This window comes from Comamonas sp. B-9 (genome assembly GCF_000410635.1).
Taxonomy (GTDB): Bacteria; Pseudomonadota; Gammaproteobacteria; order Burkholderiales; family Burkholderiaceae_C; genus Comamonas.
Window position 1 is genome coordinate 7,049 of record NZ_KE148562.1, and the last position, 53,399, is coordinate 60,447.

The following is a 53,399-nucleotide window of genomic DNA, read 5'->3' on the forward strand; positions in this document are numbered from 1 at the left end:
ACCACTCGAGCAGCACGCTGATAAGTGCGTGGCGGGCGTCATTGCTGCGCTCGGGGCTGTCGGGGTAGCCCAGCTCGGCGCCGCCGCTGATGCGCAGGCGCGAGCCCTGGCGCGTCAGAATCATGTTATTTTCCAGATCGATGACTGCGCGGCGTGGCGCCAGCGACTCTTCGCTGATCTGGATGCTGGCGCTATAGCTATAGATAGGGGCGCTGGGCAGCTGCACATGGTGCGGGCGCAGCAGCTGGTTGGTGTGGGCACCGGCGCAGAGCACCACCGCATCAAAATCCTGCGTGCCACTGGCCAGTTGCAGGCGCAGGCCCTGGCCTGCGCTCTGGATGCCGCTGACGGCCTGCTGGGTGTGCAGCTGCAGCCCATGCGTTTGCAGCGCCTGCAGCAGCCCTTGCGAGAACAGCCGCCCATTGCCGGACCAGGCCTCGGGCAGGTGCAGGGCGCCGGCAATCTGGATCTCGGTGGCCAGGCCGGGCTCGATGGCGCGGGTCTGGGCTTCGTCGCAGCGCTGGTAATCAATATGCGCGGCCGACAGGCGCCGGGTGAGTTCATACAGTGCAGCGGCGCTGGGCTCCTTGCGCAGCGGCAGCAGCAGGCCCTGGCTGAACTGGCCGTTGATCTCGAGCATTTCCTGCACATGCTGCATGCGCTGCATCGCCAGCAGCTCGAGCGACTGCAGCGCAGGCAGGATTTCGCTGTCGCGCAGCTTCTTGGCGACGCCTTGCTGGCGGCGCGCCCAGCGGCGGGCAGAGGAGAGCACGCTGCCCTGGACCTGCAGTTCGGCAAAGGCCGGGCGCGACATGCCCAGCTGCAAGGCCTGCTGGAAGGCGGTGGCGCCCCAGGGATTGATCGCGCAGGGCCACATCAGGCCTGAGGGGGCAAAGCTGGCTTCTTCGCCAGCAGCGCGGTGCTGCTCGAAAACACTGACCTCGTTGCCGGCCTCCATCAGCTCGAAGGCCGTTGCAATGCCTGCAATGCCTGCTCCAACGATCGCAATCTTCATAACAACAAAAACAGGGGGCCGTTCATAGAGTGGGGCACGGCCGGTGCAAGCATTTGCAAAAGCCGTGCGTTCGAGTGCCAGATTGTGCCTAGTTTTTTGCGCTCGCCGTGGTAAGGCGCGCCACTGTGGTTCAAAAAACGCAAGCAATCGTCAAGGTGGGGTTGGCGCGACTTCTTCGCGACCCATGCCGGACTATGTTAGAATCCTAGGGTTTTGCCGAGTGTGGCTTGCCACATCGGTTCAAAACGAAATCGCAAACCTGCCTACCTAAGGTGTTGCGGCATGCGGTGCACAAGCACGGCTGCCGTGATAGTTGGGCAGAATTTTAGACCTAACCTTCGGAGAAGATATATGTCCGTTACGATGCGCGAGATGCTGGAAGCCGGCGTCCACTTTGGCCACCAAACCCGTTTCTGGAACCCCAAGATGGGCCAGTACATTTTCGGTAGCCGCAACAAGATTCACATCATCAACCTGGAAAAGACCCTGCCTCTGTTCCAGGACGCACAAAAGTTCATCAAGCAGCTGTCGGCCAACCGTGGCACCATCTTGATGGTGGGCACCAAGCGCCAAGCGCGCGAAATCCTGGCCACCGAAGCACAACGTGCTGGCGTGCCTTACGTCGACCAACGCTGGTTGGGCGGCATGCTGACCAACTTCAAGACCGTCAAGACCTCGATCAAGCGTCTGAAGGACATGAAGGCTCAGCAAGAAGCCGGCCTGGAAGCTATGAGCAAGAAAGAGCAACTGATGTTTGCTCGTGAGCTGGAAAAGCTGGAAAAGGACATCGGCGGCATTCAAGACATGAACGCACTGCCCGACGCCATTTTCGTGATCGACGTGGGCTACCACAAGATTGCCATCGCTGAAGCCAAGAAGCTGGGCATTCCTCTGATCGGCGTGGTTGACACCAACCACAACCCAGAAGGTATCGACTACGTGATCCCTGGTAACGATGACTCGGCCAAGGCTGTGGAGCTGTATGCTCGCGGTATCGCCGACGCGATCCTGGAAGGCCGTGCCAACGCCGTGAACGATGTGGTCAAGGCTGCTTCCGGCGAAGAAGGCGACGAGTTTGTGGAAGTGGAAAACACCGCTGCTTAATCCACAGGGCTGCCCATTGGGCCGCGAATGAAAAGCGGGGCTCCAGATTAGCCCCGTTTTTTTTACCTACGTTTCCACAATCACCCCAACTGAACTGAATACGGAGAGAGAAAAATGGCAATTACCGCAAGCATGGTGGCAGAACTGCGCGCTAAGACCGACGCGCCCATGATGGAATGCAAGAAGGCTCTGACCGAGGCTGATGGCGACATGGCCAAGGCTGAAGAGCTGCTGCGCGTCAAGCTGGGCACCAAGGCCGGCAAGGCAGCATCGCGTATTGCCGCTGAAGGCGTGATCGCCGCTGTGGTTGAAGGCAACAATGGCGCGATCATCGAAGTCAACAGCGAAACCGACTTCGTCTCCAAGAACGACAGCTTCATCGCTCTGGCCAATGCAGCGGCCAAGCTGGTGTCCGAAAAGAACCCTGCCGACGTGGCAGCCTTGAGCGCACTGGCTTACGAGCAAGACGGCTTTGGCCCCACCCTGGAAGACGTGCGCAAGGGCCTGGTCGGCAAGATCGGTGAGAACATGTCGTTCCGCCGCTTCAAGCGCTTCGAAGGCAGCAACCTGGCGCTGTACCTGCACGGCACCCGCATCGGTGTGGTGGTCGAGTTCGAAGGCGACGCGCAAGCTGCCAAGGACGTGGCCATGCACGTGGCTGCGATGAAGCCCGTGGCGCTGACCAGCGCTGACGTGCCTGCCGAGCTGATCGAGAAGGAACGCACCGTCGCTGCAGCCAAGGCTGAAGAGTCGGGCAAGCCCGCTGACATCGCTGCCAAGATGGTGGACGGCGCTGTGCAGAAGTACCTCAAGGAAGTCTCGCTGTTCAACCAGGTCTTCGTGAAGGCCGCTGACGGCAAGCAAACCGTTGAGCAAATGCTCAAGGCCGCCAACACCTCGATCAAGAGCTTCACGCTCTACGTGGTGGGTGAGGGCATTGAGAAGAAGGTGGATGACTTCGCTGCCGAGGTCGCCGCGCAGGTTGCGGCCGCCAAGGGCCAGTAATCATCCTGACAAAGGGGCTACGGCCCCTTTGTTTCACCTATCGTTTTTTCACCCATCCCCCACACCTGGAGCTCTCCACCATGTCCCAACGCCCTGCCCACAAGCGCATTCTTCTCAAACTCTCCGGTGAAGCTCTGATGGGGGATGATGCTTTTGGCATCAACCGCGCAACCATTGTGCGGATGGTCGAGGAGATTGCCGAGGTGACTCGGCTGGGCGTGCAGGTCGCTGTCGTGATCGGTGGCGGCAATATTTTCCGCGGCGTGGCCGGCGGCTCGGTCGGTATGGACCGTGCCACTGCCGATTACATGGGCATGTTGGCCACGGTGATGAATGCGCTGGCGCTGGCCGATGCGATGGACAAGCAAGGCCTGACCGCGCGCGTGATGTCGGCGATTGCGATTGAGCAGGTGGTCGAGCCCTATGTGCGTCCCAAGGCGCTGCAGTACCTCGAAGAGGGCAAGGTCGTGGTGTTTGCTGCAGGTACGGGCAACCCCTTCTTCACCACCGATACCGCAGCGGCGCTGCGCGGTGCTGAAATTGGCGCAGAATTGGTGCTCAAGGCCACCAAGGTCGACGGTGTCTACACGGCCGATCCAATGAAGGATCCCAATGCCACGCTCTACACCAAGCTGAGTTTTGATGAGGCGATGAGCCGCAACCTGGGCATCATGGATGCGACGGCCTTCGCCCTGTGCCGTGATCAGAAGCTGCCCATCCGTGTATTCTCCATCGTCAAGAGTGGCGCGCTCAAGCGCGTGGTGATGGGCGAAGAAGAGGGCACGCTGGTCTACGCCTGATGGGCGGCTGGCGTGTGCAAGAGCAGAATGTGGTAGTTAGGAGTTGACAATGACAGTCGCAGAAATCAAGAAGAATCTCGAAGGCAAGATGGACCAATCGATTGCCGCGTTCAAAAACAACCTGACCAAGATCCGCACCGGCCGCGCCAATCCCGCGCTGCTGGACACCATCCAGGTTGATTACTACGGCTCGATGATGCCGCTGTCGCAAGTGGCCAATGTCGCCTTGATCGACAGCCGCACCATCAGCGTGACGCCTTGGGAAAAGGCCATGGCGGCCAAGGTCGAAAAGGCCATCCGCGAAAGCGACCTGGGCCTGAACCCGGCCTCGATGGGCGACCTGATCCGCGTGCCGATGCCGCCCATGAGCGAAGAGCGCCGCAAGGAAATGACCAAGCTGGTCAAGGCCGAAGGCGAGAACGCCAAGATCGCCATCCGCAACCTGCGCCGCGATGCCAATGAAGGCGTCAAGAAGCTGGTCAAGGACAAGGAAGCATCGGAAGACGACCAAAAGCGCTCGGAAGCCGAGGTGCAGAAGATCACCGACAAGCACATCCAGCTGATCGACCAGCTGGTGGTCGAGAAAGAAAAAGACATCATGGCGGTCTGATCCAGGTCTGGATCTGTTTTTCCGCGCATGACTGCTGCTGCAATACCGCACCACATTGCCATCGTGATGGATGGCAATGGCCGGTGGGCCAAACGCCGTTTTCTGCCACGCCTGGCAGGCCACAAGCAAGGGGTGGACTCGCTGCGCCGCTGCGCCAAGGCCTGTGCCGAGCGCGGCGTCAAGGTGCTCACCGTGTTTGCCTTTTCTTCCGAGAACTGGAACCGGCCGACCGACGAGGTCGATGGCCTGATGAACCTGCTGGCCGGCGCACTGGCCAAGGAAGTGCCATCGCTGGCCCGTGACGGCATCCGTTTGTTCTTTGTCGGTGACCGCGCCTCCCTGTCTGCCAAGGTGCAGGCGGGTCTGGCGCAAGCCGAACAGGTCACGGCCCACAACGACCGCATGGTGCTCAACGTCTGCTTCAACTACGGCGGCCGCTGGGATATTGCCCAGGCGGCAGCCAAGCTGGCCGCTGCGGGCCAGGCCATTACCGAAGTGGCCCTCAACGATGCCATGGCCCTGGCCCATGTGCCCGACCCCGATCTGCTGATCCGAACCGGTGGCGAGATGCGCATCAGCAATTTTCTGCTGTGGCAATCGGCCTATTCGGAGCTGTATTTCAGTGACAAGTGGTGGCCTGATTTTGACGAACAGGCCCTGGACGAGGCGGTGGCCGAATTCCAGCGGCGCGAACGCCGCTTTGGCAAGACGTCCGAGCAACTGGTCCAGTCCCCCTCGTAGTGCCCCTGCCCGCTGATGCCTGCCGCTGTAGGCATCAGTTTTCTTTTTTCAGGAGATCCATTTGCTCAAACAACGCATCATCACGGCCATTGTTCTCCTGCTGATTCTGGTGCCCGCCATCGTCGCGGGCAATCCGGTTCCCTTTGCTGCGTTGATGCTGTTGGCCGTGGTCGCCGCGGCCTGGGAGTGGGGGCGCCTCAATGGCCTGCAAGGCATGGCCGCGTACGGCCTGGGGGCTGTCGCGTTGCTGCTGTGCGGCGCTGCCTGGGCCATGGGCTGGACGCAGGCGGCGCTTCCCGCTGTGTGGCTGGTGGCTGGTGCCGCCTGGGTGCTGCTGGCCGCCTTCTTGCTCAAGGGTGGCGTGCCTGGCTGGGCGCCCATTCCGCGTGCGCTGCGCCTGGTCGTGGGTGTGCTGGCGCTGTGGGTGGCCTGGCTGGCGATTGCACAGGCCAAGTGGATGGGTGTGAATTTTCTGCTGTCGGTCTTTGCCCTGGTGTGGATGGGCGACATTGGCGCTTATTTTGCAGGCCGCCAGTTCGGTCTGCGTTTTACCAAGAACAAGCTCGCGCCGGCCATCAGCCCAGGCAAAAGCTGGGAAGGCGTATGGGGCGGCGCGCTGGGCGTGCTGCTGATGGCCTTGGTGTGGAGCTGGGCGGACCGCCATTTTGGCGCGCAGGTGCCCAGCTTCTACAGCCGGCTCTGGGATTTTTCGCCCTGGCTGATGGTGCTGTCCTGCGTGTTTCTGGCCGGCATGAGCGTGGCCGGCGACCTGGTGGAGTCCCTCGTCAAGCGCAGCGCCGGCATGAAGGACAGCAGCCATCTGCTGCCCGGCCATGGTGGTGTGCTCGACCGTATCGATGCCATCTTGCCGACGGTGCCGCTGGCGCTGATGCTGCTGCAATTTTTGGATAAGTGAACCTCGCGATGACCATGCAAGTTACCGTGCTCGGATCGACGGGCTCGATCGGAACCAATACGCTCGATGTGGTGGCGCGCCACCCTGACCTCTACCGCGTTTTTGCGCTGAGCGCGCATTCGCGCGTGGACCTGATGCTCGCGCAGTGCCTGCAGTTCCAGCCGCGCTATGCGGTGATGACCGGCGCTGCGGCTGCCGCCCAATTGCGCGCAGGCCTGCAAGCGGCAGGCAGCCGGGTCGAAGTGCTCGAAGGCGAGGCGGCGCTGGAGATGGTGGCCTCCCACAGCGATGTGCATGCGGTGATGGCGGCCATTGTGGGCGCCGCCGGCCTGCGCCCTGCGATGGCAGCGGCCAAGGCCGGCAAGCGCTTGATGCTGGCCAACAAGGAAGCCCTGGTCGTCGGTGGCCAGCTCTTCATGGATGCGGTGGCCGACGGCGGCGCGACCTTGCTGCCCATCGACAGCGAGCATTCGGCCATCTTCCAGTGCCTGCCCGAAGACCCTGCGGTCTGGCCCCAGCGCGTGGACCACATCATCCTGACGGCCTCGGGCGGTCCGTTCCGCACCCGTGAGCCATCGAGCCTGCGCGATGTGACGCCGCAGCAGGCGGGCAACCACCCCAACTTTGCGATGGGCCGCAAGATCTCGATCGACTCGGCGACGATGATGAACAAGGCGCTGGAGGTGATCGAGGCGCGCTGGCTGTTCAACCTGCAGCCCGAGCAGATCAAGGTGGTGATCCATCCGCAGCAGATCGTGCATTCGATGGTGCAGTTCTGCGATGCCTCGGTGCTGGCCCAGCTGGGGACGCCCGATATGCGCGTGCCGATCGCCTGTGGCCTGGCCTGGCCCGAGCGCGTGGCCAGTGGCGCGGCGCCACTGGATTTCGTCAAGCTATCGGCGCTGACCTTTGAAGAGGCCGATGCAACCCGCTTTCCTGGCCTGCACCTGTCCTGGCAGGCGCTGCGTGCGCCCCATGGCACGACCACGGTGCTCAATGCTGCCAACGAAGTGGCGGTCGCCGCTTTTCTGGACGGTCGTATGCGCTTTGACCAGATCTACCAGGTCAATGCGCAGGCACTCGAAGGCGTGCAGCCGCAGGCGCCGGACAGCATCGATGCGCTGCTGGCGCTCGATGCCGAGGTGCGTGCCTATGCCGAAGGCCTTATTTCGGAGCTGGCCGTTTGACAGGGCTATTGTCCGGCTCAGTAGAATCGCGTTTTTCATAGCAAGGGCTTGAGCAATGTTGACCGTTGTTGCATTTGTCGTTGCGCTGGCCGTTTTGATCGCCGTGCACGAATATGGCCACTACCGCGTGGCCGTGGCTTGCGGCGTGAAAGTGCTGCGTTTCTCGCTGGGGTTCGGCCGCCCCCTGCTGCGCTGGAAGAAAAAAGGCGCAGACACCGAATTCGTCATCAGCGCCATTCCGCTGGGCGGCTATGTGCGCATGCTCGATGAGCGTGAGGCGCCGGTTGCCGCGCATGAGCGCCATCTGGCCTTCAATGTGCAGCCGCTGCGCTCGCGCGCGGCCATCGTGGCCGCAGGCCCGCTGGCAAATCTGCTGCTGGCCGTGCTGCTCTACGCCTGTGTGAACTGGGTGGGTGTGCGCGAGCCCGCGGCCATTGTCGGCACGCCACCGGCTGCCAGCATGCTGGCCCAGGCGGGCATGCAAGGCGGTGAAGAAATTGTGTCCATGGGTTTCCCCGATGCGGAGCCAGAAGCGGTGCGTTCGCTTGACGACCTGCGCTGGTTTGTGGCGCAGGCTGCACTGGGTGGCAAGGATGTGGTGCTGAGCGCCCGCCCGGGTGCTGGCGCAGCTGAGCGCAGCTACCGCTTGCCGCTGTCAAGCATCGATGCCCGCGAGGCCGATGCCAAGCTGGTCGAAAAAATTGGGTTGACCCATCCCTGGACTGATGCCGTGCTGGGCGACTTTGAGGCGGGCAGTGCAGCGGCCCAGTCGGCGCTGCGCAAGGGCGACAAGGTGCTGTCCATCGATGGCCAGCGCGTGGGCGATGGCGGCGAGCTGCGCCGCATGATTCGCGCATCGGGCGAGCAGGGCGTGCCTGCCTTGCAGGACTGGCTGGGGTCGCGCAACGGCGCGCAGCTGCATGTGCCGGTGCAGCTCGCGCAGAGCGAGGACAAGGGCAGCAAGATCGGCCGCCTGGGCGCCTTCATCGGCGCGCCGCCTGCGATGGTGGATGTGCGCTATGGCCCCTGGGAAGGCCTTGCCCGGGGTGCGCAAAAGACCTGGGAAGTCTCGGCGCTGACGGTCAAGATGATGGCCAAGATGGTCATCGGCCAGGCCTCGCTGCAGAACATCAGCGGGCCGCTGACGATTGCCGAATACGCGGGTAAATCTGCCGAGGTCGGCCTCACCCAATACCTGGCCTTTTTGGCCCTGATCAGCGTCAGTCTGGGCGTGCTCAATCTGCTGCCGCTGCCGGTGCTCGATGGCGGTCACCTGATGTATTATCTTTGGGAGGCTGTCACTGGCAAGCCACCCACCCTGCAATGGATGGAGCGCTTGCAAAAAGGCGGTATAGCCGTTTTGCTGCTCATGATGTGCATTGCGTTCTTTAACGATTTGTCTCGGCTCTTGGGCTGACTTTCTTGCCCCTGCTGCATAATGAGCGGCTCTGGTTGCTATCACAAATGACATATTCCATCCCTTCTTCGCTTCTTCGCAAGACCACGGCTGCAGCTGCGTTGATGCTGCTTGCCAAGCTGTCGTGGGCTTTGGACCCATTCACTATCCAGGACATCCGTGTAGAAGGCCTGCAGCGCGTAGAGCCGGGCACCATCTTCGCGTCCATGCCTTTGCATGTGGGCGATGACTACAACGACGAAAAGGGATCGGCAGCCATTCGCTCCTTGTTCGCGCTGGGCCTGTTCAAGGACGTGCGCCTGGAAGCCAATGGCAATGTGCTGGTCGTGGTGGTGGAAGAGCGCCCCACCATTGCCAACGTCGACTTCCTGGGCACCAAGGAGTTCGACAAGGACGCGATGAAAAAGGCCATGCGGGATGTGGGCCTGACCGAAGGCCGTCCTTACGACAAGGCCCTGACCGACCGCGCCGAGCAAGAGCTCAAGCGCCAGTACATCAACAAGAGCCTGTATGCGGCAGAGGTGGTGACCACGGTCACGCCTATCGAGCGCAACCGCGTGAACCTGACCTTCACCGTCACCGAAGGCGATGCGGCCAAGATCAAGGAAATCCACATCAGCGGGAACAAGGACTTCAAGGAATCGACCTTGACCGACCTGTTCGACCAGGACACCGGCGGCTGGCTCAGCTGGTACACCAAGAGCGACCGCTACTCCAGCTCCAAGTTCAATGCCGACCTGGAGACGCTCAAGTCCTACTACCTCTCGCGTGGCTACCTGGAGTTCCGCATCGAGTCGACCGAAGTGTCGATCTCGCCGGACAAGGAGCGCATCTCGATCAACCTGCAGATCCATGAAGGCCCCAAGTACGTGGTCTCGGGCGTCAAGCTCGAGGGCAACTACCTGGAGCGCGAGGACGAGTTCAAGTCGCTGATCTCGATCAAGCCCGGTGAGCCCTACAACGCCGACCGCGTGACCGAGACCACCAAGCGCTTTACCGACCACTTCGGCAGCTTTGGCTATGCGTTCTCGCGCGTGGAAGCGGTGCCCGAGATCGACCGCGAGAACAACCGCGTTGAGCTGGTGCTCAAGGCCGAGCCATCGCGCCGCGCCTATGTGCGCCGCGTGAACGTCGCTGGCAACAACCGCACGCGTGATGAAGTGGTGCGCCGCGAAGTGCGTCAGTACGAGGCGTCCTGGTACGACTCGGACAAGATCAAGCTCTCGCGCGATCGCGTCGACCGCCTGGGCTTCTTCAACGATGTCGCGATCGACACGCAAGAGGTACCCGGCGCGCCCGACCAGGTTGACGTCAATGTCACTGTGCAGGAAAAGCCCACCGGCTCGCTGCAGCTGGGTGCCGGTTACTCCAGCGCTGAAAAGGTCTCGCTGACCTTTGGTATCAAGCAGGAAAACGTCTTTGGCTCGGGCAACTACCTGGGTATCGACGTCAACACCAGCAAGTACCACCGCACCCTGGTGGTGAGCACGACCGACCCGTACTTCACGCCGGACGGTATCTCGCGTACCTACGACATGTACTACCGTACCGACCGTCCTTATGACGAGCAGGGCGGCAACTACCAGATCGTGACCACCGGTGCCAGCGTGCGCTTTGGTATTCCGTTCAGCGAGCTCGACACCATCTATGTCGGCGGCGGCTTGGAAAACACCCGCATCAAGCTGGGCACCAACATGCCGGCGGCCTACCTGGATTACGCCACCCGCTACGGCGACACCAGCCTGAACTTCCCGCTGACCCTGGGTTGGTCGCGTGACAGCCGTGACAGCGCATTGGCGCCCAATTCGGGCCGCTTCCAGAAGCTGAACTCCGAATGGTCGCTGTTTGGTGATGCCCGCTATCTGAAGGGCAACTACCAGATCCAGCAGTACCTGCCACTGAACAAGCGCTACACCATTGCGCTGAACGGCGAGGCCGGCTGGGGCAAGGGCATGGGCGGCAAGGTCTTCCCCGTGTTCAAGAACTACTTCTCCGGTGGTCTGGGCTCGGTGCGCGGCTTTGAGCAAAACACCCTCGGTCCCCGTGACGTGACCGGCGCGACGCTGGGCGGCTCCAAGAAGGTCACCTTGAACGCCGAGTTCATTGGCCCGATGCCCGGCACCGGCAACGATCGTACCTTCCGCTGGTTTGCCTTTGTGGACGCGGGCAATGTCTGGGGTGACGAGCAGGATTTGAAACTGAATGAAATGCGTGCGTCTGCAGGTATCGGGTTGAGCTGGATTTCCCCACTGGGACCGCTGCGTTTGGCGTATGCTCAGCCATTTCGCAAATTCACAGGCGATAAAATCCAGAAATTGCAATTCCAAATCGGAACATCTTTCTAATGAAAACCGTATCTCGTTCTTTCCCATTGCTGGTATTGGCAGCAGCGCTGTCCTTTGGCGCTGCAGCGCAGGCCCAAGAGTTCAAGGCAGGTTTTGTCAATACAGATCGCATCTTCCGCGAAGCCAACGCCGCCAAGGCTGCGCAAACCAAGCTGGAGGCCGAGTTCTCCAAGCGTGAAAAAGACCTGCTGGACCAGGGTAATGCCCTGAAGACCGCTGGCGAAAAGTTTGAGCGTGACGCGCCAACGCTGTCCGAGAGCCAGCGCGTGACGCGCCAGCGCCAGCTGGTGGACCAGGACCGTGAATTCCAGCGCAAGCGCCGCGAATTCCAGGAAGACCTCAGCGCCCGCAAGAGCGAAGAGCTGTCCCAGGTGCTCGAGCGTGCCAACAAGGTCGTCAAGCAAGTGGCCGAGCAGGAAAAGTACGATGTGGTGCTGCAAGAAGCGGTCTACATCAACCCCAAGTTCGACATCACCGAAAAGGTTCTGAAGGCCCTGAACGCTTCTGCCCCTGCCAAGTAAGACAGAGGTACGCGTGAGCCTGCAGCTAGTTCAGATCATTGAGGTCCTGGGAGGGGCGCTTCGGCAAGGAGATCCAGCGATGGAGATCCAGGCGATTGCCTCGCTCGAAGATGCCGGTCCGCAGGACTTCAGTTTTCTCAGCAACCCCAAGCTGCAGGCCCAGATGCTGGCCTCTAAGGCCGGCTGCATCGCCGTCAGTGCGCAGATGCAGGAGCAGGCGCGCCAGCGTGGCGGCGCCTTCCTGGTGGTGGACAACCCCTACCTCTACTTTGCGCGGCTGACGCAGCTGTGGCGCAAGCACCATGCGATACGCCCGGTGCCCGCCGGTATCCACCCCTCTGCGGTGGTGGAAGAGGGTGCCATCGTGCACCCTTCTGCGTCCATTGGGCCGCTGTGCCATGTCGCCAGCGGTGCCGTCATCGGTGCCGATTCGGTGCTGACCTCGCGCGTGACCGTCGGGGCCGACTGCGTGCTGGGCGAGCGTGTGCTGGTGCAGCCCGGTGCGGTCATCGGCGGCGACGGCTTTGGCTTTGCCAATGAGGGCGGGCGCTGGATCAAGATTGAGCAACTGGGTGGTGTGCAGATCGGCGATGATGTCGAGATCGGCTCGAACACCTGCATTGATCGCGGAGCGCTGCGCGACACGATCATTGCCAATGGCGTGAAGATCGACAACCAGGTGCAGATCGGCCATAACGTCGAGATTGGTGAGCATTCGGCCATGGCCGGCTGCGTCGGCATCGCCGGAAGCGCCAAAATCGGACGCCATTGCACGATTGGAGGGGCTGGAATGATTCTTGGCCACCTGGAAATCGCCGACAATGTACATATTTCGGCGGCCACCGTGGTCAGTCGCTCGATCAGGCAGCCCGGTCAGTACACCGGCTTCTTTCCTATCGACGACAATGGCAGCTGGGAAAAGAACGCCGCTACCCTAAAACATCTCCATGCGTTGAGGGACCGAATCAAGGCCTTGGAGCAAACTCAGAAAAACGGCTAAGCCGAGTTCACAATGATGGATATTCAAGCAATTCTCAAGCAGCTGCCTCACCGCTACCCCTTCTTGCTGGTGGATCGCGTGCAAGAGCTTGAGCGCAACACCCGCATCAAGGCGATCAAGAACGTCACCTTCAATGAGCCGTTCTTTACCGGTCACTTCCCGGGCCGCCCTGTGATGCCTGGTGTGCTGATCCTGGAAGCCTTGGCGCAGGCCGCTGGCCTGCTGGCCTTTGATGCCATGGGCCAGGTGCCCGATGAAAACAATATCTACTACTTTGTCGGTATCGACTCGGCGCGCTTCAAGCGCCCGGTGGTGCCGGGAGACCAGCTGGTGCTGGAGATCACCATTGACCGCGTGCGCGGCGGTATCTGGAAGTTCAATGCCGTGGCCAGCGTGGAAGGCGAAGTCGCCGCAGAAGCACAGCTGATGTGCACCATGCGCCACGTGGAATAACGGTAGATGACGGCGGTCAGTCCCATCCACCCCACGGCGATCGTTGACCCTGCGGCCCAGTTGCACCCCACGGTGTCAGTTGGGCCGTACGCAGTTATTGGCCCCCAGGTTTGCATTGGCGCCCACACCAAGGTGGGGACGCACTGCGTGATCGAGGGTATCACCACGATCGGTGAATCCAATGTGATCCATTCGCATGCTGCTCTGGGCGGCGTGCCGCAGGACAAGAAATACGCAGGCGAGCCGACTCGGCTGGAGATTGGTGACCGCAACACCATTCGCGAGTTCTGCACCTTCAACACCGGCACCGCCCAGGATGGCGGCGTAACCCGTGTCGGCGACGACAACTGGATCATGGCCTATGTGCATATTGCCCATGACTGCCAGGTCGGCAACCAGACCATCCTGGCCAACAATGCCACCTTGGCCGGTCATGTACATGTGGCCGACTGGGCCATCATTGGTGGTCTGTCGGGCGTGCACCAGTTCACCAAGGTGGGTGCCCATGTGATGGCCGGTTTTGCCAGCCATATCAGCCAGGATGTACCACCGTTCTGCATGGTCGACGGCCACCCACTGGCGGTGCGTGGTCTCAACCTGGAAGGCCTGCGCCGGCGCGGTTTCAGTGCCGAGCGCCTGGCGGTCATCAAGCAGGCCTACCGGCTGCTGTACCGCAGCGGCTTGACCTTGCAGGCGGCTGTTGAAGCGCTGGACAACCTGCAGGGCAGCTGCGAGGCCGAAGCCCAGGCCGATGTGCAGCTGATGCTCGACTTTCTGCAGCAATCCAAGCGCGGCATCGTGCGCTGATGGCTGTGCCTGCCGTCATGGACCCGCAGCAAGAGATGTTTTTGGCCATGGTGGCCGGCGAGACCTCGGGCGACCTGCTCGCTGGCCTGGTGCTGCAGGGCCTGGCTGCGGATTTCCCCGGCCTGCGCTCGGCTGGCATTGGCGGGCCGCGCATGGCCCAGGCCGGCTTTGAGGCCTGGTGGCCCAGCGAGCGCCTGGCCGTGCATGGCTACAGCGCCGAGCTGGTCCGGCGCATCTGGGGTATTTTGCGCATCCGCAAGCAACTGGTGAAGCGTTTGACGGCGCAGCCGCCCCGGCTGTTTGTCGGCGTCGATGCGCCCGATTTCAACTTGGGTGTCGAAGAGCGCCTGCGTGCCCAGGGCATCAAGACGGTGCATTTTGTCTGCCCTTCGATCTGGGCCTGGCGCCCAGAGCGGGTGGAGAAGATCCGCCGCTCGGCCGACCATGTGCTGTGCATTTTCCCGTTTGAGCCCGCGTTGCTGGCCCAGCACGGCATTGCCGGCACCTATGTGGGCCATCCGCTGGCCAATGTGATCCCGCTGCAGCCCAACCGTGCAGCGGCACGCCAGCAGCTGGGCTTGCCGCTGGAGGGCGAAGTGCTGGCCGTGCTGCCGGGTAGCCGCGCCTCGGAAGTCAGCTACATCGCCAAGCCATTCTTTCTGGCCGCCGCGCGCCTTTTGCAGGCGCGACCTTCGCTTACAATCGTCGTCCCTGCCGTTCCGGCTTTGCGCGCACGCATTGATGCGCTGGCTGCTGAATGCGGGATATTGGAGCGCATCCGGGTACTGGATGGCCAGTCGCATCTGGCGCTGGAGGCCTGTGACTGCACCTTGATCGCCAGCGGTACCGCCACCTTGGAGGCGGCGCTGTTCAAGCGGCCCATGGTCATCAGCTACCACATGCATGCCATCAGCTGGCGCTTGATGCGCCGCAAGCAGCTGCAGCCCTGGGTGGGCCTGCCCAATATCCTGTGCCAAGACTTTGTCGTGCCCGAGCTCCTGCAAGAGGCGGCGACGCCCGAGGCCTTGGCCGAGGCAGTGGCGCAATGGTTGGACGCGCCACGCCTTGATCCAGCACGCCTGGCCCAGTTGGAGCAGCGTTTTCATGACCTGCACCTGGAACTGCGCAGGGATACCCCAAAGCTTGCTGCCGATGCCATCCAAAAAATTCTCTCTGCCTGACCAGGCCTCCTTGCCTTGGCATCCGCCGGGCTTGGTTGCGGGTGTGGATGAGGCAGGGCGGGGCCCCTTGGCGGGCCCGGTGGTGGCGGCAGCGGTCATTCTGGATGAGCGCTCGCCCATTGCCGGGCTGGCCGATTCGAAGAAGCTCACGGCGCGCGCCCGCGAGCGCCTCTATGACGAGATCTGCGGCAAGGCACTGTGCTGCTCGATTGCACAGGCCTCCGTCGAAGAGGTCGATGGCCTCAATATCCTGCAAGCCACGATGCTGGCCATGCAGCGTGCGGTCAATGGCCTGCGCCTCAAGCCCGTGCGCGTGCTGGTCGATGGCAACCGCATTCCGCGCCTGGAGATGCCGGCCGAGGCCATCGTCAAAGGCGATGCGCTGGTGCAGGCCATCTCGGCGGCATCGATCCTGGCCAAGGTGCACCGGGACCGCTGGTGCCAGGACATCGACCGGCTCTACCCGCAGTACGGTTTTGCCGCGCACAAGGGCTATGGCACCGCCGTTCACCTGGCGGCGCTGCAGAGCTTTGGTGCCTGCCCTGAGCACCGGCGCTCGTTCTCTCCGGTGGCCCAGGCGATGGCCTTGGTCAAGACGGGCGCCTAAACCTCCGCCCTCGCTGTTTGCAGGCGCCAAGCCTGCGCAAAGGAATCATCTGTGTCCCCTGCTGCGCATCCTCCCGTTTTTATCCAGTCGCGTGACAATGCCTTGGTCAAGGATTTGCGCCGTTTGATGGAAGAGGGTGCGGCCTACCGCAAGCAGGGGCGCTACTGGATCGAGGGCGACCACCTCTGCCGCGCAGCGCTGACGCGTGGCGTCAAGCCGGCAGTGGCCGTGTTCTCCGAGAAATTCTGGCAGTCGCCCGAGAACGTCTATGCCCGTGCAGCCGCCCGCAACATCGTCATCGACACGGCCTTGTTCGCCAGCCTCAGCCCGCTGCCGTCACCGGCGCCCTTCGGCTTTTTGATGGACCTGCCCACGCAGCAGGCGGGTATCCAGCCCGGCGTGCCGGCGGTGGTGCTTGACCGTGTGCAGGATGCCGGCAATGTGGGCTCCATCTTGCGCAGTGCCTCGGCTTTTGGTTTTGGCCAGGTGATTGCGCTCAAGGGATCGGCTGCGCTGTGGAGCGGCAAGGTGCTGCGCGCCGGCATGGGTGCGCATTTTGCGCTGCACCTGGTCGAGAATGCCTCGCAGGACGATGTGCTGGCCTTGCAGCAGCCGCTGCTGGTCACCAGCTCGCACCAGGGTGACTGGCTGCACCGCGCCGCCTTGCCCTGGCCTTGCACCTGGGTCATGGGCCATGAGGGGCAGGGTGTGTCCGAGCCCTTGCAGGCTGCGGCCCAGCAGCACATCCGCATCACCCAGCCTGGCGGTGAGGAGTCGCTCAATGTGGGCGCGGCAGCGGCCATTTGCCTGCATGCCAGTGCGGCAGCGCGCGCCGATTGATGCGGCTGCAGCGGGCACTGGGGTAGGCTCCGCCAGTAATAACGAGTATGCGCATTGCGTAATTTTGCTGTTGTAACTACGCTCTGCGTTGGTGCGCTTCTGCGCAGAGTGTGTAATTTTTAGCGATTTGACCCTCAAATCATCCCCTGCCTCCACTCAGATTGCAGCTTGCACGCTACAATGGGTGGCTTTCAAGTAATCACGTCGCCCGGCTGCACTCAAAGCAATCTCTCATAAGCACAGTCTTCGCGGTGATCCTCAGGGACACCACAGACTCCGGGCGACCCGTAACCATCCGGAGAACCCAGTGTTTTTGTCTCAACAGAGCGCGTTTCCTCCCGCCATCCTGGCGCTCGCAGACGGCACGGTCTTTATTGGCAACTCAATCGGTGCGCAAGGCACCACGACCGGCGAAGTGGTGTTCAACACCGCGATGACCGGTTACCAGGAAATCCTCACCGACCCCAGCTACTGCCAGCAGATCGTGACACTCACGTATCCGCACATCGGCAACTACGGGATCAATGCGGAAGATATTGAGTCCGACAAAGTCTTTGCTGCTGGCCTGATCATCAAGAATCTGCCCCTGCTGGCCAGCAATTTCCGAAGCACGGAAACCTTGTCGGAATACCTGGTCCGCAGCAAGACGGTCTCCATCGCCAACATCGATACCCGCAAGCTCACCCGCCTGCTGCGCGACAAGGGTGCGCAAAACGGCGCCATCGTCGGTCTGGCTGCTGGCGAGCAGGTCTCGCAGGCGCGCATCGACGAAGCCATCGCCGCCGCCCAGGCCGCGCCCAGCATGAAGGGTCTGGACCTGGCCAAGGTGGTCAGCGTCTCGCAGTCCTACGAATGGGTGCAGACCGAGTGGCAACTGGCGCGCGCCGATGGCACGCCCGGCTACGGCAAGCTGCAGGACCATGCCTTCCACGTGGTCGCCTATGACTACGGCGTCAAGAAGAACATCCTGCGCATGCTGGCCGAGCGCGGCTGCCGCGTGACGGTGGTGCCCGCCCAGACGCCTGCGGCCGAAGTGCTCAAGTACCAGCCCGATGGCGTCTTCCTGTCCAACGGCCCTGGCGACCCGGAGCCCTGCGACTACGCGATCGACGCTGCGCGCACCATCATGGACAGTGGCGTGCCGACCTTTGGTATCTGCCTGGGCCACCAGATCATGGCGCTGGCCTGCGGTGCCAAGACCTTCAAGATGCAAAACAGCCACCACGGTGCCAACCATCCGGTCAAGGATCTGGACTCGGGCCGCGTCTGCATCACCAGCCAGAACCATGGCTTTGCCGTGGACCTGGACACCCTGCCGGCCAACACCCGTGCCACGCATGTGAGCCTGTTCGATGGCACCTTGCAGGGCATGGAACGCACCGACCGCCCGGCCTTCTGCTTCCAGGGCCACCCCGAAGCCTCGCCAGGCCCGCATGACGTGTCGTACCTGTTCGACCGTTTTGTGAACCTGATGCGCGAGCACAAGAAGGCCTGATGCCAGGCGCCTGTTGCCCGCGCCCGAACCTGCACACGATGAACCCAAGGAATCTGCTGCCGTGAAACTGTTTTCTTTTCCTGTCGCCACCTTAGAGAAAGCGATCAGCAAACGCATCATGACCTTGCCTGCCGAGCACAAGGAATGGTTCATGGCGCGCTGGCAGCAAAAGCCCTACAAGAAATCGTTCCTCGACAACAAGGCCTTGCCGCTGGTGACCATCGTGTCCAAGTGCAAGACCATGACGGACGAGGAATTCGACCAGGTGATGGCCGAGTGGGACGCCAAGTTCTACGAAGCCGAGGCGCAGGTTCTGCGCCCCATGGTGCAAGGGGATGGCCTGCTGCAGCTGATGCAAAAGAGCCTGCCCGAGGCCCGTGTCCTGGCCATTTTGAACAAATTAGATACCGACCGCGTATAAACCCAGCGCTGGGCGGCTGCCTACCAGGACAGCCATCCAGCGCGCGCGACTGCAAGGCGAGCCTCATGTCTAAACGCACCGATCTCAAAAGCATTCTCATCATTGGCGCTGGCCCGATCATCATCGGCCAGGCCTGCGAATTCGACTACTCCGGCGTGCAAGCCTGCAAGGCGCTGCGCGAGGAGGGCTACAAGGTCATCCTGATCAACAGCAACCCTGCGACGATCATGACCGACCCGGCCACAGCCGATGTCACCTATATCGAGCCCATCACCTGGCAGACGGTCGAGAAGATCATCGCCAAGGAGCGTCCCGATGCCATCCTGCCGACCATGGGTGGCCAGACCGCGCTGAACTGCGCGCTGGACCTGTGGAAGAACGGCGTGCTCGACAAGTACAAGGTCGAGCTGATCGGCGCCAAGCCCGAAGCCATCGACAAGGCCGAAGACCGTCTCAAGTTCAAGGACGCGATGACCAAGATCGGGCTGGGTTCGGCCCGCTCGGGCATTGCGCACAGCATGGAAGAGGCCTGGGATGTGCAGCGCCAGGTGGGCTTCCCCACCGTGATCCGCCCCAGCTTCACCCTGGGCGGCACCGGCGGCGGCATTGCCTACAACCCCGAAGAGTTCGAAGTCATCTGCAAGCGCGGTCTGGAGGCATCGCCCACCAACGAGCTGCTGATCGAAGAGTCTCTGCTGGGCTGGAAAGAGTACGAGATGGAAGTGGTGCGCGACACCGCCGACAACTGCATCATCGTCTGCTCGATCGAGAACCTGGACCCGATGGGCGTGCACACCGGTGACTCGATCACCGTGGCCCCTGCCCAGACCCTGACCGACAAGGAATACCAGATCCTGCGCAATGCCTCGCTGGCCGTGCTGCGCGAGATCGGTGTGGACACCGGTGGCTCCAATGTGCAGTTCTCGATCAACCCCAAGGACGGCCGCATGGTCGTCATCGAGATGAACCCGCGCGTCTCGCGTTCGTCGGCACTGGCCTCCAAGGCCACGGGTTTCCCGATTGCCAAGATCGCCGCCAAGCTGGCCGTGGGCTTCACCTTGGACGAGTTGAAGAACGACATCACCGGTGGCAAGACCCCCGCGTCGTTCGAGCCGACCATCGACTACGTGGTCACCAAGATCCCGCGTTTCGCCTTCGAGAAGTTCCCGACGGCCGACAACCGCCTGACCACGCAGATGAAGTCCGTGGGTGAAGTGATGGCCATGGGTCGTACCTTCCAGGAGTCGTTCCAGAAAGCGCTGCGCGGCCTGGAAGTGGGCGTGGACGGCATGAACGAAAAGACCCAGGACCGCGAGATTCTGGAAAAGGAACTGGGCGAGCCCGGTCCCGACCGCATCTGGTATGTGGGCGATGCCTTCGCCGCCGGCTGGTCGCTCGATGAAGTGCACAACATCACCAAGATCGACAAGTGGTTCCTGGTGCAGATCGAAGAGATCGTCAAGCTGGAACTGGCACTGGACAAGCACACCGAAGCCCAGGGCGATGACAAGGCGCTGGCCGCACTGTCGGCCGATGATCTGCGCAGCCTCAAGCAAAAGGGCTTTTCGGACCGCCGCCTGGCCAAGCTGCTGCACACGAGCGACAAGGCCGTGCGCGAAGCGCGCCATGCGCTGAATGTGCGCCCCGTGTTCAAGCGCGTCGATACCTGCGCGGCCGAGTTCTCGACCAACACGGCCTATATGTACTCGACCTACGACGAAGAGTGCGAAGCCCAGCCCAGCGACAAGAAAAAAATCATGGTGCTCGGCGGCGGCCCCAACCGCATTGGCCAGGGTATCGAGTTCGACTACTGCTGCGTGCACGCGGCGCTGGCGATGCGCGAAGATGGTTATGAAACCATCATGGTCAACTGCAACCCCGAAACCGTCTCGACCGACTACGACACCTCGGACCGCCTGTACTTCGAGCCGGTGACTCTGGAAGACGTGCTGGAAATCGTGGCCGTTGAAAAGCCGGTGGGCGTGATCGTGCAGTACGGTGGCCAGACCCCGTTGAAGCTGGCGCTGGCGCTGGAAGAGGCCGGTGTGCCGATCGTCGGCACCACGCCGGACATGATCGACGCGGCCGAAGACCGTGAGCGTTTCCAGCAGATGCTGCAGACGCTGAACCTGCGCCAACCGCCCAACGCCACCGCGCGTACCGAGGCGCAGGCGATGGAGCACGCCCGCGAGCTGGGCTACCCGCTGGTGGTGCGTCCCAGCTACGTGCTGGGCGGCCGCGCGATGGAGATCGTGCACGAAGAGCGTGATCTGGAGCGCTACATGCGTGAAGCGGTCAAGGTCTCCAACGACTCGCCCGTGCTGCTGGACCACTTCCTGTCCAACGCCATCGAGTGCGATGTGGACTGCGTGCGTGACCGCACCGGCAAGGTGTTCATCGGCGGCGTGATGGAGCACATCGAGCAAGCGGGCGTGCACTCCGGTGACTCGGCCTGCTCGCTGCCCCCTTACTACCTGAGCAAGGCGACGGTCGACGAGATCAAGCGCCAGACCGCAGCCATGGCCGAAGGCCTGAACGTGGTGGGCCTGATGAATGTGCAGTTCGCGATCCAGGAGCGCGACGGCAAGGACATCATCTATGTGCTGGAAGTGAATCCTCGTGCATCGCGTACCGTGCCTTTTGTCTCCAAGGCCACCGGCATCCAGCTGGCCAAGGTGGCCGCGCGCTGCATGGTGGGCGACACGCTCGAAGAGCAGGGCATCACCCAGGAAGTGACGCCACCGTACTTCAGCGTCAAGGAAGCCGTGTTCCCCTTCGTCAAGTTCCCCGGTGTGGACACCATCCTCGGCCCCGAGATGAAGTCCACCGGTGAGGTGATGGGTGTGGGCAAGACCTTTGGCGAAGCCTATGTCAAGAGCCAGCTGGGTGCAGGCACCAAGCTGCCCCGCTCGGGCAAGGTGTTCCTGACCGTGAAGAACGCCGACAAGCCACGCGCCGTGCAGATTGCCAAGGAGCTGGCGAGCATGGGCTTCCAGCTCTGTGCCACCCGTGGCACTGCGGCTGCGATTGCCGATGCCGGTATCGAGGTGCAAACGGTCAACAAGGTGACCGAGGGCCGCCCCCACATCGTGGACATGATCAAGAACAATGAAATTGCGATGGTCATCAACACCGTGGAAGAGCGCCGCAACGCCATTGCTGACTCGCGTGCGATCCGCACCAGCGCTTTGCTGGCCCGCGTGACCACCTTCACGACCATCTTTGGTGCCGAGGCCGCTGTCGAAGGCCTGCGCAACATGGATGACCTGGAGGTGTACTCGGTGCAGGAGCTGCACGCCAGCTTGCAGCACTGATCGCATCGCCGTTGGCCGATTTTTGTTGCAAGGCTCAAAAATCGGCATAATAGAGACTGCCTCGCAACCGCCGCGCTCCCCAGCGCGGCGGTTTGCTTTTGAACCCCCGCCGCATAGCAGGCGGATGATGTCTATCAGATGCCAGCCACAGCGCTGGCATCGCGACTGTTTGTGGAGACCGAGATGGCCACTATCCCCATTACCAAGCGCGGTGCAGAAAAGCTCAAAGAAGAGCTGCAACGCCTCAAGACCGTGGATCGTCCCGGCGTCATCGCGGCCATTGCGGAAGCTCGCTCGCATGGCGATCTGAGCGAAAATGCCGAATACGATGCGGCCAAAGACCGCCAAGGCTTTATCGAAGGCCGTATCCAGGAAGTGGAGGCCAAGCTGTCGGCCGCCCAGATCATCGACCCCTCGCAGCTCGACGCGGGCGGCAAGGTGGTGTTTGGCGCGACCGTGGACCTGGCCGATGAGGACAGCGGCGATCCGGTGACCTACCAGATCGTCGGCGAGGACGAGGCCGACCTCAAGCAGGGCCTGATCAATGTCTCCAGCCCGATTGCCCGCGCGCTGATCGGCAAGGAAGAGGGCGACACCGCCGTTGTGCAGGCCCCCGGTGGCGAGCGCCGCTACGAAGTCGTGGCCGTGCGCTACCTCTAAAGCGATCGGCCACTGCGCACCGAGCCCGCGATGAAAAACCGTCTGCCCGTTTTCGCAGCCGCCCTGTGGTGGGGCAGCCTGTCGGCCATCGGCTTCATGGCCGTGCCGATGCTGTTTGCCAACCTGCCGCAGGCATCGATGGCGGGCTTCATGGCCGCCAAGCTGTTTGCAGCGCAGACCTGGGTGTCGCTGGCCTGCGGCCTGGTGCTGCTGGTGCTGGCCAAGGACAAGGCCAGCAACACCATTGAGCCCTGGGCGCGCGCGGCACTGGGCTTTGTGCTGGCCGGCATGCTGATGGCGCTGGTCGTGCAGTACGGCATCTCGCCCAAGATCGTGCAGCGCGAGAACCTCAAGCTCTGGCACGGCCTGGGCACCTTGCTGTATGCGCTGCAGTGGCTGTGCGCGGCCCTTGTGCTGTGGCGGACATCCGCACCCGCACCACGGGCTTGATCTGGCCCAAGGCAATCGCCCGCCGCCGCGCTACACTGGGCGGGCCATGCAATCTCCCATCGTTTCCATCGACGCCAATGACTGGCGCAACACACCGGGCCGTCCGGAATGGACGGCCGCCGTTGAATCGGGCAAGGTGCTGTATTTCCCCCAACTCGCGTTTGCGCTCTCCGAGCAGGAAAAGACGCTGCTGCGCCCCGATGTGCGCGACCCCAAGTCGCGCAACATCAGCCTGAATGTGGATGGCAGCATCAAGGGCGTGGCCGGTGATGCCGCCACGCAGGCTGCCGTGGCGGCCATGGTCACGCGTTTTCGCGCGCAGGCCACCGCGCTGATTGCCGGTCTGTTCCCCGACTACATGCCGCTGGTGCGCATGGCGCCCACGAGCTACCGGCCCTCACAGGTCGAGACCCGTGCCCAGTCCTGGCGTGCCGACGACAAGCGCATGCATGTCGACGCCTTTCCCTCGCGGCCCAACTACGGCGAGCGCATCCTGCGCGTGTTCAGCAATGTCAATCCCGATGGCCAGCCCCGGGTCTGGCGTGTGGGTGAGCCTTTCGAGGATGTGGCGCGCAAGTTCTTGCCACGCGCCAAGCCCTATGTGGCCTGGCAGGCCAAGGCCTTGGCGATGCTGCATGTGACCAAGTCGCTTCGCAGCGAATACGACCACCTGATGCTGCAGCTGCACGATGGCATGAAGGGCGACATGGATTACCAGCGCAATGCGCCGCAGGAGACCGTGCCCTTTGCTGCCGGCTCCAGCTGGGTCTGCTTTTCGGACCAGGCGGTGCATGCGGTGATGTCGGGCCAGTACATGCTGGAGCAGACCTTCTTCCTGCCCCCTGGCAAAGAGTACAACCCCGATGCAAGCCCGCTGGCGATCTTGACGCGCATGCAGGGCCATGCGCTGGTGGCAACTGACCAGCGCTAAATCTGCTGCCCCAAAGCCCGCTGCGGGCCACAAAAAAGGCGTTGATCGCAGGGATCAACGCCTTTGGTTTTTTATGCGCAGGGCGGCTCAGCCCCAGGCCTTTTCAATCCAGCGGGCTGGCTGGATATGGTGGAAGCGCTTGTTGCGCAGGCCTTGCAGCGCGTCGGGCGGGTTGACCTCGCCGTGGAAGATGACGATGCGCGCATCGGCGGGCGGCACCGGCTCCTTCCAGTAGTTGCTCGGCCAGGTGGGGATGCAGTAGTACTTGAAGCTCGGGCACCAGGCAGCCGGCCAGTAATCGAGCTTGCCCTGCTGGTGCAGGAAATGCGACAGGTACTCCTGCTCATTGCGGTACTGGGCGCGCAGCTGCTCGGTGTTGGCACGGAAGTTGGCCAGCACATCGGCATGGGCGCCCAAGGTGAAGCGGTAGACCGAGGAGTTGCCGACAATGCGCTCGCCAAAGCGCCAAAAACGCGGGTAGTCATGGATGATGCGAAATTCACCCGGCAGGGTGAAGAACTCATCGATGCTGCCGACGATCACCACATCCAGGTCCAGGAACAGCGCCTGGCCTTGCAGACCATACAGGTCCTGCTCGAAGGTGGTGAGCTTTTTCCAGGCGCCATCCCGCTGGCCGGGGGCCAGATGGATGTTCAGGTCCGGAATCGGGTGGCATTCCACTTCGCTGCGAATCCCTTGCGTGTCGTCGGTCAGGCAGACAAAGCGAAAATCGCCACTCAGATGGCGGCGAACCATGGCGTACAGCCGATTGACATAGTCGGGGCCATATTTGGTACCCCATTTCATGCAAAGGATGTGGCGATCGGTCACACTAGCTGCCCTGCTGCTTTTTGATCGACTTTTGCTTGGGCTTGGCGCGCTTGACCTGGCCGCCGGCCGTCAGGCGCTGGTTACCCAGGATGCGGATCTGCTTGACTTCGGGCTTTTGCCAGACGTTCTTGCTGAACTTGAGCACCTTGACTTCGCGCGGACCGGCCTTGCGGTCTTCGTCGAGTTGCTTTTCCTTCTCGGGCATCGGGCGCCACAGGACCAGCAGCTTGCCGATGTGCTGGATAGGCGCTGCATTGAGCGAGTCGGTCAGCTTCAGGAAGATGGCCTCGCGGTTGGCGCGGTCATCGGAGAAAACACGGATTTTGATCAGGCCATGGGCATTCAGGGCCAGGTCGACCTCTTTTTCGACGGCTTCGGTCAAGCCGTCACCGCCAATCAGAACCACGGGGTCGAGGTGGTGGGCTTCGGCGCGGTGCTCGCGACGTTGGGCGGGAGTGAGTTGTATTTGGGGCATAGCCCGTATTATCGGGGCTCCGGGGAGAAAACATGAAAGTAAGTACTAAAACCAAGAAGGTCAACAAGACTTGGCTCAATCAGCACATCAATGACCCCTATGTGCGGGCCGCGCAAAAAGACGGCTACCGCGCCCGTGCGGTCTACAAGCTCAAGGAAATCGATGAGCATTTCAAGCTGATCCGGCCGGGCGATGTGGTGGTCGATCTGGGCTCCACGCCTGGCGCCTGGAGCCAGTACGTGCGCCGCCGCCTCTCGCCCGAGGGTGCTGCGGTGGGGGAGCTCAATGGTGCCATCATCGGGCTGGACATGCTGCCGATGGAGCCCATCGAGGGTGTGGACTTCATCCTGGGCGATTTCCGCGAGCAGGAAGTGCTGGACCAGCTGGAGAAAACCTTGGCCAAGCGCCGCGTCGATGTGGTGATCTCGGACATGGCGCCCAACCTGTCAGGGGTGGAGAACGTGGATGCCGCCCGTATTTCGCATCTGATCGAGCTGGCCGTGGACTTTACCTGCCAGCACATGAAGCCCGAGGGCACCTTGGTGGTCAAGCTGTTCCACGGCAGTGGTTACTCGCAACTGGTGGATTTGTTCAGGCAGACCTTCCAGGTGGTCAAGCCTTACAAACCCAAGGCCTCGCGCGATAAATCCTCGGAAACCTATTTGATCGGCATGCGCCTCAAGCCCGAGGCGCAGCGCTGAGCACCCTTGGCAAACTGCCTGCTTTAGTGCGGCATGCACAGAGGGCGCTGAAACACTGAGACAATAGGCTTTACTGAGCAATCCTGCGTGCCACCAAGGGGAAAGCGCAAGCATTGACCCTTGAAAGTCCTAAAATAGTGCATATCTGACATAACAGATTCTGTGTCTTTCCCGATTTCCTACTACTGGAGCCCCCTTGAACAATCAGTGGTTTTCTAAGATCGCCGTATGGCTTGTCATTGCCATGGTGCTGTTCACCGTGTTCAAGCAATTGGACAACCGTGCAGGCGCCAGCGCGAACAAGATCCCGTATTCCGAGTTTTTGCAAGATGTCCGCAATGGCCGCATCAAGACTGCGACCCTGCAGGAAAGCCCTGCCGGCACGGTGATCACGGCGACCACGGGCGACGATCGCAAGCTCCAGACCACGGCGACCTATATGGACCGTGGCCTGATTGGCGACCTGATCAACAACAACGTCAAGTTTGACGTGAAGGAGCGCGAAGAAGGCTCGCTGCTGATGAGCCTGCTGATCAGCTGGGGCCCGATGCTGCTGCTGATCGGCGTCTGGGTCTACTTCATGCGCCAGATGCAAGGCGGCGGCAAGGGCGGTGCGTTCAGCTTTGGCAAGTCCAAGGCGCGCATGCTCGACGAAAACAACAACAGCGTCACCTTTGCCGATGTGGCCGGTTGTGACGAGGCCAAGGAAGAAGTCAAGGAAGTCGTCGACTTCCTCAAAGACCCCAACAAGTTCCAAAAGCTCGGCGGCCGCATTCCCCGTGGTCTGCTGCTGGTCGGCCCTCCCGGTACCGGTAAGACCTTGCTGGCCAAGTCCATTGCCGGCGAAGCCAAGGTGCCGTTCTTCTCGATCTCGGGTTCGGACTTCGTCGAAATGTTTGTCGGCGTGGGCGCGGCCCGCGTGCGCGACATGTTCGAGAACGCCAAGAAGAATGCGCCTTGCATTATCTTCATCGACGAAATCGACGCCGTCGGCCGCCAGCGTGGCGCCGGCATGGGCGGTGGCAACGACGAGCGCGAGCAGACCCTGAACCAGATGCTGGTCGAGATGGACGGTTTCGAGACCAATATGGGCGTGATCGTGGTGGCTGCCACCAACCGCCCCGACATTCTCGATGCCGCCTTGCTGCGCCCAGGCCGCTTTGACCGCCAGGTCTACGTGACCCTGCCCGATGTGCGTGGCCGCGAACAGATCCTGAACGTGCATATGCGCAAGATCCCGGTGGGCCAGGATGTGAACCCCAACATCATCGCCCGTGGCACGCCCGGCATGTCCGGTGCCGATCTGGCCAACCTCTGCAACGAAGCTGCGCTGATGGCTGCCCGCCGTAACGCACGCACCGTGGAGATGCAGGACTTCGAAAAGGCCAAGGATAAGATCTTTATGGGCCCAGAGCGCAAGTCTGCGGTGATGGACCCCGAAGAGCTGAAGAACACCGCCTACCACGAAGCCGGCCATGCGCTGATCGGCAAGCTGCTGCCCAAGTGCGATCCGGTGCACAAGGTCACCATCGTGCCGCGCGGCCGTGCGCTGGGCGTGACCTTCACGCTGCCCGAGAAGGACCGCTACGGTTACGACAAGGAATGGGCATTGAGCCGTATCGCGATGCTGTTTGGCGGCCGGATTGCCGAAGAAGTCTTCATGAACCAGATGACCACCGGTGCATCGGACGACTTCAACAAGGCGACCCAGCTGGCGCGCGACATGGTGACCCGCTACGGCATGACCGATGCGCTGGGCCCAATGGTCTACGCCGAGCAGGAAGGCGAGCCCTTCCTGGGCCGCTCGATGAGCAAGCCCAGCAACATCAGCGAAGAGACCATGCAGAAGGTGGACGCCGAAGTGCGCCGCATCATCGATGAGCAATATGGTCTGGCACGCCGCCTGATCGAAGAGCACAGCGACAAGATGCATGCGATGGCCAAGGCCATGCTGGAGTGGGAAACCATCGATGCCGAGCAGCTGGACGACATCATGGCGGGCAAGGCACCGCGCCCGCCCAAGGACTGGACGCCACGCAACCCACCGTCGAGCAGCAATGACGGCGGCGCAGGCGGCAGCCCCACCGTGGTGACGGAGCCGGCACACACCCCGGTCTGATCACGACAGACCCTGGCGAAAAGCGCTCTGCCCGAGCGCTTTTCTTATTTTTAAAGGACAGCTCTGATGCGCCACTGGCAAACCACCCGCTTTCGTATTGACCTGACTGCGCCGCAAGTGATGGGCATCGTCAATGTCACGCCGGACTCGTTCTCGGACGGCGGCAGCCACGAGGGCGTCTCGGCCGCGATGATCCATGCGGAAAAGCTGCTGGCCGATGGCGCGCATATCCTGGACATTGGCGGTGAGTCCACCCGCCCGGGCAGCCCTGCGGTGCCGCTGGACGAAGAGCTGCGCCGGGTGCTGCCGGTGGTCAAGGCTGCGGTGGCCTTGCAGGTGCCGATCTCGGTCGATACCTACAAGCCCGAGGTGATGCAGGCGGTGCTGGATCTGGGCGCGGACATCATCAACGACATCTGGGCGTTGCGCCAGCCAGGCGCGCAGGCGGTGGTGGCGGCCCACCCGCAATGCGGCGTCTGCCTGATGCACATGCATGCCGATCCGCAGACCATGCACCAGGAGCACATGGCCGCTCGGGGCGACGTGGCGGCCGAGGTGCTGGACTTTTTGCAGACCCATTCCCGCAGCCTGGAGGCGCTGGGTGTGCAGACCGAACGCATCGTCTGGGATGCCGGCACTGGCTTTGGCAAAAGCCCGGGCCAGAACTTTGCGCTGCTGCAGCAGCAGCCCCGGCTGGCTGCGGCCGGCTACCCGCTGCTGGCGGGCTGGTCGCGCAAGGGCTCGCTGGGCAAGGTGACAGGGCGGGTGGTGGCCGAGCGCATGCCCGCCAGCATTGCGGCGGCCCTGCTGTCGGTAGCGCATGGCGCGGCCATTGTGCGCGTGCACGATGTGCGCGAGACCTGCGATGCGCTGGCCGTGCTGCAGGCGATGCGCGCCCCGCAATCTTTGGATACCCAAGGCTGACGCGGTTTGCGCCTGGCATCGTTGGTCAGGCGCTACACTGCTACTGCGCCATACACCACCGATGGCGCGTTTTCACTTTCTCTCAGGCCCCCAACAAGCAAGAACACTATGGCACGACAGTATTTTGGAACCGATGGCATCCGTGGCACGGTAGGCAAGCCACCGATCACCCCTGACTTTGTGCTGCGCCTGGGCCATGCCGTGGGCCGGGTGCTGCGCCGCGAGCAGGAGCGCCCGGCGGTGCTGATCGGCAAGGACACGCGCATCTCGGGCTATATGCTTGAGAGCGCGCTGGAGTCGGGACTCAATTCGGCCGGTGTCGATGTGGTTCTGCTGGGCCCGTTGCCGACCCCGGGCGTGGCCTACCTCACGCGCGCCCAGCGCGCCAGCCTGGGTGTGGTCATCAGCGCCAGCCACAACCCCTTTGACGACAACGGCATCAAGTTCTTCAGCGCCGAGGGCGCCAAGCTGCCCGACAGCTGGGAAGAGTCGGTGGAAGCGGCGCTGATGGAGGGCTTTGACTGGGTGCCCTCCGCAGCGCTGGGCAAGGCCCGCCGCCTCGATGATGCTGCAGGCCGCTATATCGAATTCTGCAAGAGCACCTTTGACCACCGGCTGACCTTGCGCGGCCTCAAGATCGTGGTCGATGCAGCCCACGGCGCGGCCTACCATATTGCGCCCAAGGTCTTCCATGAGCTGGGCGCCGAGGTCATCACCATTGGCTGCAATCCGGACGGCCTCAACATCAACCAGGATGTGGGGGCCACCCATCCCGATGCGCTGGTGCGCTCGGTGCGCTCCAACGGCGCCGATCTGGGCGTGGCGCTCGATGGCGATGCCGATCGGCTGCAACTGGTCGATGCCAAGGGCCGGCTCTACAACGGCGATGAGTTGCTCTACCTGATGGCCATGGACCGCCTGCGCCGGGGCAAGAAGCTGCCAGGTGTCGTGGGCACCTTGATGACCAACCTGGCGGTGGAAACCGCCTTGCAAAAGCAGGGCGTGGAGCTGGTGCGTGCCAAGGTCGGTGACCGTTATGTGCTCGAAGAGCTGCAGCGCCGCAACTGGGTGCTGGGGGGAGAAAGCTCGGGCCACCTGCTGGCGCTGGACAAGCACACCACCGGCGATGGCCTGGTGAGCGCCCTGCAGGTGCTGCAAGCCTGCGTGAGCCGCAACCAGAGCGTGGCCGAGCAGCTCGATGGCGTGGATCTGTGCCCCCAGGTGCTGCTCAATGTGCGGCTGCAGCCGGGCCAGGACTGGCGCAACAACAACAGGCTGTTTGAACTCGAGCGCAGCATCACTGAGGACTTTGCCGGCCAGGGCCGGGTGCTGATCCGGCCCAGCGGCACCGAGCCGCTGCTGCGCGTGATGGTCGAGGCCTTTGATGCGGCCCAGGCCAGCCGCTGTGCCGAGCAATTGGCCGAGGTAGCCCGCCAGTCCTGATGTGTAGCTGCGTGTAAGCAGTGTTTTGAAGGCAGTTGTTGTAGGAGTGCACCTTCATGCAACTGTCATGTTTTGCACATGGCGCTGTCATCTGCGGGCAGGACACTGAAAGCGCTCTGTACCAGCCCGTCGAGCAGCCGGGGCCGCACGGCGGTCTGGCACCATGCAAGGGCGGCAGGGCGCTACAGGAGCTCTGCCATGCACAACAAACACAGCTTTTTCAGCGCATCCGAGACCGCCATTGTCACGCCCTCGGCGCCGAAACCGCAGGCGACCCTGCCTGCAACCGCCGCGGCGGCCAACCCGCTGGACATCGAGGTCTCCTGGGCCTGCCACCTCGACGAGGTGCGCGAAGCCCAGCGCCTGCGCCACCAGATTTTTGCCGGCGAGATGGGCGCGCAGCTGCAAACCAGCCTGGAAGGCCATGATGTCGACGGCTTTGATGACTACTGCGAGCACCTGCTGGTGCGCCAGGGCCAGAGCAAGCAGGTGATCGGCACCTACCGCCTGCTGACCCCCGCCCAGGCATTGCGCGCCGGCCGCACCTATTCTGACGGAGAGTTTGACCTGAGCGCCATTGATGCATTGCGCCCGCGCATGGTGGAACTCGGCCGCAGCTGCGTGCATCCGGACTACCGCCAGGGCGGGGTGATCATGGCGCTGTGGGGCGCGCTGGCCAGCTTCATGCTGCGCAACAAGCTCGATGTGATGATGGGCTGCGCGAGCATCCCCATGTGGCACAACGGGATTGTCAGTGGTGATGCCGCTGCCAGCATCTGGCGCCAACTGCTGGCTAAGGGCCAGATCTCCCAGGAATACAGCGTCGTGCCCCACCTGCCGCTGCCGCTGGAGCAGCTGAACGACCAGGTCGATGTGGAGCCGCCTGCGCTGATCAAGGGCTATCTGCGGGTGGGCACCGAGGTGATCGGTGCGCCAGCCTGGGATCCGGACTTCAATACCGCCGATTTGCCGATGCTGATGCAGCTCGACCGCCTGCCTGCGCGCTACCGCAAGCACTTTCTGGGTTGATGGCGCAAGCCGCTTGCAAGCGCTGTGCATCCGCTTCCGAAGGACGCCGGGCGCAAGTGACGGTTCACCTCTCGGGTCCATTCCAAGGCGGCAACGTAGGCATACAGATGGGATGCATATAGGCCTAGTGGAAAGTCCTCATAATCAAAACACTGCTTGTGCTGCAAGCGGTGTTTTTTGCTATCCAAAGGACCTATGGTGAGCTCTCTCTCGCAATCCCCACAACCGCCGATTACCTTGCTGGTGTTCAACCCCATGGCCGAGCCACTGCTCGACCAGATCCGCGCGCATGCTGAGGTGGTGTATGCACCCACCCCCGAGCTGCGCGCCAGCGCGGTGGCCTCGCACGGCGCCCAGGCGCAGGCCGTGTTGACCATTGGCTCGATTGGCCTGACGGCCGAAGAAATCGACCAGATGCCGCAGCTGCGCCTGGCCTGCACCTTGGGCGCGGGCTATGAAGGCTTGGCGCTGGATGCGCTGCGCGCGCGCGGCATTGTGCTGGCGACCGGGGCGGGCACCAATGACACCAGCGTGGCCGACCACAGCTTTGGCCTGATTCTGGCGTCCATGCGCAATTTCCGCACCCTGGACCAGCAGGCCCGCGCCGGTGTCGACCGCTACAGCCTGGCCCATCCGCCCAGCGTGTCGGGCAAGAAGCTGGGCATTCTGGGCCTGGGTCATATCGGCCTGAAGATCGCCAGGCGTGCCGAGGGCTTTGACATGCCGGTGGGCTACCACAACCGCCAGCCCAAGGCAGGGGTGGGCCACCGCTATTTCGATTCGCTGCATGCGCTGGCCAGCTGGGCCGACATCCTGGTCTGCGCCACGCCGGGCGGCCCGGGCACCAAGCACCTGGTCAATGCCGAGGTTCTGCAGGCGCTGGGCCCGAGCGGCTACCTGATCAATATTGCGCGGGGCTCGGTGGTGGACACACTGGCGCTGGCTGCGGCCTTGAAGGACGGCACCATTGCTGGCGCCGGCATCGATGTCTATGAGAGCGAGCCGCATCGCCCCGAGCCGCTGATCGACCTGCCCAACATCCTCATCACGCCCCATGTGGCGGGCTGGTCGCCAGAGGCCACCCAGGCGAGCCTGACGCAGTTCATCGGCAACCTGACGGGCGTGTTCTCGGGCAAGGGCGCTGTGGCGCCCGTGAATCTGGGCGCTTAAGGCTCGGCAGAAAAAACACCCAGGCCGTCACCGGCCTGGGTGTGTAGCGCCTTATTTGGCGGTGATGCCCAGCGCCTGCTTGAACTGGAAGGGGTAGGGCGTCTTCTGCCAGGCCAGCACTTCTTCGCCCAGCAGGTAGGCCGATTGCGGAAACTGCTCGGCCCAGCCGGGGGCCACCTTGAGCGACCATTTTTCGGTCTTGTCGCGCAGGCAGATCTGGTCGAGCGCCGGGTCGCGGCGCGCATGGCACAGCAGGGTCGCGAGGCGCAGGCACAGCAGCTCCAGCGCGAAATCGCGGTCCTGCAAGAAGGCATCGACCTTGCGCAGCTTGCCCCTCTGCGCCAGCACCAGGGCTGCCAGGTGGGACAGCTCGGTTTGGGTAAAGCCGGGCACATCGCTGTGGCCCAGCACATAGGCGCCGTGGTGGTGGTGGTCGGTGTGCGAGATAAGGCAGCCGATCTCATGGAGCTGGCTGGCCCAGTCGAGCATGGGCGACTGCAGCTCGGCCGGCGCGGTTGCTCCCGCATAGCGGCGTGCCTGCTCGTACAAGGTGGCGGCAGTGCGCTGCACGCGGCCCGCTTGCGTGCGATCGACCTGGTAGCGCTCCTTGAGCGCGGCGATCGTGCGGTGGCGGATATCGCTGAATTCCTCGTGCTGCACCATGTCGCGCAGCAGGCCTTGGCGCAGCGCGCCGCTGGCAATGCGCAGCTCCTGGATCTGCAGCAGATCAAACACTGCGCACAGCACGGTCACGCCGCCGCCAATCACTGCGCGGCGCTCTTCCTTGAGGCCTTCAAGCCGCAGCTCGCTGGCATTGCCGGCAGCCAGCAATTGGTCGCAGAGCCAGTGCAGCTGCTCGCGCGTCACCACGTCGGGCTGGCCGCCGTGCAGCGCCAGCACATCGGCAATCGCGTTGGCCGTGCCCGAGGTGCCATAGGCGCAGTCCCAGCTGCCGGGCACAAAATGGTGGGCTGCTTCTTCCATCACCGCCTGCGCGGCGATCTGGGCGGTTTTCAGCGCCGATTTGCTGAATTCACCCTGGGGGAAATAACGCAGCGACCAGGCCACGCTGCCCACGGGGAAGGAGGCCACGCGCTGCGAGCTGTAGCGCTGGCCCAGGATCAGCTCGGTGGAGCGGCCGCCGATATCGACCACCAGGCGGCGCTCGTCCGACGGGGGCAGCGAGTGGGCCGCGCCCTGGTAGATCAGGCGCGCTTCTTCGGGCCCGGAGATGATGCTGATCGGGTAGCCCAGAATCTGGTTGGCGCGCTGGATGAAGACATCGCTGTTGCGCGCCTCGCGCAAGGTCTGGGTGGCTACGGCGCGCACATGGGCGGCAGGAAAGCCCTCCAGGCGCTCGGCAAAGCGGGCCAGGCAGTCCCAGCCGCGCTGCATGGCCTCGGCCGTCAGCAGGCCTTGCTCATCGAGGCCGGCGCCCTGGCGCACCATCTCCTTGAAATATTGCACGCGTTCAATATGGCCAGCGGCATAGCGGCCAACTTCCAGGCGGAAACTATTGGATCCCAGATCCACCGCGGCAAGCAAGGTGCCATCAAGCATAAGTGTCGTCATCTATCGGTTCTGCAGTCGAGGCAGGCAGCATAGCACCTGACTCTCTAGGTGACTCCGCTATACAGCGGCATGCTGACAAAACTTTAAAAGTAAGTCTTTCGCGTGAATCTAATATGACAATCCTGTGCGCTGTTGTTGTGTGACATCGACCCCCGTACGAGGCAAATTGGGTGAAAAATGTCATGCCAGTGTCATATACATTTTTTACAGTTCACTCCATTGCGTTTCATCACCAACAGGAGTTTTCATGAAAGTGTCCGCGATTCGAGTGCTGGTAGCTGGTCTGGTTGCCGCCGGTGCGTTTGCCCAGGTGCACGCCGAAGAGGCTACCGGTGCCGGTGCAAGCTTCCCAGCTCCACTGTATTCCAAGTGGGCTGCTGACTACAACAAGGCCACTGGCGTCAAGATCAACTACCAATCGGTGGGTTCGAGCGCCGGTATCAAGCAAATCGATGCCAAAACCGTGGACTTCGGTGCCTCCGACATGCCTTTGAAGGACGAAGAGCTGGCACAAAAGGGTCTGGTGCAGTTCCCCACCGTGATCGGCGGCATTGTGCCCGTGGTCAACATCAAGGGCATCACCCCCGGTCAACTCAAGCTCAACGGCCAAGTGCTGGGCGACATCTACCTGGGCAAGATCACCAAGTGGAATGACCCCGCGATCACCAAGCTGAACCCAGGCGTGGCGCTGCCAGACGCCACCATCGCTCCCGTGCGCCGCGCTGACGGCTCGGGCACGACCTTCGGCTTCACCAACTACCTCTCCAAGGTCAACACCGAGTGGAAGGAAAAAGTGGGTGAGGGCGCTGCCGTGAACTGGCCTACCGGTGCCGGTGGCAAGGGCAACGAAGGCGTGGCCGCTTATGTGGGCCGCCTGCCCAACTCCATCGGCTACGTGGAATACGCCTACGTCAAGCAAAACAAGATGGTCTTCGCCCAGCTGCAAAACGCCGATGGCAACTTTGTCAGCCCAGAGAGCGCCAACTTCAAGGCCGCTGCTGCCGGTGCTGACTGGAACAAGAGCTTCTACCAGATCCTGAACAACCAGCCTGGCAAGGATGCATGGCCCATCACCTCGGCCACCTTCATCCTGATGCGCAAGCTGCAGGAAAAGCCAGCCCAGGGCACCACCTCGCTGAAGTTCTTCGAGTGGGCTTACACCTCCGGTGACGGCACTGCTGACGGCCTGGACTACGTGCCCATGCCAGCCAGCGTCAAGGACATCATCTACAAGTCCTGGGGCGAGATCAAGGACGGCAGCGGCAAGGCTGTGTTCGCCAAGTAAGTCGAAAAATGATGGGCCGCTCGGGTAGCGGCCCTTTTCCACACTGAATGGAATCAAACGTGTCGACATCCTTTCCTGTTCAAAACAAAACGGTTGCCGCCGGCAAAGCGCAGATGCAATCCAGCCAACCGCCAACGCGCAAGCCTTGGCTCTCCAACTCCGTCGCTGACGGCTTTTTTGCGTTCCTCGCGCGCGGTGCTGCGGTGCTGACCCTGGCCCTGCTGTTGGCCATCATGGGCTCGCTGATCGTCGGCGCCTGGCCTGCCATCCGTGAATACGGCATCGGATTTTTCTTCAACAGCGAGTGGGATCCTGTCCAGAACCGTTACGGCGGCCTGGTGATGATCTATGGCACCTTGGCCACCTCGTTCATTGCGATGCTGATCGCCGTGCCTGTGAGCTTTGGCATTGCGCTGTTCCTGACCGAACTCTCCCCCGTCTGGCTCAAGCGCCCGCTGGGTACCGCCGTGGAACTGCTCGCTGCCGTGCCATCCATCGTCTACGGTATGTGGGGTTTGATGGTCTTTGGCCCCTTGCTGGCCACCTATGTGCAGCAACCGCTGCAGAACCTGTTTCAAGGCGTTCCTTATATGGAAGCCTTCTTCTCCGGCCCACCCGTCGGTATCGGTATTTTCTCGGCCGGCGTGATCCTGGCCATCATGGTCATCCCCTTCATCGCATCGGTGATGCGTGATGTGTTCGAAGTCACCCCCGCGCTGCTCAAGGAATCGGCCTATGGCCTGGGTTCCACCACCTGGGAAGTGATGTGGAAAGTCGTGCTGCCCTACACCAAGACCGGTGTCTTCGGTGGCGTGATGCTGGGCCTGGGCCGCGCACTGGGCGAGACCATGGCCGTCACCTTCGTGATCGGTAACATGAACCAGCTCAACTCGCTGTCCATCTTTGAAGCGGCCAACAGCATTACCTCGGCACTGGCCAATGAGTTCGCCGAAGCCGGCGAAGGTCTGCACCAGGCATCGCTGATCTACCTGGGTCTGGCCCTGTTTTTCATCACGTTCATCGTCCTGGCCTGCTCCAAATTTATGCTGAGCCGCCTGCAAAAGAATGAAGGAGCCCGTTCATGACCACCGGAGAAAGCTTGATCCAGGCATCCGATCTGGCCAGCCAGCGCGCTGCCAAGTACCGTGCACGCAACCGCGTCAACCAAGTCGCGATTGCCCTGTCCCTCGCAGCCATGGCCTTTGGCGTGTTTTGGCTGATCTGGATTCTGTGGGAAACCCTGCGCCTGGGCGTGGGCGGTCTGAGCGTGGCCCTGGTCACCCAGATGACCCCGGCTCCCAATGAAATTGGCGGTATCGCCAACGCCATCTGGGGCTCGCTGGTGATGGTGACCCTGGCCACCTTCGTGGGCACGCCCATCGGTGTGATGGCCGGTATCTACCTGGCCGAGTACAACAAGACCGGCTGGCTCGCATCGGGGACCCGCTTTGTCAACGACATTCTGCTGTCGGCTCCGTCGATCGTGATCGGTCTGTTCGTCTACTCGATGATCGTGATCCGCTTCAAGAGCTTCTCGGGCTATGCCGGTGTCATCGCGCTGGCGCTGATCGTGATTCCGGTGGTCATCCGTACCACCGAGAACATGCTGATCCTGGTGCCATCGAGCCTGCGTGAAGCGGCCTACGCACTGGGCACGCCCAAGTGGAAGGTGATCAGCATGGTGACCTTGCGTGCCGCCCGTGCCGGTGTCATCACCGGTGTGCTGCTGGCCGTGGCCCGTATCGCTGGTGAAACCGCTCCGCTGCTGTTCACCGCACTGAACAACCAGTTCTGGAACACCGACTTGTCCAAGCCGATGGCGAGCCTGCCGGTCACCATCTTCAAGTTTGCGATGAGCCCTTATGAAAACTGGCAGCAACTGGCCTGGGCAGGTGTCTTCCTGATCACGCTGGCGGTGCTGGGTCTGAACATTCTTGCGCGCAGCATGGCGCGCCAAAAATAAGTATTCACAGGTGAACCCTATGTTGACAAAAACCAATGCGGCTAACGCCAATGCACTGAACTCCAAGATCTCGGTGCGCGACCTGAACTTCTACTACGGCAAGTTCCACGCGCTCAAGAACATCAACCTGGAAATCCCGGAAAACAAGGTCACCGCCTTCATCGGCCCGTCGGGCTGCGGCAAGTCCACCTTGCTGCGTACCTTCAACCGCATGTACGAGCTCTACCCCGAGCAGCGCGCCGAAGGCCATATCGGTCTGGATGGTGAAAACCTGCTGACCAGCAAGCAGGATGTGGCCCTGATTCGCGCCAAGGTCGGCATGGTCTTCCAAAAGCCCACGCCGTTCCCGATGTCCATCTACGACAACATCGCCTTTGGCGTGAAGCTGTTCGAGGACCTGAGCAAGAGCGACATGGAAGAGCGCGTGGAATGGGCGCTGCGCAAGGCCGCGCTGTGGACCGAAGTCAAGGACAAGCTGGGCCAAAGCGGCTCGGGCCTGTCCGGCGGTCAGCAGCAGCGTCTGTGCATTGCCCGCGGTATCGCGATCAAGCCCGAAGTGCTGCTGCTCGATGAGCCTTGCTCGGCGCTGGACCCCATCTCTACGGCCAAGATCGAAGAGCTGATCGCTGAGCTGAAGGACGACTACACGGTGGTGATCGTGACCCACAATATGCAGCAGGCCGCCCGCTGCAGCGATTTCACCGCCTACATGTACCTGGGCAGCCTGATGGAGTTCGGTGCCACCGAACAGATGTTCTTCAAGCCCCAGCGCAAAGAGACCGAAGACTACATCACCGGTCGTTTCGGCTAAGCCGCGCGGTCACGCCAACCACTACAACGAAAAGAGCCTGATATGACAGAAAAACATCTCTCATCACAGTTCGACAGCGAGCTCAACAGCATCTCCTCTCGGGTGATGGAGTTGGGCGGCCTGGTCGAGTCCCAGATCCAGCAGGCCATCTACGCGCTGTCGCAGTTCAGCACCGAGGCCGTCGAGCGCGTTGAAGAGCAGGAAAAGCGCGTCAACCAGCTGGAAGTGGACATCGACTACGAACTCTCGACCATCATTGCGCGCCGCCAGCCCACGGCCCGCGATCTGCGCTTGCTGATAGCTTTTTCCAAGGCCACGGCCAACCTGGAGCGCATGGGTGACGAAGCCCACAAGATGGCCCGCATGGTCGGCTCCATCATTGACAGCGGCGCCGCCCGCTCGCTGCCGACCTCGGACCTGCGTGTGGCCGCCGAGCTCGCCTCGGGCCTGCTGCGCAAGACCTTGGACGCCTTTGCCCGCCTGGACACGACGGCGGCCGTGTCGATCCTCAAGGAAGACGACCTGATCGATGCCGAGTTCGACGGTTTTGTGCGCAAGCTCATCACCTACATGATGGAAGATCCGCGCAAGATCTCGCCGAGCCTGGACCTGCTGTTCCTGGCCAAGGCCATCGAGCGCATCGGTGACCACTCGAAGAATGTTGCCGAGCTCATCATCTACCTGGTCAAGGGTATCGATGTGCGCCACACCACCATGCAAGAAATCGAATCGAGTGTTTTGTAGAGTCTGAGTTATGAAAAAACTGCCACGCGTTCTCATTGTCGAAGACGAGCCCGCGATTGCCGAGCTGATCGCGGTGAACCTGCGACACAACGGCTGCCTGCCGATCTGGGCAGAGGATGGTGATGCTGCACAGCGCGAGTTGGACGCGGTGCTGCCCGATGTGATCTTGCTGGACTGGATGCTGCCTGGCCAAAGCGGCCTCTCGCTGGCGCGCAAATGGCGTGCGGATGCCCGCGTCAAGGGCATCCCCATCATCATGCTGACCGCCCGCGGCGATGAGCCCGACAAGATCGCCGGGCTCGATGCCGGTGCCGATGACTACATCACCAAGCCTTTTTCTACGCAGGAGCTGCTGGCCCGCATCCGTGCAGTGCTGCGCCGCCGCATTCCCGAGCAGGTCAACGACAGTGTGACGATTGGCGAGCTGGTGCTGGACGCGGCCACGCACCGCGTGACCTTCCAGGGTGAGCTGCTCAAGCTCGGCCCCACCGAGTTCAAGCTGCTGCACTTTTTGATGAAGCATGCCGAGCGTGTGCACTCGCGCTCGCAGCTGCTCGACAAGGTCTGGGGCGACCATGTCTTCATCGAGGAGCGCACCGTGGACGTCCACGTCAAGCGTCTGCGCGAGGCCTTGGGCGCTGCCAATGTGATGGTGGAGACCGTGCGTGGTGCCGGCTACCGCATCACCGGCCAGCCCCAGGCGCTGCAGCGCGCTTAGCTTGCAGCCTGCCTGTGATGCGGGGATACTTCCGCATTCGGGCAGCTTGCTCTTTTTTTGTAGGCTGCGCTGGTCGCAGCTTTTTTTGTTTTTGAGCGTTAGGCCTGCATGCTGTTTCGCATTGTCAGTTTTTTGTTTTTTCAGGCCCTGGGCGCGGCCCTGGGCTGGTGGCTGGGGCAGTTGCCCGGCGCACTGTTGGCGGCCATCATCGGGGCCTGGTGCTGGTTTGTCGTCGATGTCTGGCGCGGCAACAAGGTGGTGGGCTGGCTGCGGCACGGTGACGCGGACAGTGCTCCGCAGCTGATGGGCATGTGGGGCGAGGCGGCCGACCGGGCGCGGCGCCTGGTGCGCCAGCTGCAAAAGAACGAGGCGCAGTCCGATGACCGGCTGCACCAGGTGCTGACGGCCATCCAGGCCTCGCCCAACGGCGTCGTGCTGCTCGACGAGCACAGCCATATCGAGTGGTGCAACCAGACTGCATGTGACCACTTTGGCTTCAACCTGGAGCGCGACCACATGCAGGTCATCACCAACCTGGTGCGCGCGCCGGAGTTCATCGGCTATTTCAACGCCAACAATTTCAGCAAGGATGTGGTGATGGTCAGCCCGGTGATGCGCGCGGCCAGCCCGATGCGCATGTCGGTGCAGATGTTCCCCTATGGCGGCAACCGCAAGCTGCTGCTCTCGCGCGATGTCACCTCGATGGAGCTGGCCGATGCAATGCGGCGCGACTTTGTCGCCAATGTCTCGCACGAGATCCGCACCCCGCTGACGGTGCTGGCCGGCTTTATCGAAACCTTACAGACCCTGCCGCTGAGCGCCGAGGAGCGCACCCAGTACCTGGCGCTGATGTCCAACCAGGCCCACCGCATGCAAGGCCTGGTGGTCGATCTGCTGACCTTGTCGCGCCTGGAGGGCAACCCGCCGCCCAGCCTCAATGAATGGGTCAGCGTGGGCAGCCTGCTTAAGCGCTGCGAAGAAGATGCGCATGGCCTGGCGCGCATGATTGCCAAGGATGGCGACAAGCCTTTGCAGCTGTTCTTTCCGCAAGAGGATGCCGATGCCGGCCACTACGAGCTGGCCGGTGCCGGCAATGAGCTGCAAAGCGCGCTGTCCAACCTGGTCAACAACGCCGTGCGCTATACGCCCGCGGGCGGCGAGATCCGTGTGCAGTTCATGCGCCAGCCCGATGGCTCGGGGCGCGTCAGCGTCACCGACACCGGCCCGGGCATTGCGCCCGAGCATATCCCGCGCCTGACCGAGCGCTTCTACCGCCTCGACCGCAGCCGCTCGCGCGATACCGGCGGCACGGGCCTGGGCCTGGCCATCGTCAAGCATGTGCTGCAGCGCCACGGCGCGCAGCTGCAGATTCGCAGCACGATCGGCAAGGGGTCGGAGTTCAGCGTGGTGTTTCCACCGTCACGCGTGCGCCAGCAGCTGACGGAAGAACTGGTCTAAGCGCTCATCCGCACCGCGTTTTTGGTGACGCGGTGCAGCAAGACCAAAAAGCAGGCCGCCGCCAGCACCAGCGCATAGGCGGCGCACATCCAAAAAGCGATGGGGGAATCCATCGCCGGGCGGCCGGCGATGCCGTGGTAGGCCAGCTGAAAACCACCCCACAGGCCCACACCCCAGAGCAGGCTGCAGTACACCAGCAAGGGCGTGACGGTGATGCGGTAGCTGCGCAGCACAAAGATGGACACGGTCTGGCTGGCATCGGCCAGGTGGTAGAGGCTGACCCAGCCCAGCAGGCCCAGCGCGATGGCCGCCACCTCGGGCGTAGCGGTGTAGATCGGCACAATCCAGCCCTTGACGAGCCAGACCAGCAGCGACAGTGTGGCGGCCAGGCCCATGGCCGAAAACAGGCCTAGAAACACCACCTGGCGCGCCCGAGCCTCATCTCCCGCGCCGCGCCAGTAGCTGGCGCGGGCGCTGGTGGCAATCGCCAGCGACAGCGGCACCATGTACATCAGTGCCGTGACATTGGCCGCAATCTGGTGCGCTGCCGACGAGGCCGTGCCCATGCGTGCCACATAGAGCGCCATCAAGGTAAAGGAGGTGATCTCGACCAGGATCGACAGGCTGGCGGGCACACCCCGCTGCGCAAACTGGGCCAGGGTGGGCCAGTGCGGCCGCTCCAGGCGGCGCCAGATATCGGCTGGCGCATAGACGGATTGGCTGCGCAGCAGCCACCAGCCCAGGCCGCAGAGCAGGAAATTGACCACAAAAGTGGCCCAGGCGCAGCCCAGCACGCCCATCGGTGCCAGGCCCAGGCCGCCAAAGGTGAACCAGATGGACAGCGGCAGTTTGACCAGCAGGGACATGGCCTGCAGCCAGGTGACCATCTTGGGTTTGCCCAGCGACTGGCTCAAGGTGCTGAAAATGCGGAACAGCAGCGCGGCCGGCAGGCTCCAGCCGATGATGGCCAGGTAGCTTTTGACCAGCGACTGCAGCTCCTGCGGCACCTCGGTCCAGCGCAGGATGGGCGCGGGATTGAACAGCACGGCCCAGCCCAGCAAGGTAGCGGCCAGGCAGATGTAGAGGGACTGGCGCAGCGAGGCGCCAATGTCGGCATGGCGGCGCGCGCCGTGCATCTCCGACCAGATCGGCATCAGCGCCTGCAAGAGGCCCATCAGCGAGACATAGACGGTCACAAAGATGGCCGAGCCCACCGACAGCGCGGCCAGCGAGGCCTCGGCATGGCGGCCGGCGACGATGGTGTCGACCACGCCAAAGCCCATCACGGCAATCTGGCCGACAAACACCGTGCCCGCATGCTTGGCCAGCACCCGCATATCGCGGCCTGCCAGCAGGCGCGTCAACATCTCCCGCATACGCGCCTTCAACCCGGTTGACGACGGTAGATGACGATCTCCGCGTTCTTGTCGGTCGGGCGGGCCACGGCCGCCAGGCGCTTCCACTCAGGGCCCAGCACCTCGTTGCTCGGGGTGCGCTGTGATTCCAGCGGCATGGCCAGCCAGTTGCAGGATGCGCTGGTCGGGTCCGTCAAGGTCTTGAGCTGCCAGCCGCCCTGGGCCTGCATGGCCACAATCTGCGAGCGGCTCAGGCCCCAGGCAGCCACGCAGCCGGCCGAGGCGGGGGCGGGCAGCACCTTGGCCAGCGCCTGCACCTGGGCGGTGTAGCTGCGGCCATAGTCCAGCATCGGCATCCAGATGCTCATCAGCAAGATCCAGCTGAGCACGGTGCCGCCCGCTGGCAGCACCAGGCTGCGCCAGATCTCGGGCCGGTTGCGGCGCGCGCGCCAAAAGGCCAGCGCGCACCAGGCCAGGGTGGCCAGCGCGGCAATGACAAACTGCGGCAGCGAAAACTGCGCGACAAAATCAGGCGCGATACGGGCCACATTGGCGGCTGGCTTGGCCGGCGTGCCGGTGTAGACCGCCAGCCAGATCACCCAGATGGTGATGGCCGCTGCGCTGAAAAACAGCAGTGTGAACCAGTCGATCAGCGCCGCCATCGCGCGGCGGAAGGTGGGCAGCGCAAAGGCGGCCAGCGCGGCAAATGCGGGCAGGCCCAGCAGCAGCGCACGGTCAGACGGGGTGGTGATGACGGTGTTGACCAGCGCCAGGGCGCCCAGCAGGATGGGCAGCCACAAATGGCGATGCACAAAGCGCCAGTCGGCTACCTGGCGGCGCCAGATCCACAGCGACCACAGCGCCAGCGGCCAGGCCGGCCACACATACCAGACCACCAGCTCAAACAGCGGGCGCAGCTGGCGGAAATGCTCGGCCGGCAGGATGCGCCATTGCCACTGGTGCAGGTAGACAGCCAGCAGCAAGGCGGCCACGCCCAGGATGGCAAAGGCACCGGCCGCCTGCAGGCTGCGCGCGCGCAGCTTGGCATCGACGGGGGTGAGCGCCAGGATCAGGGCCACGCCCAGACCGAGGCAGACCGCATAGGTGGGCGCGCCGCTCAGCGCCAGCATCACCAAGCCTACCGCGCCTATGCACAGCGGCGTGGCAAAGCGGATGGGGATGCAGGCGGCCGCATAGAACACAAAGCACACGCCCGACAGCTGCACCACATAGCTGCTGGCCTCGTGCGAAGGCTGGGCCAGGCCCAGGCAGGCAATCAGCGCAAGCAGGCCGCCATCGGCCATCGCGCGCGCATAGTCGATCTCGTTGGCTTCGCCGCCAAAGGCAAAGGCGACGGGGCCGGCGCCCGGGCTGCGCGCCAGGTAGTACACGGCATACCAGGTGGCCATCAAGGCCAGCCACAGCAGGGCGGCAAACGGCAGGCGGCTGGCCAGCTCGGGCGAGATGAAGTCGCCAAAAGCCTGGATCGCCCAGGCGCCCAGCCAGTAGGGAATCAGGCCCTCGGTGTCCGGGCTCAGGCCCAGGATCTCCGGCGCCAGCCACGGAGTCCGGCCTTCTGCCAGCGCCAGCGCGTAGCCATAGCTGGTGATGTCCAAGGTCTTCCAGGGCGCGCGGGCGATAAAGCCGGGCACCACATAGGCCAGGCACAGCAGCAGCAAAAGCGCACGCGGCAGAGGGCGTACAGCGGCTTGGGAGACGATGGCTGGGGGTGGAAAATTCACACAGGCTTACCAGAGGGAGCAAGGCTCAGCAGCTTATCAGGCCCTGCACCAGAAATGTAGGAGAACCGCGCATTGTCTGCGCGTCCACCAGGCGGGTCAATGAAAAAAGGCAGTACGGTGTCGCACTGCCTTTGGGTTGCCAAGACAAAAAGGGCGCCAGGCCTTGCAGCCCGAAGCCCTTTTGCCAAAAGCAAATTACTTCTTGCCGAAACGGTTGCGGAAACGCTCCACACGGCCGCCCATGTTGTCCACCGACTTTTGGGTGCCGGTGTAGAAAGGGTGCGACTCAGACGAGGTATCCAGCTTGAACAGCGGGTATTCCTTGCCTTCGAAGGTTTCGGTTTCCTTGGTGTTCACGCAGGAGCGGGTCACAAACTTGAAGCCGTTGGACAGGTCCACGAACAACACTTCGCGGTAGTCTGGGTGAATGCCTTCTTTCATGATTCTTCCTTAGGTCAAGTGCGGGAGCCGTGCCAAGCCGGATGCAACCTCTGCATCCCAGTAAACTGGGCGTACTTTCCGCAATAAAAGCCCTCCATTATTGCATAGGATGGGCTTGTTTTCAGTAAAACCTCGGGTTTCAGTCGGCTGATGGCTTCGGTGGCCTGCGCCTGAAGCATTGCAATGCGTTGATTTGGCAAGCTTTAAGCCGGCTTACGCCCCGCATGCAGCCAGACGGGCGCCATTGGGAAATCCAGCCGCCCCAACGCGCGGATCTGGCCAAAGCCCGCTGCTGCCATGTGCTGGGCGATATCGCCCGGGCGCGGCAGGTAATGGCCGCGCAGCACCAGGCCGGCGTAAAACGGCCAGACGCAGGCGGCCATCGCCGGGTCATCGGGCCGCTCGGCATGGGCCAGCAGCAGCAGGCCGCCGGGCTTCAAGGCCTGCCACATGCCGCGCACGGCCTGGGCCGGGTCCGGCAGAAAGTGCAGCATCGACGAGCACCAGATCAGGTCAAAGCCCTGGCCATAGTCCTGCTGCTGCACATCGCAGCCTTGCGCAGCCATGCGCCCCTGCAGTCCGGCCTTGGCAATGTTCTCGGCGGCCACGGCGGCGGTGCCTGGCTCATCGCAGACCAGCCCCTGCCAATGGGGCAGCTGCTGGGCCAGTGCCATGCCGATATGGCCGGGGCCTCCGCCCAGATCGAGCAAACGCCCTGTGGCGGGCAGGGGGCCCAGTTGCGCCAGCAGATGCGCCATCGCTGGCACGGTGATCGCGCGCTGCTCTTGCCCGATCTGCACGCGGGCCGCCTGGGCCCAGCTGCCGGGCGGCGCGGTCATGGCCACGCTGCCTTTTGCCAGCCACTGCGGCCATTGGCTGGCCAGGCCGGACAAGGCCTGTTGCCGGTACTGCCAGGCCTGCGCGCAGTAGTCGGCTGCGTCCGTCAGAAAATAGCGCTGGGCCAGCGCCGAGCTGGCAAACAGGTCATCGCCTTGCGCATGGCTTGCACGCTGGCAGTCAAGCAGGTCCATGCTCCACAGCAGCTCCAGCCAGACGGCACAGGCCCCTGCATGCAGCCCCAGGCGTTCTGCCACCGCCTGGGCGCTGGCGGGCTCGCGCAGCTGGTCAAACAGCCGCTGCGCCAGCGCTTGCTCCAGCGCCTGGCTTTGCAGTGGAATCGCAGCCAGGCGCCACAGTGGCTGCAGCGGATGCTCGGTCTGAAAATCCATGCGCATGGTCAAGCCCCCGCTGTGCAGTGAAACGGAGGAGGATTGCCTGTCGATAAGAGGAGGTGTGCCATGGTTGCGGTCCGGGTGCTTAGGGGGTGGATACAGAGCCTTCACTATAAATTTCAAATGCAAATAGGTATCATTTGAAATTTAGGCAAAACGGAGCATTGCTTTGGCAGGGCGGAGTCATTCGCGATGCTGCCGCCTGCTGCGGCCAGAAAGGCAGTCTTGGTCTACCGAATCAACAGCGCAGATGCGAGCGCACCCCAGCGCCTGGGCCCCTTGGCCTGGTGGCGCTCCAGCCTGCCCGCGCAGCTGGGCCATTGCGCCACCGACCGGCTGCAGATCGAGCCAGGCCTGGCGCTGGTCTATATGGATTACCAGCCCAACCGGCCTTTGCTGGAAGCCAGCCTGCTGGAGCGTGAGAGCCGCTGCCTGACCTTGACGGTGGCGCTGCAAGGGCAGTCCAGCACCACCGGTGTGGATGGCCAGCGTTTTGATTTTGTCGCCGGCCACAGCACCTTGGCCGCTTTTGCCTCGGTGCGGGGCGAGCGCTGCTTTCCGGCCGGGCAGGCGCTGCGCCAGCTGCGGCTGGTGGCCGATGAGGCCTTGCTGCAGCGCTATGGACTGGCCGATCTGCTGGAGGGTGTGCGCTTTGACCAATCGGCGCGCGCGCTGCATTTTGGCGCCTATGGTGCGAGCACCGCGCAATGGGCGGCGGCCTTGCTGCCAAGGCATGCGCAAGAGGGGCGGGATGAGCGAGGTGCGTTGCTGGGCATGCAGATCGCCGCGCTCAGCCTGCTGTCCGAGCAGACCCGCCAGCTGCGCCCGTCGCCAGCCACGGCGGCCCCATTGCGGCCCGCAGACCAGGACAAGATTCTCCAGGCGCGCGACATCCTGCTGCGCGACTATGCCCAGCCCTTGACGGTGGCCTACCTGTGCGCAGCGGTGGGCACCAACGCCTTTGCGCTGAAAACCGGCTTTCGCCAGCTCTTGGGCACCAGCCCCCACCGCATGCTGACCCGCATCCGCATGGAGCACGCCTGGGCATTGCTGGACAGCGGCCAGCGCGTCTCGGCGGTGGCCTACCAGGTGGGCTACCAGCATGTCTCGAGCTTCAGCACGGCCTTTGAGCGCCACTTTGGCCGGTCGCCCAAAACGGTGGCGGGAGAGCGCTGGCGCACGCGGGCATGAAAAAACCCTCCGTGTTGAGTGGAGGGTTGGCAGGCCGGTGGGCGCAGGGCGGGGTTTAGCCGCCGCGGCGCATCATGTCGAAGAACTCGACATTGCTCTTGGTCTGCTTCATGTTCTTGATCATCAGTTCCATGGACTCGATCTCATCCATGTTGTACATGAACTGGCGCAGGATGCGGGTCTTTTGCAGGATCTCGGGAGCGAGCAGCATCTCTTCGCGGCGCGTGCCGCTCTTGTTGAGCTCGATGGCCGGGAAGACGCGCTTTTCGTACAGGCGGCGGCTCAGGTGCAGCTCGCTGTTGCCAGTGCCCTTGAATTCTTCAAAGATCACTTCGTCCATGCGGCTGCCGGTGTCGACCAGGGCGGTGGCGATGATGGTGAGCGAGCCGCCTTCTTCGACATTGCGGGCCGCGCCAAAGAAGCGCTTGGGGCGCTGCAGCGCATTGGCGTCCACACCGCCGGAGAGCACCTTGCCTGACGAGGGCACCACATTGTTGTAGGCGCGGGCCAGACGGGTGATCGAGTCGAGCATGATGACGACGTCCTGGCCCATTTCCACCAGGCGCTTGGCGCGCTCGATGACCATCTCGGCCACGTGCACGTGGCGGGCTGCGGGCTCGTCAAAGGTCGATGCAATGATCTCGCCCTTGACCGAGCGCTGCATTTCCGTCACTTCTTCCGGACGCTCGTCGATCAGCAGCACCATCATGTGCACATCGGGGTAGTTGGCGGTGATGGCGTGTGCAATGCTTTGCATCATCATCGTCTTGCCGCTCTTGGGGGCGGCGACGATCAGTGCGCGCTGGCCACGGCCAATCGGCGCGATGATGTCGATCAGGCGGCCGGTGATGTTTTCCTCGGCCTTGATGTCGCGCTCCAGACGCATCTGTTCCTTGGGGAACAGCGGCGTCAGGTTCTCGAACATCATCTTGTGCTTGTTCTGCTCGGGTGGCAGACCATTGACCTTGTCGAGCTTGGTCAGTGCAAAGTAGCGCTCGCCATCCTTGGGCGTGCGCACTTCGCCTTCAATCATGTCGCCGGTGTGCAGGTTGAAGCGGCGCACCTGGCTGGGGGAGATGTAGATGTCGTCGGTGCTGGCCGTGAAGCTCGTGTCGAGGCTGCGCAGAAAGCCAAATCCGTCGGGCAGGATTTCGAGAACGCCATCGGCAAAAACCTGTTCACCGGCCTTGGCCCGCTTCTTGATGATCGCAAACATCAACTCCTGTTTGCGCATGCGACCAGTATTTTCAATTTCAAGCTCTTCTGCCAGCTTGAGGACTTCAGACACATGCAGTGCCTTGAGCTCATTTAAGTGCATGGATAGACTCCAGAACGGAGTAACTGTTAGAGGTAGGGGGAATGCAGAGCCGGTGCAATAAGCGGGAGACCGCGAAGCCGGAGACCATGCTTGATCTATTCTTGGTCGGAATACGATCGGTGATCTAAATGTCGATTATAGACAGGTTGCTGCAGGAACATCCTGCCTGAATTATCAACTATATGTATCAGGCGGGACAGTGAGCGGCTAGGTTTTTTGATTTTTTTATAAAAATACAGAAAAATCAAATGCTTGAAAAATGCAAAAAGCACGGCAGAAACCGTGCTTTGTTGGCGATGGCCGCCAGATTGGGCCGGCCATGCCGGGATGCAGACGCGCGGGCCGCGCATCCAGGGGCTGGATTTAGGCCAGTTGCTCGTCCAGGAAGGCCGTCAGTTGGGCCTTGTTCAGCGCGCCCACCTTGGTGGCGGCCAGTTCGCCGTTCTTGAACAGCATCAAGGTGGGGATGCCGCGGATACCGAACTTGGCCGAGATGGCGCGGTTCTCATCGACATTGACCTTGGCGATCTGCAGCTTGTCCTTGTAGCTGACCGACACTTCTTCCAGCACCGGAGCGATCTGCTTGCAAGGGCCGCACCATTCGGCCCAGAAGTCCACCAGAACATTGGTGTTGGGTTGCAGAACATCGCCTTCAAAGCTGGCTTCGTTGGTGTGCTTGATCAGGGATTCCGACATGGCAGGTTCCTCGTTAAATTTTGGGTTTTTTGGCGCCAGGGGTTGCGCCATGGACAAAAGTTGAGGCCATTGTGACAGAAAGCAAGGCCGGGTGCAGGCAGCGCGCGCTGCATCTGACGCGTTGTAGGGGCGCAGGATGTCAAGCACAATGCGCTCTCAGAGGGACAAGAGGGTCCGGGCATGCAGCCTTGCTATGCCGGAGTTTGAAACTATCAATCGCTGCTGCCGCTTGCAAGCGACGGCGGCAAGAGGAGATGCCATTGGCACTGCTGAACAGGGACAGCGCGTCTGTCTATGACACACCACCGCACGGCGACTTTGTGCGCTATGTGGACCAGCTCATCGCCCGGCAGAACCCCGGTGCCGCCCATACCACGGGCAGCATGCAGCGCCCGGCGCGGCCAGGCCATGGCCAGGCGCCATCGGCTCCATCCGGCCAGGCGAGCAGCAACCCGATCGCCGACCAGGCCCAGGAGCTGCTCGACCGCATCCGCCAGATGGACCAGGTGCGCAAGGACAGGCGCCAGGGCGCGGCGCAGACGCTGACCACTACAACGCGCAGCAGTTCAGGCGCAGCCACCACATCGATTTTTACCTCTGCCGGCAGTGGCAGTACAGCCAGCAAGAAGCCGTTCAGCGGCTTCAAGCTCATCGGGGTGCTGATCGCCGCGATCCTGGGCATCATGTTTCCGCCACTGGGCATCGTGATGCTGATTGCGGCCTTCAAAAAGGGCTGGTCGCAAAAGAACTAGGCGGCCACAGAACACGGCCCCACCGGATGCCGCAGGGGCAGGGTGGGGGAGGTGCAGTTCCTTGCATTTGTATGCATACGGTAAATGCCTGTAGGCCGGTGCACCAACTGCGCTGGCGGGCGTTGTGTATATGCTAGCCTTCGCTGCATTGATAGCTGAACCACCACCATGATTGTTGACCTGAAGATTCTCGACCCCCGCATGCAAGAGCAGCTGCCCCAGTACGCCACCCCTGGTAGCGCCGGCCTGGATTTGCGTGCCTGCCTCGATGCCCCTTTGACGCTGGAGCCCAATGCCTGGCAGCTGGTGCCCACCGGCCTGGCCATCCATTTGCGCGACCCTGGCTATGCCGCGATGATCCTGCCGCGCTCGGGCCTGGGCCACAAGCATGGCATCGTGCTGGGCAACCTGGTCGGCCTGATCGACAGCGACTACCAAGGCCAGCTGATGGTCAGCGCCTGGAACCGCAGCAGCCAGCCCTTTGTGCTGCAGCCGATGGAACGCCTCGCGCAAATGGTGATCGTGCCGGTGGTGCAGGCGAGCTTTCAGGTGGTCGAAGATTTTGGCGATGTGTCCGAACGCGGCGCCGGGGGCTATGGCTCCACCGGCACCAAGTAAGCCACCGCAAGCTACTGAACCTGGCGGGCCCTTGGTGGCCCTGACCCCCTCGTCATTTTTGTGATCTGAAAGGAGAGCGCAATGTCTCAAACAAATCCAAGCTCGCGCAGCCTGCTGCAACGTGCAGGCAAGCTGGGCCTGGCCATGGCGGCCGCCTCGCTACTGGCGGCCTGTGTGCAGGCACCTCCCCGTTATGACAACCGCTACCCGCAAGGCCCGGCGCCCCAGCAACAGGGCAGCTACCCGCAGCAGGGCGGCTATCCGCAGCAGCAAGCGCCTTACGGTATGGAATACGGCACCGTGGGCAATATTGAAGAGCTGCGCTCTCAGTCGCGCAGCACCTCCGGCGTAGGCGCCATCTTGGGTGCCGTGGTTGGCGGCGTGCTGGGCAACCAGGTCGGCGGCGGCTTTGGCCGCATGGCCGCCACTGCTGCCGGTGTGGCCGGTGGCGCAGCGGCCGGCAATGCGCTGGAGCAGTCGTCGGGTAGCGGCCGCAGCACCGTCAGCGGCTACCGCATCCATATCAACCTGCAAAACGGCGGCCAGCGCATTTTTGATGTGCCCAACCCCGGCGATCTGCGCCCGGGCGACCGCGTGCAGATCAACCAGGGCCAGATCTCGCGTTATTGATCGGCGCAGCGCCTGCCAGGCTTGGGTGAACCCCGATGGGCAGGCGGCTGGCGCTGGGACACAATGGCGCCGCGTGTCTCAAAAAGCGTGTACACCGCAACGGTGTGCACGCTTTTTTTGCGTGATCTTCCCTCCCGATTGTCGACCATACCAAGGTGCCACCATGTTCCAGAAGAAAACCAACACCCTCGCCGCCATGGCCCTCAGCGCGACGGCGCTTGCAGCGCTGTCTCTGCCGGCCCAGGCGGGTCCTCGGCTCGATGCCATCATGCAGGCCAAGGTGCTGCGCGTGGGCACGCCGGGCGACTACCGCCCCTTTGCGATGAAGGCCGATGGCAAGTACGCCGGCCACGATATCGAGGTGGTCGAGGCCATGGCCAAGGAACTGGGGGTCAAGGTCGAGTATGTGGACACCACCTGGCCCAAGCTGATGCAGGACCTGCAGGACAACAAGTTCGATGTGGCCGTGGGCGGCATCACGCGCAATGTGGCGCGCCTGGGCAAGGTGCAGATGCTGCCGGGCTACGCGCCGTTTGGCAAGGTGGCCCTGGTGCGTGCGGCCGACAAGGACAAGTTCACCACGCCCGAAAGCCTGAACCAGGTCAGCGTGCGCGTGATCAAGAACCCCGGCGGCACCAACGAGGCCTATGTGCTGCAGAACCTGAAAAACGCCCAGGTCAGCACGCATGACAAGAATGCCGAGATTCCGGGCCTGATCGCCGAAGGCAAGGGCGATGCGATGATCACCGAGACCTATGAGGCGCTGCACTACAGCAAGGCCGACCCGCGCCTCTACGCCGCCTACCTGGACAAGCCGCTGACCCCCGTCAACCAACTGGGCTTTATGCTGCCGGTGGACGATGCCGACTACCAGCGCGTGATGCAGTTCACCTGGGATGTGCTGGCGCTGCGCGGCGTGTTGCAGCAAGAGGCGCAGAAATGGCTGAAATAAGCCGTTAGGTCGCCAGCAAGGCCAGCGCGTAAGCCGCCTGGTCTGCATGCCGTTGCCAAGGTACAGGGCGCCCAGGGGGTGCTCCACCGGTGCAGGCGTTGCAGACCAGGCGGTTTTTTTGTTGGTGCGTGCCGGCTGCAAAAGCTTCGCGGGGGTTGCCGATGACGGCTCGAGCAAGCGCAGATCTTGCGTATTCCGCTGCAACTGTCGCTATTTCGCAGCAGCACCCAGTCTTTGCAGGGCTATTGCCTCGATAAATAAGAACTATTCTCATATAATTGTTACATCGCCAGCCTGTGACCCGCACGCCAGCCGTGCTGCCGCCCCTGCCCTTGCAGCGGGCCGTCATTGCCAGCTTCTTTGTTCAACCCTGTTGTCTGAAAGCTCGGCCCGTGGCTGCTCATCCCCCTTGCGACGCGCATCGCGTGTCTTCGTCCCTCCCTGTGTCGCGCCTCTCCAGTGCCGCGCGCCAGCCGTTGGCCTTGCAACCCCTGGCACTGGCTGCACTGCTGTGTGTGGCCCAGGCAGCACAGGCCCAAAGCCCTGCAGCGGCCAGCTCCGGTCAGGCGACTGGCGCCGTGCAGGTGGCTGCGGCCGATGCGCCCTTGCTCAAGGAAATGGTGGTCAGTGGCTCGCGCTACGAGCAGGACCCCGACGAGCTGCCGATGAGCATTGACGTCATCAATGCCCGGCAGATGGAAGAGCAGCAGATGCGCGATATCCGCGATATTGCCCGCGACATGCCCAATGTCTCGGTCAAGCGCGCACCGGCGCGCTTCACCCTGGCGTCCAGCCCCACCGGCCGCGACCAGAACGCTGGCTTCAATATCCGGGGCTTGGACGGCAACCGCGTGCTGATGCTGGTCGATGGCATCCGCCTGCCGCGCAGCTATGTGTTCAGCGCCAATGCCTTTGGCCGTGACTACCTGGATGTCGGCATGGTCCAGCGGGTGGAAGTGGTGCGGGGGGCCACCTCGGCGCTGTATGGCTCCGACGGCATGGCCGGTCTCGTCAACTTCATCACCAATGATCCCCGCAACCTGCTCAAGGACGGCCAGACCTTTGGCGGCCGTGCCAGCGTAGGCTATGACAGCGAGAACACCGGCAAGAATCTGGGCCTGACCCTGGCTGGCAAGCCCAATGAGACGGTTGAATGGCTGCTGGGTGTGAACCTGGGCCGCAGCCGCGAGCTCAAGAACATGGGCGATATCGACACGCTCGATACGCGCCGTACCACACCGAATCCGCAGCGCGACAAGGATGCCTCGGTGCTGGGCAAGGTGATCGTGCGCCCCAATGCAGACCAGAAGCACACCTTCACCGTCGAGCATGTCGACAAGAAGGCCGACTACCAGCTCTACACCGCACGCACGGCGCCGCCGGTCACCGCCGCTACGGCCGTCATCGAT

Annotated in this window: 51 protein-coding genes; 41 read left to right on the forward strand and 10 right to left on the reverse strand. The window is 62.7% G+C overall.

Annotated elements, in window-relative coordinates:
* A partial coding sequence (locus H928_RS27265) for an FAD-binding oxidoreductase (RefSeq protein WP_204366303.1) occupies positions 1 to 1,015 on the reverse strand: 1,015 nt, incomplete at its 3' end.
* Positions 1,016 to 1,366: 351 nt separating this feature from the next.
* Here H928_RS27265 and rpsB point away from each other — a divergent pair.
* From rpsB to H928_RS0111160, 22 genes are all read left to right on the forward strand, one after another.
* On the forward strand, positions 1,367 to 2,119 hold the full coding sequence (gene rpsB / locus H928_RS0111055) for a 30S ribosomal protein S2 (protein WP_021026555.1): 753 nt from the start codon (positions 1,367 to 1,369) through the stop codon (positions 2,117 to 2,119).
* A 114-nt stretch (positions 2,120 to 2,233) separates the two neighbouring features.
* Positions 2,234 to 3,124 carry a translation elongation factor Ts gene (gene tsf / locus H928_RS0111060; RefSeq protein WP_021026556.1) on the forward strand — a complete coding sequence of 297 codons (891 nt, stop codon included), beginning with the start codon at positions 2,234 to 2,236 and terminating at the stop codon, positions 3,122 to 3,124.
* Between the two features lie 80 nt (positions 3,125 to 3,204).
* The gene (gene pyrH / locus H928_RS0111065; protein ID WP_021026557.1) at positions 3,205 to 3,924 is read left to right on the forward strand and encodes a UMP kinase; all 720 of its coding nucleotides are present in this window, start codon (positions 3,205 to 3,207) and stop codon (positions 3,922 to 3,924) included.
* Positions 3,925 to 3,973: 49 nt separating this feature from the next.
* Positions 3,974 to 4,534: a ribosome recycling factor gene (gene frr, locus H928_RS0111070; protein WP_021026558.1), complete on the forward strand. Its 561-nt coding sequence runs from the start codon at positions 3,974 to 3,976 to the stop codon at positions 4,532 to 4,534.
* A gap of 27 nt (positions 4,535 to 4,561) precedes the next feature.
* Complete coding sequence (uppS, locus tag H928_RS0111075) at positions 4,562 to 5,275, forward strand: polyprenyl diphosphate synthase (RefSeq protein ID WP_021026559.1); 714 nt, start codon at positions 4,562 to 4,564, stop codon at positions 5,273 to 5,275.
* A gap of 61 nt (positions 5,276 to 5,336) precedes the next feature.
* Positions 5,337 to 6,191, forward strand: coding sequence for a phosphatidate cytidylyltransferase (locus H928_RS0111080; RefSeq protein WP_021026560.1), 855 nt, complete (start codon positions 5,337 to 5,339; stop codon positions 6,189 to 6,191).
* An 8-nt stretch (positions 6,192 to 6,199) separates the two neighbouring features.
* On the forward strand, positions 6,200 to 7,378 hold the full coding sequence (ispC, locus tag H928_RS0111085; protein ID WP_021026561.1) for a 1-deoxy-D-xylulose-5-phosphate reductoisomerase: 1,179 nt from the start codon (positions 6,200 to 6,202) through the stop codon (positions 7,376 to 7,378).
* Between the two features lie 55 nt (positions 7,379 to 7,433).
* Positions 7,434 to 8,795 carry an RIP metalloprotease RseP gene (gene rseP, locus H928_RS0111090; protein ID WP_021026562.1) on the forward strand — a complete coding sequence of 454 codons (1,362 nt, stop codon included), beginning with the start codon at positions 7,434 to 7,436 and terminating at the stop codon, positions 8,793 to 8,795.
* 104 nt (positions 8,796 to 8,899) lie between these two features.
* Positions 8,900 to 11,140 carry an outer membrane protein assembly factor BamA gene (gene bamA / locus H928_RS0111095; RefSeq protein ID WP_373604917.1) on the forward strand — a complete coding sequence of 747 codons (2,241 nt, stop codon included), beginning with the start codon at positions 8,900 to 8,902 and terminating at the stop codon, positions 11,138 to 11,140.
* Positions 11,140 to 11,661 (forward strand): OmpH family outer membrane protein, encoded by a 522-nt coding sequence (locus H928_RS0111100; RefSeq protein WP_021026564.1) that lies wholly within the window; start codon positions 11,140 to 11,142, stop codon positions 11,659 to 11,661. The genes bamA and H928_RS0111100 overlap by 1 nt, the downstream gene beginning before the upstream one ends.
* A 13-nt stretch (positions 11,662 to 11,674) precedes the next feature.
* A complete protein-coding gene (lpxD, locus tag H928_RS0111105; protein ID WP_021026565.1) occupies positions 11,675 to 12,661 on the forward strand; it encodes a UDP-3-O-(3-hydroxymyristoyl)glucosamine N-acyltransferase in 987 nt (328 codons plus the stop codon).
* A gap of 12 nt (positions 12,662 to 12,673) precedes the next feature.
* Positions 12,674 to 13,114 carry a 3-hydroxyacyl-ACP dehydratase FabZ gene (gene fabZ / locus H928_RS0111110; RefSeq protein WP_021026566.1) on the forward strand — a complete coding sequence of 147 codons (441 nt, stop codon included), beginning with the start codon at positions 12,674 to 12,676 and terminating at the stop codon, positions 13,112 to 13,114.
* 6 nt (positions 13,115 to 13,120) lie between these two features.
* Positions 13,121 to 13,921, forward strand: coding sequence for an acyl-ACP--UDP-N-acetylglucosamine O-acyltransferase (lpxA, locus tag H928_RS0111115; protein WP_021026567.1), 801 nt, complete (start codon positions 13,121 to 13,123; stop codon positions 13,919 to 13,921).
* The gene (lpxB, locus tag H928_RS0111120) at positions 13,921 to 15,102 is read left to right on the forward strand and encodes a lipid-A-disaccharide synthase (RefSeq protein ID WP_021026568.1); all 1,182 of its coding nucleotides are present in this window, start codon (positions 13,921 to 13,923) and stop codon (positions 15,100 to 15,102) included. The genes lpxA and lpxB overlap by 1 nt, the downstream gene beginning before the upstream one ends.
* Positions 15,074 to 15,709 (forward strand): ribonuclease HII, encoded by a 636-nt coding sequence (rnhB, locus tag H928_RS0111125; RefSeq protein ID WP_027010822.1) that lies wholly within the window; start codon positions 15,074 to 15,076, stop codon positions 15,707 to 15,709. The genes lpxB and rnhB overlap by 29 nt, the downstream gene beginning before the upstream one ends.
* Before the next feature lie 51 nt (positions 15,710 to 15,760).
* Complete coding sequence (locus H928_RS0111130) at positions 15,761 to 16,549, forward strand: RNA methyltransferase (protein ID WP_021026570.1); 789 nt, start codon at positions 15,761 to 15,763, stop codon at positions 16,547 to 16,549.
* A 307-nt stretch (positions 16,550 to 16,856) separates the two neighbouring features.
* Positions 16,857 to 18,044, forward strand: a complete 1,188-nt coding sequence (gene carA, locus H928_RS0111135; protein WP_021026571.1) for a glutamine-hydrolyzing carbamoyl-phosphate synthase small subunit — start codon at positions 16,857 to 16,859, stop codon at positions 18,042 to 18,044.
* Between the two features lie 61 nt (positions 18,045 to 18,105).
* Positions 18,106 to 18,465 carry a hypothetical protein gene (locus H928_RS0111140; protein WP_027010823.1) on the forward strand — a complete coding sequence of 120 codons (360 nt, stop codon included), beginning with the start codon at positions 18,106 to 18,108 and terminating at the stop codon, positions 18,463 to 18,465.
* A gap of 65 nt (positions 18,466 to 18,530) precedes the next feature.
* A complete protein-coding gene (gene carB, locus H928_RS0111145; RefSeq protein ID WP_021026573.1) occupies positions 18,531 to 21,779 on the forward strand; it encodes a carbamoyl-phosphate synthase large subunit in 3,249 nt (1,082 codons plus the stop codon).
* A gap of 183 nt (positions 21,780 to 21,962) precedes the next feature.
* Positions 21,963 to 22,439 (forward strand): transcription elongation factor GreA, encoded by a 477-nt coding sequence (gene greA, locus H928_RS0111150; RefSeq protein ID WP_027010824.1) that lies wholly within the window; start codon positions 21,963 to 21,965, stop codon positions 22,437 to 22,439.
* Between the two features lie 30 nt (positions 22,440 to 22,469).
* A complete protein-coding gene (locus H928_RS0111155) occupies positions 22,470 to 22,889 on the forward strand; it encodes a DUF4149 domain-containing protein (protein WP_021026575.1) in 420 nt (139 codons plus the stop codon).
* 46 nt (positions 22,890 to 22,935) lie between these two features.
* Positions 22,936 to 23,820: a Kdo hydroxylase family protein gene (locus H928_RS0111160; RefSeq protein WP_021026576.1), complete on the forward strand. Its 885-nt coding sequence runs from the start codon at positions 22,936 to 22,938 to the stop codon at positions 23,818 to 23,820.
* 87 nt (positions 23,821 to 23,907) lie between these two features.
* Here the strand turns inward: H928_RS0111160 and H928_RS0111165 are convergent, their stop codons facing one another.
* Both H928_RS0111165 and H928_RS0111170 read right to left on the reverse strand, forming a co-directional pair.
* Positions 23,908 to 24,627, reverse strand: coding sequence for a hypothetical protein (locus tag H928_RS0111165; RefSeq protein ID WP_021026577.1), 720 nt, complete (start codon positions 24,625 to 24,627; stop codon positions 23,908 to 23,910).
* A gap of 25 nt (positions 24,628 to 24,652) precedes the next feature.
* Positions 24,653 to 25,126, reverse strand: coding sequence for a YhbY family RNA-binding protein (locus tag H928_RS0111170; RefSeq protein WP_021026578.1), 474 nt, complete (start codon positions 25,124 to 25,126; stop codon positions 24,653 to 24,655).
* A gap of 32 nt (positions 25,127 to 25,158) precedes the next feature.
* Between H928_RS0111170 and H928_RS0111175 the strand changes: the two genes are divergently transcribed.
* The 6 genes from H928_RS0111175 (at position 25,159) to H928_RS0111200 (ending at position 32,512) form a co-directional block, all read left to right on the forward strand.
* On the forward strand, positions 25,159 to 25,827 hold the full coding sequence (locus H928_RS0111175; protein WP_021026579.1) for an RlmE family RNA methyltransferase: 669 nt from the start codon (positions 25,159 to 25,161) through the stop codon (positions 25,825 to 25,827).
* A gap of 196 nt (positions 25,828 to 26,023) precedes the next feature.
* Entirely contained in the window at positions 26,024 to 27,946 is a 1,923-nt protein-coding gene (gene ftsH, locus H928_RS0111180) for an ATP-dependent zinc metalloprotease FtsH (RefSeq protein WP_021026580.1), read from the forward strand.
* A 66-nt stretch (positions 27,947 to 28,012) separates the two neighbouring features.
* Positions 28,013 to 28,870, forward strand: coding sequence for a dihydropteroate synthase (gene folP, locus H928_RS0111185; protein ID WP_021026581.1), 858 nt, complete (start codon positions 28,013 to 28,015; stop codon positions 28,868 to 28,870).
* Between the two features lie 108 nt (positions 28,871 to 28,978).
* Entirely contained in the window at positions 28,979 to 30,313 is a 1,335-nt protein-coding gene (gene glmM / locus H928_RS0111190; protein WP_021026582.1) for a phosphoglucosamine mutase, read from the forward strand.
* A gap of 198 nt (positions 30,314 to 30,511) precedes the next feature.
* Positions 30,512 to 31,342 (forward strand): GNAT family N-acetyltransferase, encoded by an 831-nt coding sequence (locus tag H928_RS0111195; protein WP_021026583.1) that lies wholly within the window; start codon positions 30,512 to 30,514, stop codon positions 31,340 to 31,342.
* Positions 31,343 to 31,540: 198 nt separating this feature from the next.
* Entirely contained in the window at positions 31,541 to 32,512 is a 972-nt protein-coding gene (locus H928_RS0111200; protein WP_027010827.1) for an NAD(P)-dependent oxidoreductase, read from the forward strand.
* Positions 32,513 to 32,563: 51 nt separating this feature from the next.
* Here the strand turns inward: H928_RS0111200 and H928_RS27270 are convergent, their stop codons facing one another.
* Positions 32,564 to 34,084, reverse strand: a complete 1,521-nt coding sequence (locus tag H928_RS27270) for a Ppx/GppA phosphatase family protein (protein WP_306729939.1) — start codon at positions 34,082 to 34,084, stop codon at positions 32,564 to 32,566.
* Positions 34,085 to 34,331: 247 nt separating this feature from the next.
* Between H928_RS27270 and pstS the strand changes: the two genes are divergently transcribed.
* The 7 genes from pstS (at position 34,332) to phoR (ending at position 41,063) form a co-directional block, all read left to right on the forward strand.
* Positions 34,332 to 35,369, forward strand: coding sequence for a phosphate ABC transporter substrate-binding protein PstS (pstS, locus tag H928_RS0111210; protein WP_021026586.1), 1,038 nt, complete (start codon positions 34,332 to 34,334; stop codon positions 35,367 to 35,369).
* A gap of 113 nt (positions 35,370 to 35,482) precedes the next feature.
* On the forward strand, positions 35,483 to 36,454 hold the full coding sequence (gene pstC / locus H928_RS0111215) for a phosphate ABC transporter permease subunit PstC (RefSeq protein WP_043339725.1): 972 nt from the start codon (positions 35,483 to 35,485) through the stop codon (positions 36,452 to 36,454).
* Positions 36,451 to 37,332: a phosphate ABC transporter permease PstA gene (pstA, locus tag H928_RS0111220; protein ID WP_021026588.1), complete on the forward strand. Its 882-nt coding sequence runs from the start codon at positions 36,451 to 36,453 to the stop codon at positions 37,330 to 37,332. The genes pstC and pstA overlap by 4 nt, the downstream gene beginning before the upstream one ends.
* Positions 37,333 to 37,351: 19 nt before the next feature.
* Positions 37,352 to 38,143, forward strand: a complete 792-nt coding sequence (gene pstB, locus H928_RS0111225; protein ID WP_021026589.1) for a phosphate ABC transporter ATP-binding protein PstB — start codon at positions 37,352 to 37,354, stop codon at positions 38,141 to 38,143.
* A 42-nt stretch (positions 38,144 to 38,185) separates the two neighbouring features.
* Positions 38,186 to 38,887, forward strand: a complete 702-nt coding sequence (phoU, locus tag H928_RS0111230) for a phosphate signaling complex protein PhoU (protein WP_021026590.1) — start codon at positions 38,186 to 38,188, stop codon at positions 38,885 to 38,887.
* Positions 38,888 to 38,897: 10 nt separating this feature from the next.
* Positions 38,898 to 39,605, forward strand: a complete 708-nt coding sequence (gene phoB, locus H928_RS0111235; RefSeq protein WP_021026591.1) for a phosphate regulon transcriptional regulator PhoB — start codon at positions 38,898 to 38,900, stop codon at positions 39,603 to 39,605.
* Between the two features lie 108 nt (positions 39,606 to 39,713).
* Positions 39,714 to 41,063: a phosphate regulon sensor histidine kinase PhoR gene (gene phoR, locus H928_RS0111240; protein ID WP_021026592.1), complete on the forward strand. Its 1,350-nt coding sequence runs from the start codon at positions 39,714 to 39,716 to the stop codon at positions 41,061 to 41,063.
* Here the strand turns inward: phoR and H928_RS0111245 are convergent.
* The 4 genes from H928_RS0111245 to H928_RS0111260 all read right to left on the reverse strand — a co-directional run bounded on the left by H928_RS0111245 (position 41,060) and on the right by H928_RS0111260 (position 45,830).
* The gene (locus tag H928_RS0111245; RefSeq protein ID WP_239644934.1) at positions 41,060 to 42,439 is read right to left on the reverse strand and encodes an MATE family efflux transporter; all 1,380 of its coding nucleotides are present in this window, start codon (positions 42,437 to 42,439) and stop codon (positions 41,060 to 41,062) included. The two genes, phoR and H928_RS0111245, sit on opposite strands and share 4 nt — an antisense overlap.
* A gap of 8 nt (positions 42,440 to 42,447) precedes the next feature.
* The gene (locus tag H928_RS0111250) at positions 42,448 to 44,160 is read right to left on the reverse strand and encodes a hypothetical protein (RefSeq protein ID WP_027010831.1); all 1,713 of its coding nucleotides are present in this window, start codon (positions 44,158 to 44,160) and stop codon (positions 42,448 to 42,450) included.
* Between the two features lie 195 nt (positions 44,161 to 44,355).
* Positions 44,356 to 44,601: a type B 50S ribosomal protein L31 gene (locus H928_RS0111255; protein WP_021026595.1), complete on the reverse strand. Its 246-nt coding sequence runs from the start codon at positions 44,599 to 44,601 to the stop codon at positions 44,356 to 44,358.
* Positions 44,602 to 44,804: 203 nt separating this feature from the next.
* A complete protein-coding gene (locus tag H928_RS0111260) occupies positions 44,805 to 45,830 on the reverse strand; it encodes a class I SAM-dependent methyltransferase (protein WP_043339728.1) in 1,026 nt (341 codons plus the stop codon).
* A 228-nt stretch (positions 45,831 to 46,058) separates the two neighbouring features.
* On the opposite strand from H928_RS0111260, the gene H928_RS27275 reads away from it, so the two are divergent.
* Entirely contained in the window at positions 46,059 to 47,024 is a 966-nt protein-coding gene (locus tag H928_RS27275) for an AraC family transcriptional regulator (protein WP_148293129.1), read from the forward strand.
* Between the two features lie 55 nt (positions 47,025 to 47,079).
* On the opposite strand, the gene rho is transcribed toward H928_RS27275, so the two are convergent.
* Both rho and trxA read right to left on the reverse strand, forming a co-directional pair.
* Positions 47,080 to 48,342, reverse strand: a complete 1,263-nt coding sequence (gene rho / locus H928_RS0111270; protein WP_021026598.1) for a transcription termination factor Rho — start codon at positions 48,340 to 48,342, stop codon at positions 47,080 to 47,082.
* A 363-nt stretch (positions 48,343 to 48,705) separates the two neighbouring features.
* Positions 48,706 to 49,038: a thioredoxin TrxA gene (trxA, locus tag H928_RS0111275; RefSeq protein ID WP_027010832.1), complete on the reverse strand. Its 333-nt coding sequence runs from the start codon at positions 49,036 to 49,038 to the stop codon at positions 48,706 to 48,708.
* A 260-nt stretch (positions 49,039 to 49,298) separates the two neighbouring features.
* Here trxA and H928_RS0111280 point away from each other — a divergent pair, with 260 nt between their 5' ends.
* The 5 genes from H928_RS0111280 to H928_RS33230 form a co-directional block, all read left to right on the forward strand.
* Positions 49,299 to 49,790: a hypothetical protein gene (locus tag H928_RS0111280; protein ID WP_021026600.1), complete on the forward strand. Its 492-nt coding sequence runs from the start codon at positions 49,299 to 49,301 to the stop codon at positions 49,788 to 49,790.
* 168 nt (positions 49,791 to 49,958) lie between these two features.
* A complete protein-coding gene (gene dut, locus H928_RS0111285) occupies positions 49,959 to 50,408 on the forward strand; it encodes a dUTP diphosphatase (protein WP_021026601.1) in 450 nt (149 codons plus the stop codon).
* A gap of 81 nt (positions 50,409 to 50,489) precedes the next feature.
* Complete coding sequence (locus H928_RS0111290; RefSeq protein ID WP_021026602.1) at positions 50,490 to 51,038, forward strand: glycine zipper 2TM domain-containing protein; 549 nt, start codon at positions 50,490 to 50,492, stop codon at positions 51,036 to 51,038.
* Positions 51,039 to 51,201: 163 nt separating this feature from the next.
* Positions 51,202 to 51,990 carry a transporter substrate-binding domain-containing protein gene (locus H928_RS0111295; RefSeq protein ID WP_021026603.1) on the forward strand — a complete coding sequence of 263 codons (789 nt, stop codon included), beginning with the start codon at positions 51,202 to 51,204 and terminating at the stop codon, positions 51,988 to 51,990.
* 425 nt (positions 51,991 to 52,415) lie between these two features.
* Positions 52,416 to 53,399 (forward strand): TonB-dependent siderophore receptor (locus tag H928_RS33230; protein ID WP_239644935.1); only part of this gene is annotated, 984 nt, incomplete at its 3' end.

Bases quoted from the DNA above. Each gene is read 5' to 3' on its own strand.
- rpsB (WP_021026555.1), top strand. From the start codon at position 1,367: ATGTCCGTTACGATGCGCGAGATGCTGGAAGCCGGCGTCCACTTTGGC.
- tsf (WP_021026556.1), top strand. From the start codon at position 2,234: ATGGCAATTACCGCAAGCATGGTGGCAGAACTGCGCGCTAAGACCGAC.
- pyrH (WP_021026557.1), top strand. From the start codon at position 3,205: ATGTCCCAACGCCCTGCCCACAAGCGCATTCTTCTCAAACTCTCCGGT.
- frr (WP_021026558.1), top strand. From the start codon at position 3,974: ATGACAGTCGCAGAAATCAAGAAGAATCTCGAAGGCAAGATGGACCAA.
- uppS (WP_021026559.1), top strand. From the start codon at position 4,562: ATGACTGCTGCTGCAATACCGCACCACATTGCCATCGTGATGGATGGC.
- ispC (WP_021026561.1), top strand. From the start codon at position 6,200: ATGACCATGCAAGTTACCGTGCTCGGATCGACGGGCTCGATCGGAACC.
- rseP (WP_021026562.1), top strand. From the start codon at position 7,434: ATGTTGACCGTTGTTGCATTTGTCGTTGCGCTGGCCGTTTTGATCGCC.
- bamA (WP_373604917.1), top strand. From the start codon at position 8,900: ATGCTGCTTGCCAAGCTGTCGTGGGCTTTGGACCCATTCACTATCCAG.
- H928_RS0111100 (WP_021026564.1), top strand. From the start codon at position 11,140: ATGAAAACCGTATCTCGTTCTTTCCCATTGCTGGTATTGGCAGCAGCG.
- fabZ (WP_021026566.1), top strand. From the start codon at position 12,674: ATGATGGATATTCAAGCAATTCTCAAGCAGCTGCCTCACCGCTACCCC.
- lpxA (WP_021026567.1), top strand. From the start codon at position 13,121: ATGACGGCGGTCAGTCCCATCCACCCCACGGCGATCGTTGACCCTGCG.
- lpxB (WP_021026568.1), top strand. From the start codon at position 13,921: ATGGCTGTGCCTGCCGTCATGGACCCGCAGCAAGAGATGTTTTTGGCC.
- rnhB (WP_027010822.1), top strand. From the start codon at position 15,074: ATGCCATCCAAAAAATTCTCTCTGCCTGACCAGGCCTCCTTGCCTTGG.
- carB (WP_021026573.1), top strand. From the start codon at position 18,531: ATGTCTAAACGCACCGATCTCAAAAGCATTCTCATCATTGGCGCTGGC.
- greA (WP_027010824.1), top strand. From the start codon at position 21,963: ATGGCCACTATCCCCATTACCAAGCGCGGTGCAGAAAAGCTCAAAGAA.
- H928_RS0111155 (WP_021026575.1), top strand. From the start codon at position 22,470: ATGAAAAACCGTCTGCCCGTTTTCGCAGCCGCCCTGTGGTGGGGCAGC.
- H928_RS0111160 (WP_021026576.1), top strand. From the start codon at position 22,936: ATGCAATCTCCCATCGTTTCCATCGACGCCAATGACTGGCGCAACACA.
- H928_RS0111165 (WP_021026577.1), bottom strand. From the start codon at position 24,627: ATGAAATGGGGTACCAAATATGGCCCCGACTATGTCAATCGGCTGTAC.
- H928_RS0111170 (WP_021026578.1), bottom strand. From the start codon at position 25,126: ATGCCCCAAATACAACTCACTCCCGCCCAACGTCGCGAGCACCGCGCC.
- H928_RS0111175 (WP_021026579.1), top strand. From the start codon at position 25,159: ATGAAAGTAAGTACTAAAACCAAGAAGGTCAACAAGACTTGGCTCAAT.
- folP (WP_021026581.1), top strand. From the start codon at position 28,013: ATGCGCCACTGGCAAACCACCCGCTTTCGTATTGACCTGACTGCGCCG.
- glmM (WP_021026582.1), top strand. From the start codon at position 28,979: ATGGCACGACAGTATTTTGGAACCGATGGCATCCGTGGCACGGTAGGC.
- H928_RS0111195 (WP_021026583.1), top strand. From the start codon at position 30,512: ATGCACAACAAACACAGCTTTTTCAGCGCATCCGAGACCGCCATTGTC.
- H928_RS27270 (WP_306729939.1), bottom strand. From the start codon at position 34,084: ATGACGACACTTATGCTTGATGGCACCTTGCTTGCCGCGGTGGATCTG.
- pstS (WP_021026586.1), top strand. From the start codon at position 34,332: ATGAAAGTGTCCGCGATTCGAGTGCTGGTAGCTGGTCTGGTTGCCGCC.
- pstC (WP_043339725.1), top strand. From the start codon at position 35,483: ATGCAATCCAGCCAACCGCCAACGCGCAAGCCTTGGCTCTCCAACTCC.
- pstA (WP_021026588.1), top strand. From the start codon at position 36,451: ATGACCACCGGAGAAAGCTTGATCCAGGCATCCGATCTGGCCAGCCAG.
- pstB (WP_021026589.1), top strand. From the start codon at position 37,352: ATGTTGACAAAAACCAATGCGGCTAACGCCAATGCACTGAACTCCAAG.
- phoU (WP_021026590.1), top strand. From the start codon at position 38,186: ATGACAGAAAAACATCTCTCATCACAGTTCGACAGCGAGCTCAACAGC.
- phoB (WP_021026591.1), top strand. From the start codon at position 38,898: ATGAAAAAACTGCCACGCGTTCTCATTGTCGAAGACGAGCCCGCGATT.
- phoR (WP_021026592.1), top strand. From the start codon at position 39,714: ATGCTGTTTCGCATTGTCAGTTTTTTGTTTTTTCAGGCCCTGGGCGCG.
- H928_RS0111245 (WP_239644934.1), bottom strand. From the start codon at position 42,439: ATGCGGGAGATGTTGACGCGCCTGCTGGCAGGCCGCGATATGCGGGTG.
- H928_RS0111255 (WP_021026595.1), bottom strand. From the start codon at position 44,601: ATGAAAGAAGGCATTCACCCAGACTACCGCGAAGTGTTGTTCGTGGAC.
- H928_RS0111260 (WP_043339728.1), bottom strand. From the start codon at position 45,830: ATGGATTTTCAGACCGAGCATCCGCTGCAGCCACTGTGGCGCCTGGCT.
- rho (WP_021026598.1), bottom strand. From the start codon at position 48,342: ATGCACTTAAATGAGCTCAAGGCACTGCATGTGTCTGAAGTCCTCAAG.
- trxA (WP_027010832.1), bottom strand. From the start codon at position 49,038: ATGTCGGAATCCCTGATCAAGCACACCAACGAAGCCAGCTTTGAAGGC.
- dut (WP_021026601.1), top strand. From the start codon at position 49,959: ATGATTGTTGACCTGAAGATTCTCGACCCCCGCATGCAAGAGCAGCTG.
- H928_RS0111290 (WP_021026602.1), top strand. From the start codon at position 50,490: ATGTCTCAAACAAATCCAAGCTCGCGCAGCCTGCTGCAACGTGCAGGC.
- H928_RS0111295 (WP_021026603.1), top strand. From the start codon at position 51,202: ATGTTCCAGAAGAAAACCAACACCCTCGCCGCCATGGCCCTCAGCGCG.